At 47.7% G+C, this 57531-nt stretch carries 52 protein-coding genes, 1 other RNA gene and 2 pseudogenes; 41 read left to right on the forward strand and 14 right to left on the reverse strand.

What is annotated here, in order from left to right; all coding sequences use genetic code 11:
* Positions 1–373 precede the first annotated feature (373 nt).
* The 23 genes and pseudogenes from FJQ58_RS13385 to FJQ58_RS13495 all read left to right on the forward strand — a co-directional run bounded on the left by FJQ58_RS13385 (position 374) and on the right by FJQ58_RS13495 (position 30649).
* Positions 374–1267, forward strand: coding sequence for a polysaccharide deacetylase family protein (locus tag FJQ58_RS13385; protein WP_139994170.1), 894 nt, complete (start codon positions 374–376; stop codon positions 1265–1267).
* Positions 1268–1305: 38 nt separating this feature from the next.
* Positions 1306–1634 (forward strand): annotated as a pseudogene (locus FJQ58_RS13390) (FAD-dependent oxidoreductase); the annotation flags it as partial.
* 244 nt (positions 1635–1878) lie between these two features.
* Positions 1879–2748, forward strand: a complete 870-nt coding sequence (locus FJQ58_RS13395) for a sugar phosphate isomerase/epimerase family protein (RefSeq protein WP_162341494.1) — start codon at positions 1879–1881, stop codon at positions 2746–2748.
* 22 nt (positions 2749–2770) lie between these two features.
* Positions 2771–3874: a Gfo/Idh/MocA family protein gene (locus FJQ58_RS13400; RefSeq protein ID WP_139994173.1), complete on the forward strand. Its 1104-nt coding sequence runs from the start codon at positions 2771–2773 to the stop codon at positions 3872–3874.
* Positions 3875–4003: 129 nt separating this feature from the next.
* Positions 4004–6274 (forward strand): glycoside hydrolase family 3 protein, encoded by a 2271-nt coding sequence (locus tag FJQ58_RS13405; RefSeq protein WP_139994175.1) that lies wholly within the window; start codon positions 4004–4006, stop codon positions 6272–6274.
* Between the two features lie 92 nt (positions 6275–6366).
* Positions 6367–8112, forward strand: coding sequence for a sensor histidine kinase (locus FJQ58_RS13410; protein ID WP_238404032.1), 1746 nt, complete (start codon positions 6367–6369; stop codon positions 8110–8112).
* 2 nt (positions 8113–8114) lie between these two features.
* Positions 8115–9686 carry a response regulator gene (locus FJQ58_RS13415; RefSeq protein ID WP_139994177.1) on the forward strand — a complete coding sequence of 524 codons (1572 nt, stop codon included), beginning with the start codon at positions 8115–8117 and terminating at the stop codon, positions 9684–9686.
* Positions 9687–9937: 251 nt separating this feature from the next.
* Positions 9938–10843 (forward strand): ABC transporter permease, encoded by a 906-nt coding sequence (locus FJQ58_RS13420; protein WP_238404061.1) that lies wholly within the window; start codon positions 9938–9940, stop codon positions 10841–10843.
* Between the two features lie 15 nt (positions 10844–10858).
* The gene (locus FJQ58_RS13425) at positions 10859–11749 is read left to right on the forward strand and encodes a carbohydrate ABC transporter permease (RefSeq protein WP_139994179.1); all 891 of its coding nucleotides are present in this window, start codon (positions 10859–10861) and stop codon (positions 11747–11749) included.
* Positions 11750–11832: 83 nt separating this feature from the next.
* On the forward strand, positions 11833–13380 hold the full coding sequence (locus FJQ58_RS13430) for an ABC transporter substrate-binding protein (protein WP_139994181.1): 1548 nt from the start codon (positions 11833–11835) through the stop codon (positions 13378–13380).
* 562 nt (positions 13381–13942) lie between these two features.
* Positions 13943–14761 (forward strand): sugar phosphate isomerase/epimerase family protein, encoded by an 819-nt coding sequence (locus tag FJQ58_RS13435; RefSeq protein WP_139994183.1) that lies wholly within the window; start codon positions 13943–13945, stop codon positions 14759–14761.
* Positions 14762–14780: 19 nt separating this feature from the next.
* Positions 14781–16355, forward strand: a complete 1575-nt coding sequence (locus FJQ58_RS13440; protein WP_139994185.1) for an FAD-dependent oxidoreductase — start codon at positions 14781–14783, stop codon at positions 16353–16355.
* Between the two features lie 30 nt (positions 16356–16385).
* Positions 16386–17450: a Gfo/Idh/MocA family protein gene (locus tag FJQ58_RS13445; protein WP_139994187.1), complete on the forward strand. Its 1065-nt coding sequence runs from the start codon at positions 16386–16388 to the stop codon at positions 17448–17450.
* An 18-nt stretch (positions 17451–17468) separates the two neighbouring features.
* The gene (locus FJQ58_RS13450) at positions 17469–18350 is read left to right on the forward strand and encodes a sugar phosphate isomerase/epimerase family protein (protein WP_139994189.1); all 882 of its coding nucleotides are present in this window, start codon (positions 17469–17471) and stop codon (positions 18348–18350) included.
* 459 nt (positions 18351–18809) lie between these two features.
* The gene (locus FJQ58_RS13455) at positions 18810–20339 is read left to right on the forward strand and encodes an extracellular solute-binding protein (protein ID WP_139994191.1); all 1530 of its coding nucleotides are present in this window, start codon (positions 18810–18812) and stop codon (positions 20337–20339) included.
* A gap of 2 nt (positions 20340–20341) precedes the next feature.
* Positions 20342–22213 carry a sensor histidine kinase gene (locus FJQ58_RS13460; RefSeq protein ID WP_139994193.1) on the forward strand — a complete coding sequence of 624 codons (1872 nt, stop codon included), beginning with the start codon at positions 20342–20344 and terminating at the stop codon, positions 22211–22213.
* Positions 22210–23814: a response regulator transcription factor gene (locus FJQ58_RS13465; RefSeq protein WP_139994195.1), complete on the forward strand. Its 1605-nt coding sequence runs from the start codon at positions 22210–22212 to the stop codon at positions 23812–23814. Before FJQ58_RS13460 ends, FJQ58_RS13465 begins: the two co-directional genes overlap by 4 nt.
* Positions 23815–24037: 223 nt before the next feature.
* The gene (locus FJQ58_RS13470; RefSeq protein ID WP_238404034.1) at positions 24038–24994 is read left to right on the forward strand and encodes an ABC transporter permease; all 957 of its coding nucleotides are present in this window, start codon (positions 24038–24040) and stop codon (positions 24992–24994) included.
* 24 nt (positions 24995–25018) lie between these two features.
* Entirely contained in the window at positions 25019–25888 is an 870-nt protein-coding gene (locus tag FJQ58_RS13475; protein WP_420799835.1) for a carbohydrate ABC transporter permease, read from the forward strand.
* A 104-nt stretch (positions 25889–25992) separates the two neighbouring features.
* Entirely contained in the window at positions 25993–27474 is a 1482-nt protein-coding gene (locus FJQ58_RS13480) for an extracellular solute-binding protein (protein WP_139994201.1), read from the forward strand.
* A 110-nt stretch (positions 27475–27584) separates the two neighbouring features.
* Entirely contained in the window at positions 27585–29513 is a 1929-nt protein-coding gene (locus FJQ58_RS13485) for a hypothetical protein (protein WP_139994203.1), read from the forward strand.
* 41 nt (positions 29514–29554) lie between these two features.
* Positions 29555–29710, forward strand: a pseudogene (locus FJQ58_RS13490) (stalk domain-containing protein); the annotation flags it as partial.
* Between the two features lie 57 nt (positions 29711–29767).
* Positions 29768–30649: a TolB family protein gene (locus FJQ58_RS13495; RefSeq protein ID WP_139994207.1), complete on the forward strand. Its 882-nt coding sequence runs from the start codon at positions 29768–29770 to the stop codon at positions 30647–30649.
* Positions 30650–30830: 181 nt separating this feature from the next.
* On the opposite strand, the gene FJQ58_RS13500 is transcribed toward FJQ58_RS13495, so the two are convergent.
* Positions 30831–31724 carry an SDR family oxidoreductase gene (locus FJQ58_RS13500; protein WP_139994209.1) on the reverse strand — a complete coding sequence of 298 codons (894 nt, stop codon included), beginning with the start codon at positions 31722–31724 and terminating at the stop codon, positions 30831–30833.
* A gap of 154 nt (positions 31725–31878) precedes the next feature.
* Between FJQ58_RS13500 and FJQ58_RS13505 the strand changes: the two genes are divergently transcribed.
* The gene (locus tag FJQ58_RS13505; protein WP_139994211.1) at positions 31879–32238 is read left to right on the forward strand and encodes a winged helix-turn-helix transcriptional regulator; all 360 of its coding nucleotides are present in this window, start codon (positions 31879–31881) and stop codon (positions 32236–32238) included.
* Positions 32239–32327: 89 nt separating this feature from the next.
* Here the strand turns inward: FJQ58_RS13505 and FJQ58_RS13510 are convergent, their stop codons facing one another.
* Positions 32328–33056: an SDR family oxidoreductase gene (locus FJQ58_RS13510; protein ID WP_139994213.1), complete on the reverse strand. Its 729-nt coding sequence runs from the start codon at positions 33054–33056 to the stop codon at positions 32328–32330.
* Positions 33057–33290: 234 nt separating this feature from the next.
* Here FJQ58_RS13510 and FJQ58_RS13515 point away from each other — a divergent pair, with 234 nt between their 5' ends.
* Positions 33291–33653, forward strand: a complete 363-nt coding sequence (locus FJQ58_RS13515; RefSeq protein WP_139994215.1) for a winged helix-turn-helix transcriptional regulator — start codon at positions 33291–33293, stop codon at positions 33651–33653.
* Positions 33654–33664: 11 nt separating this feature from the next.
* Here FJQ58_RS13515 and FJQ58_RS13520 read toward each other — a convergent pair whose 3' ends face one another.
* The 4 genes from FJQ58_RS13520 to FJQ58_RS13535 form a co-directional block, all read right to left on the reverse strand.
* A complete protein-coding gene (locus tag FJQ58_RS13520) occupies positions 33665–34378 on the reverse strand; it encodes a GH25 family lysozyme (protein WP_139994217.1) in 714 nt (237 codons plus the stop codon).
* 185 nt (positions 34379–34563) lie between these two features.
* Positions 34564–36354: an oligoendopeptidase F gene (gene pepF, locus FJQ58_RS13525; RefSeq protein WP_238404040.1), complete on the reverse strand. Its 1791-nt coding sequence runs from the start codon at positions 36352–36354 to the stop codon at positions 34564–34566.
* Between the two features lie 195 nt (positions 36355–36549).
* On the reverse strand, positions 36550–36732 hold the full coding sequence (locus tag FJQ58_RS13530) for a hypothetical protein (RefSeq protein WP_139994219.1): 183 nt from the start codon (positions 36730–36732) through the stop codon (positions 36550–36552).
* Positions 36733–36862: 130 nt separating this feature from the next.
* Positions 36863–37096: a hypothetical protein gene (locus FJQ58_RS13535; RefSeq protein WP_139994221.1), complete on the reverse strand. Its 234-nt coding sequence runs from the start codon at positions 37094–37096 to the stop codon at positions 36863–36865.
* 145 nt (positions 37097–37241) lie between these two features.
* Here FJQ58_RS13535 and FJQ58_RS13540 point away from each other — a divergent pair, with 145 nt between their 5' ends.
* The 3 genes from FJQ58_RS13540 to FJQ58_RS13550 all read left to right on the forward strand — a co-directional run bounded on the left by FJQ58_RS13540 (position 37242) and on the right by FJQ58_RS13550 (position 39129).
* A complete protein-coding gene (locus tag FJQ58_RS13540) occupies positions 37242–37943 on the forward strand; it encodes a class I SAM-dependent methyltransferase (protein ID WP_139994223.1) in 702 nt (233 codons plus the stop codon).
* Between the two features lie 78 nt (positions 37944–38021).
* Positions 38022–38219 carry a cold shock domain-containing protein gene (locus tag FJQ58_RS13545; protein ID WP_114381455.1) on the forward strand — a complete coding sequence of 66 codons (198 nt, stop codon included), beginning with the start codon at positions 38022–38024 and terminating at the stop codon, positions 38217–38219.
* Between the two features lie 190 nt (positions 38220–38409).
* Positions 38410–39129, forward strand: a complete 720-nt coding sequence (locus tag FJQ58_RS13550) for a YebC/PmpR family DNA-binding transcriptional regulator (RefSeq protein WP_238404041.1) — start codon at positions 38410–38412, stop codon at positions 39127–39129.
* Positions 39130–39211: 82 nt separating this feature from the next.
* On the opposite strand, the gene FJQ58_RS13555 is transcribed toward FJQ58_RS13550, so the two are convergent.
* Positions 39212–40399, reverse strand: coding sequence for an MFS transporter (locus tag FJQ58_RS13555; protein ID WP_139994225.1), 1188 nt, complete (start codon positions 40397–40399; stop codon positions 39212–39214).
* 133 nt (positions 40400–40532) lie between these two features.
* On the opposite strand from FJQ58_RS13555, the gene FJQ58_RS13560 reads away from it, so the two are divergent.
* From FJQ58_RS13560 to pfkA, 3 genes are read left to right on the forward strand one after another with little or no spacing between them, the layout of a single operon-like run.
* On the forward strand, positions 40533–40850 hold the full coding sequence (locus FJQ58_RS13560) for a hypothetical protein (RefSeq protein ID WP_139994227.1): 318 nt from the start codon (positions 40533–40535) through the stop codon (positions 40848–40850).
* Positions 40851–40873: 23 nt separating this feature from the next.
* Positions 40874–41959, forward strand: a complete 1086-nt coding sequence (locus FJQ58_RS13565) for a tetraprenyl-beta-curcumene synthase family protein (protein WP_139994229.1) — start codon at positions 40874–40876, stop codon at positions 41957–41959.
* 30 nt (positions 41960–41989) lie between these two features.
* The gene (pfkA, locus tag FJQ58_RS13570; protein WP_139994231.1) at positions 41990–42958 is read left to right on the forward strand and encodes a 6-phosphofructokinase; all 969 of its coding nucleotides are present in this window, start codon (positions 41990–41992) and stop codon (positions 42956–42958) included.
* A 101-nt stretch (positions 42959–43059) separates the two neighbouring features.
* Here pfkA and FJQ58_RS13575 read toward each other — a convergent pair whose 3' ends face one another.
* The 3 genes from FJQ58_RS13575 to FJQ58_RS13585 form a co-directional block, all read right to left on the reverse strand.
* Positions 43060–44256: a putative glycoside hydrolase gene (locus FJQ58_RS13575; protein WP_139994233.1), complete on the reverse strand. Its 1197-nt coding sequence runs from the start codon at positions 44254–44256 to the stop codon at positions 43060–43062.
* A 239-nt stretch (positions 44257–44495) separates the two neighbouring features.
* Positions 44496–44684, reverse strand: a complete 189-nt coding sequence (locus tag FJQ58_RS13580) for a hypothetical protein (RefSeq protein ID WP_082198241.1) — start codon at positions 44682–44684, stop codon at positions 44496–44498.
* A 145-nt stretch (positions 44685–44829) separates the two neighbouring features.
* On the reverse strand, positions 44830–45669 hold the full coding sequence (locus tag FJQ58_RS13585; protein WP_139994235.1) for a YitT family protein: 840 nt from the start codon (positions 45667–45669) through the stop codon (positions 44830–44832).
* A 155-nt stretch (positions 45670–45824) separates the two neighbouring features.
* Between FJQ58_RS13585 and cshA the strand changes: the two genes are divergently transcribed.
* The 4 genes from cshA to FJQ58_RS13605 all read left to right on the forward strand — a co-directional run bounded on the left by cshA (position 45825) and on the right by FJQ58_RS13605 (position 49070).
* Positions 45825–47429, forward strand: coding sequence for a degradosome RNA helicase CshA (gene cshA, locus FJQ58_RS13590; protein WP_139994237.1), 1605 nt, complete (start codon positions 45825–45827; stop codon positions 47427–47429).
* Between the two features lie 132 nt (positions 47430–47561).
* On the forward strand, positions 47562–48338 hold the full coding sequence (locus tag FJQ58_RS13595; RefSeq protein ID WP_139994239.1) for a YesL family protein: 777 nt from the start codon (positions 47562–47564) through the stop codon (positions 48336–48338).
* Between the two features lie 47 nt (positions 48339–48385).
* A non-coding RNA gene (gene ssrS, locus FJQ58_RS13600) (6S RNA) lies at positions 48386–48568 on the forward strand.
* Positions 48569–48680: 112 nt separating this feature from the next.
* Positions 48681–49070 carry a DUF1499 domain-containing protein gene (locus FJQ58_RS13605; RefSeq protein WP_139994241.1) on the forward strand — a complete coding sequence of 130 codons (390 nt, stop codon included), beginning with the start codon at positions 48681–48683 and terminating at the stop codon, positions 49068–49070.
* 80 nt (positions 49071–49150) lie between these two features.
* Here FJQ58_RS13605 and tpx read toward each other — a convergent pair whose 3' ends face one another.
* On the reverse strand, positions 49151–49669 hold the full coding sequence (gene tpx, locus FJQ58_RS13610) for a thiol peroxidase (protein ID WP_139994243.1): 519 nt from the start codon (positions 49667–49669) through the stop codon (positions 49151–49153).
* Positions 49670–49770: 101 nt separating this feature from the next.
* On the opposite strand from tpx, the gene FJQ58_RS13615 reads away from it, so the two are divergent.
* Both FJQ58_RS13615 and gltC read left to right on the forward strand, forming a co-directional pair.
* Entirely contained in the window at positions 49771–50406 is a 636-nt protein-coding gene (locus FJQ58_RS13615) for a rhomboid family intramembrane serine protease (RefSeq protein ID WP_139994245.1), read from the forward strand.
* Positions 50407–50452: 46 nt separating this feature from the next.
* The gene (gene gltC, locus FJQ58_RS13620) at positions 50453–51349 is read left to right on the forward strand and encodes a glutamate biosynthesis transcriptional regulator GltC (RefSeq protein WP_139994247.1); all 897 of its coding nucleotides are present in this window, start codon (positions 50453–50455) and stop codon (positions 51347–51349) included.
* An 81-nt stretch (positions 51350–51430) separates the two neighbouring features.
* On the opposite strand, the gene FJQ58_RS13625 is transcribed toward gltC, so the two are convergent.
* Entirely contained in the window at positions 51431–52111 is a 681-nt protein-coding gene (locus FJQ58_RS13625) for a zinc metallopeptidase (RefSeq protein WP_420799836.1), read from the reverse strand.
* A 34-nt stretch (positions 52112–52145) separates the two neighbouring features.
* A complete protein-coding gene (locus FJQ58_RS13630) occupies positions 52146–52571 on the reverse strand; it encodes a MerR family transcriptional regulator (protein ID WP_238404042.1) in 426 nt (141 codons plus the stop codon).
* A 510-nt stretch (positions 52572–53081) separates the two neighbouring features.
* Here FJQ58_RS13630 and FJQ58_RS13635 point away from each other — a divergent pair.
* From FJQ58_RS13635 to FJQ58_RS13645, 3 genes are read left to right on the forward strand one after another with little or no spacing between them, the layout of a single operon-like run.
* On the forward strand, positions 53082–54446 hold the full coding sequence (locus tag FJQ58_RS13635; RefSeq protein ID WP_139994251.1) for an ammonium transporter: 1365 nt from the start codon (positions 53082–53084) through the stop codon (positions 54444–54446).
* 38 nt (positions 54447–54484) lie between these two features.
* Positions 54485–55552, forward strand: coding sequence for a DUF294 nucleotidyltransferase-like domain-containing protein (locus tag FJQ58_RS13640; RefSeq protein WP_139994253.1), 1068 nt, complete (start codon positions 54485–54487; stop codon positions 55550–55552).
* Between the two features lie 12 nt (positions 55553–55564).
* Entirely contained in the window at positions 55565–56299 is a 735-nt protein-coding gene (locus tag FJQ58_RS13645; RefSeq protein ID WP_139994255.1) for a 3'-5' exonuclease, read from the forward strand.
* On the opposite strand, the gene FJQ58_RS13650 is transcribed toward FJQ58_RS13645, so the two are convergent.
* Positions 56285–56746, reverse strand: a complete 462-nt coding sequence (locus tag FJQ58_RS13650) for a M67 family metallopeptidase (protein WP_162341498.1) — start codon at positions 56744–56746, stop codon at positions 56285–56287. The two genes, FJQ58_RS13645 and FJQ58_RS13650, sit on opposite strands and share 15 nt — an antisense overlap.
* Positions 56747–56985: 239 nt before the next feature.
* Between FJQ58_RS13650 and FJQ58_RS13655 the strand changes: the two genes are divergently transcribed.
* Positions 56986–57525 (forward strand): TlpA family protein disulfide reductase, encoded by a 540-nt coding sequence (locus FJQ58_RS13655; RefSeq protein ID WP_139994259.1) that lies wholly within the window; start codon positions 56986–56988, stop codon positions 57523–57525.
* The last annotated feature ends 6 nt before the right edge of the window (positions 57526–57531 follow it).

Here is a 57531-nt window from a genome sequence, read left to right on the forward strand (position 1 = left end):
ACCTCTTACCACCCATACCGAATCATCTCCCTTATCCTTATTTTAATTGATTTGGATAGGAAGACTCCAGTTTAATTAGGGGGCCTAGGAGCAAATGCACTAAATTGGAGTGTTATTAGCTTCATATGGAACTAATCAGACATCTATCCTGTACGTTATACAACATAGGTGGATAGGTTCGCGCAAAATTAACGTGTAGCCTGTAAAAGTACAAGATAGCACAAGTCGACTATGAACAAACCAGACTGCGCAAGGAGCGTTGAATTATCAGTAGTCCGACGATCAACAAAGAGGGACGCAAACACATCATGTGTTTGCGTCCCTCTTTGTTGTCCCACGGGTTTGGAATCCATTTAAAAGAGGAGGAAGCTATATGGATGAAAAACTAGATTATGCAGCACGCGAGCGGCTGCTTATTATTCATGCTGATGATTTTGGATTAACGCGAGGGGCTAATGAGGCGATCCTTCATTCCTTCCAGCGGGGGACGATAACATCGGCCTCCATCATGATGCCATGTGCTGCCGCAAGCGAAGCGGTCAGACTGAGCATCCAAAATCGGATAGACGATATTGGCATTCACCTGACTTTAACAAGCGATGAGAATCGTGCCTATCGTCCCGTATGCCAAAAATATGCCCTGCCAAGTCTAACGACATCCGAGGGCTGCTTCCATCAACGTTTATCCGACTTGGAACTCTGCGCCGACCCGGAGGAGGTTCGAATAGAATTGGAAGCGCAAATTCAACAGGCCGTTTCTTGGGGGCTGATACCTACGCATTTGGATAGTCATGCCGGAAGCCTGATGGGCTTAGCCTCAGGTCGTGATTTTCTGGAGATAACGATAGACCTATGTGAGCAATTTGAGCTGCCCCTCAACCTGCCGAAACGAATAGTTGAACAGGACTGTTTTGACCAAGCTCAGAAGCTGAGGTTTCAACAAAGGCTGGACTCGGCTAGCAGTCGCGGAGTTCTCTTGATAGACGATCTGGTTTCTCTGCCGTATTGCTTCCATCCGTTGGCAGATTACGAGCGTATGAAAGAACAGCTTGCGAGGATGATCAAAAGGCTGAAACCGGGGGTCACCCAACTAACAGTACATCCCTCCCTTTTAACGAAGGAACTAATGAACATAACAACTTGCTATCGAGAGAGAGAGCTGGAATTCCGCCTGTTAAATGATCCGGCTATTATAGATGGTTTCAAACGCGAGAGCATTCAATTAATAACCTGGAAAGACATGAGAGACAGACAAAGAAGGGTGTAGTGATGAATTGGAGAAAATAGTGAACAAGCTGGCGGAGAATGGTTACTGCGGGGCGTTTGTTCTTGAATATGGAGGCGCTGGCAGCGGTGAAGTCGAGCAAAACCGTCGTTATGACGGAGGAAACGGAATGGATCGGCGGTCAATTAACCAGCCAGGCGGTCCCGCCTGACGAGCATCCCTGGATCGAGTCTTTCGGCTACACCTAGGAGGCGGTACGGTCAGCCGCTTGTGTCATGAGCCACGCGCTGCGCTTGCCGTTTTGGAGCGCCGGCTTGCTCCTTATGTACATAGCGGGCAGCTGACGATTTTGCGCCGCCATGTTCCTAAGAGCGCCCGTTGCGATGGAGACGCCATCGTCTCGGTGACTACGTTACAGGTGCGGAAGCACATGAAGAAACCGGGGAGCCTCATGCAGCATTGAACAAAAGAACTACTTTTGAGACAGCCCCTTTTTTTATCCAAAAAGTTGGCGGCAAATCTTTCATACCGACAGCCACAGTGCGGAAATTCAATAATAGAATGACGGATACGTGAAAGAAAGAAAGTCTCCGGTATTCTATCATAATAAATAAGAACACAATTAACCAATCGAGATGGGGGTATTTCGCCGAATGACTATTGAAGCAGGCATTAATATTTTTTCCGTATACAGGGAGCTTGGTGAGGATTACTTTGGAACGCTGGAGAAGGTTGCTGCTGCAGGGTATGTGAATATTGAGCTTATTGGATTCAATATGAAGTCCTTTACACGATATATCGATGAAATTCCGATGGAAGCGGTTCGAGATAAGTTTCGTGAGCTTGGTCTAAATGCAGTAGCGGTTCATGAAGGCACGATGCCAGGGCAAGAATTGATTTCGCATGACTGGGATTCGCTTATGAAGTATTACGCGGGTATCGGTTGCCAACGAATCGTGCTCCCATCCGTGTGGATCAAAGATCGTGAGGATACGCTGAAAGCTGCGGAGCAAATGAACAGTATCGGCAAAAAAATGAAGGACGGCGGGTTCCAGTTCTATCTGCATAATCACGCGCATGAGTTTAAAACGGTCGGTGATCAAACGCTGTTCGACTTGATTTTGGAAAATACAGATCCTTCCTATGTGAAATTTGAAATCGATATGGCATGGGTCGTACGCGCTGGCATAGATCCGATTCATGTGTTAGAGAAGCTTGGCGATCGTTGTGATATTGTCCACCAGAAGGATATAAGCAATAATCTATCCGGCCAGCTCAATATTATGGAAGCTATGCAGCAAGGCAGCGAAGAAGGGCTTGAACCATTTCAAATCTATCAGAAGCATATTGGCCCTGGAGACTTTGTTGACCTTGGTACAGGCAGGTTTGATTTTGCAGCTGTGTATGAGCAAATCCGCGCAATGGGGCATGTCCGTTATGCGCTTGTGGAGAACGAGGGCGAGTCGGAAGACAAGTTTGGCAGCATTCGCAAGGATCTAACCGTGCTTCAACAATATGTATAGCCCATAAGGAGGAGAATATTCAATGAGCAAAGGAAAACTTAAAATCGGTATCATCGGCTGCGGCGGTATCGCGAACCAGAAGCATATGCCATCGTTAGCCAAGCTTTCACATATGGGGGAAATGGTTGCCTTCTGTGATGTTATTGAAGAGAAAGCGCAAAAGGCGGCACAGGATTTTGGAAGCGAGGGCGCTAAAGTTTATGTCGATTACAAAAAGCTGCTCGAAGACGAATCTATTGATGTTGTTCATGTATTAACACCGAACCTGCAGCATTCTTATATAACAGTTGATGCACTAGAAGCGGGCAAACATGTTATGTGTGAGAAGCCAATGGCGATCAACTCAATTGAAGCCAAAAAAATGGTAGATGCGGCTAAGCGGACTGGCAAGAAACTGACGATTGGCTATCAGAATAGATTTAGAAATGACTCTCAAATTTTGCATAAGGCATGCCGCGAAGGTGATTTAGGAGACATTTATATGACCAAAGCTCATGCCGTGCGCAGACGCGGAGTGCCGACATGGGGTGTCTTTCTGGATAAAGAGCAGCAGGGCGGCGGACCGTTAATCGATTTAGGCACGCATGCGCTGGACTTGGCATTATGGTTCATGGATAACTATAAGCCGAAATCGGTGAGCGGTTCTGTCTATCATAAAATGGCGGATAAGTTCGAAGGCAATATGATGGGGGCATGGGACCCGGAAAGATATGATGTAGAAGATTCGGCTTTCGGATTTATTAAAATGGAAAACGGCGCTACGATCTTCTTGGAGGCATCATGGATATTAAATACAACCGATGCTAAAGAGGCGATGACTACGCTTTGCGGGACAGAAGGCGGAGCAGAAATGAAAGCTAGCTCAACGTTTGGGAAAAGCGATGTCATCTTTAATAGCGCCAAACACGGACAGCTTGTAGAGACGAAACCTTCTTTTAGCGGGGGCATTGCTTACTTCGGCCCTGGGGCTGAGGATGATGGCGTGAAAGAGGCAAGACAATGGCTGGATAGTATTATTAATGATACCGAGCCTCTCGTAAAACCAGAGCAAGCTTATGTGGTCACGCAAATTTTAGAGGCGATCTATAAGTCGGCTGAAACGGGCAAAGTTGTAGAATTTGAATAAAGCTTCAATTAATTTAACGGAGTAACAATATAAAAAGGAGCCTTTCCATCAGTGGGAAGGTTTTTCCGCTAGTGAGAGGGAATACGTTAATGTCTGAATATGATAATCGTCCTAGGAGGCAGTAATGACATGAGTGATAATTGGACTGAAACAAAATTGGAAACGATTACATATGTAAAAAATGAAGGTGGCCCAACACTCGGATATTCAGCTAATTCAGGCGTAAATATTATAGTGGAAGATGGTTTTGCATTTAAAGACCTCAATAAGGATGGGAAGGTGGATAAATACGAGGACTGGCGCTTGCCGGCAGAAGAGCGAGCAAAGGATTTAGCCTCAAAAATGTCCATCGAGCAAATGGCTGGTTTGATGTTGTACAGCGCGCATCAGGCTGTTCCAGCTTCGCATGGCTTCTTCACCGCCTCTTATAATGGCAAGCCCTATTCGGAGAGCGGTGCGAAGCCGCATGATTTATCCGATGAACAAATAAAGTTTTTAACTAAAGACCATTTGCGGCATGTGCTCCTTACTTTTGTTGAAAGTCCGGAGATTGCTGCTCATTGGAACAATAAAGTACAAGCCTTGGCCGAAAGTACAGGTTTGGGCATTCCGGCGAATAACAGCAGCGATCCGCGCCATGGGTCCGATGCGAGCAAGGAATATAATGCAGGGGCGGGAGGCGCAATTTCCATGTGGCCCGAAACGCTAGGACTTGCAGCAGCTTTTGATCCTGAGCTTGTTCATCAATTTGGGGAGATCGCTGCTAAGGAATACAGGGCGCTTGGCATTGCAACCGCTCTTTCTCCCCAAATTGATATTGCGACCGATCCAAGGTGGTCGCGCTTCGACGGCACGTTCGGAGAGGATTCAAGACTGTCAGCCGATTTGGCAAAAGCCTACGTCGACGGGTTTCAGACCTCGTTTGAAGAAGAGTCTCCATCAGACGGCTGGGAATCAGGAAGCGTAAATGCGATGGTCAAGCATTGGCCGGGCGGCGGTTCTGGCGAAGGCGGCAGAGATGCTCATTTTGGATACGGCAAATTTGCAGTATATCCAGGCAACAACTTCGAGGAGCATCTGATCCCCTTCTTGGACGGCGCTTTCAAGCTCTCGGGGGGGACGGAGAAAGCATCGGCTATCATGCCTTATTATACGATTTCCTATAATCAAGATCAGGAGAATGGCGAGAATGTGGGCAACGCCTACAACGCTCACATCATCGGCAGCCTGCTTCGTGATAAATATGGCTACGATGGTGTTGTTTGCACGGACTGGGGAATTACGGACGATGAAGGCACTGATATTACACGGTTGTTTCCAGGAGGACGTGCATGGGGGGTTGAGGAAGGTTATACCGTTTCGGAGCGTCATTACAAAGCACTTATGGCCGGAGTAGATCAATTCGGAGGAAATAATGATGCGGGTCCTGTCATTGAAGCTTACCATATCGGTGTGGCAGAGCATGGTGAAGCCTATATGCGAGCAAGGTTTGAGCAGTCAGCGGTAAGGCTCTTGAAGAACATGTTCCGCGTCGGCTTATTCGAGAACCCGTATTGCGATCCAGAGCAAACTACTCGTATTGTCGGCAATGCTGAATTTATGACAGCAGGCTACGAAGCGCAGCTCAAATCACTCGTTTTGCTTAAAAACAAAGGAAACGTTCTCCCGATACAGAAATTAAAGACGGTCTATATTCCTAAACGCTACAGACCAGCAGGTACCAATTGGATTGGATTCCCGACTGCTGCATTTGATGGATATCCCGTCAATATGGATGTTATACAGAAATATTTCAAGGTAACGGGTGACCCGGAGACAGCTGATTTTGCAATGGTGTTCATTACGGGGGCAGATTCCGGCAGCGGATACAGCAAGGCAGATGCTGAAGCGGGTGGAAACGGCTATGTTCCGATAAGCTTGCAATACGCCCCTTATACCGCAGAGCATGCCAGGGAAATTAGTATAGCCGGCGATGAAAGAGATGTGTTAAACCGCTCCTATAAGGGGAAAACGGTAACGACCACAAATGTTTACGACTTGGAGGCTGTACTGAGAACGAAAGAGGTTATGAAAGGCAAGCCTGTCATTGTATCGCTTCAATTATCGAAGCCTTCTATCGTTGCAGAATTTGAAGCGGAGGCCGATGCAATCATTGCTGCATTTGGGGTACAGGATCAAGCGATTCTAGATATGATTACCGGTGAAGCAGAGCCTTCAGGGCTGCTGCCGATGCAGATGCCTGCGAATATGAAGACCGTTGAAGAGCAGCTGGAGGATGTTGCACACGATATGGAAGTACATGTTGATTCCGAGGGGAACGCCTATGATTTTGCATACGGCTTAAACTGGAGCGGGATTATCGTGGATGATAGGACGGAACGCTACGGCAAGAAAAAATAGTTTGATAAAGCGCGGCCGGGGATTAATCCCCGGCTAATAGTTGTATATAGCTCTATTTTTTATTTAAGAGGCAAATGGGGGCTTAGCAGAACTTGAAATTACTTAATCGTTCTCTCTTTAATTCGCTTCGATTCAAGCTGATAACAGGGCTTATGCTCATTATGATTCCGATGGTTTCCTTTCTTATTTATAACAATCTGTATTCCATTGATGTTGTTCGTAATCAAGTGGCGCAGTCCAACAGCAATATGCTTAATCTATACATGGGTTTGATTGATACGACGCTTGAGGATATAGATAGCTATATGCTCAAATTTATTGCGGAAGAATCCGGTTTGAATATTCTCGATAGTCTCCCTGAAGCAGATGTAGATTTATACAATTTGCAGCGAATTTGGCTATTTACAGAGTTAAGAGACAATGCGACTTATTATAAAGCATTGGACTATTTTTTTATTTATTCGCCCTTGAATCAGGATTTGTTGTTCGCGCCTAAGCTGACGGGCTCTGCTTATACCAACAATGATTTCATCAAGGAAGGAATTGTTGCGCGTCTGAACGATGAACAAGCGATGAAAAACTATCAGTACGATAAATGGTCTGTGCTGAATTTGAAAGAAAAAAATTATTTGCTGCATATGATTAAGGCTGGCAACCTGTACATTGGGGCAGGGGTAAATGTAGACGGAGTTATGGACCCGCTGGACTTTCTAGACCTTGGATCGGAAGGGAGGTCTCTGCTTGTTGATGAGAGCAATAGGCCGCTTCAGGACGAGGACTTTTTCGAAAAAAATAAAATCGATTTATCCTATATCTCTAAGACGTATCAGCTTTCCGGCGCAGACAACAATTACCTCGTCATGGGCGAAAAGTCAGGCAAAGGTGAATTTGGATTAGTAGCTGTCGTACCCGAACGAAATATTTTGGAGAAGCTTCCTTATCTGCAAAGAATCATTGTGCTTATTGCGACAGGCTCGATTCTCATTCTAGTGATTGCTCTGTATTTTCTGCGTAAAGTGGTCCTGCTGCCGATCAATCGAATTATCGTCGCCATGCGCAAAATCAAAGAAGGCTATATGGAGGCAAGAATACCGAATAAACCGACCTCCAATGAATTTGAGATGATGAACGAAACGTTCAACAGCATGGTTTGCGATATTCAACAATTAAAAATTGACGTATATGAGGAGCAATTGATTAATCAGAAAGCAGAGCTGAAACAGCTGCAGCTGCAAATTAACCCTCACTTTTTTTTGAATAGCTTAAACATCATCTATTACTTGGCGCAAGAGAAGAAGTACGAATTAATACAGGAGCTGTCCCTCTCCTTGATCCGCTATTTCAGGTTTATGTTCCGCAGCCAGACGGATTACGTGCTTCTGCAGGATGAGCTTAATCATAGTGAAAACTATTTGAAAATCCAGACCTTCCGCTTTCCCGGAAGCTTTACGTACGACATCGCTGTTGATGGCGAGCTGAAGGAATGTTATATTCCTCCGTTAATTATCCAGAGCTTTGCTGAGAATACGATAAAACACGCAATTAACACGGATGAACCGACTCATATTGCGATAACAATTGGAAGATGCGAATTGATGCCAGATGAGAGGCTGCGAATTCAAATTCATGATACAGGCCGGGGCTTCTCCGAGGAGGTCTTGCAGAAGCTGCAGCAGGAAATTAATTTAATGAATGAAGATGGGGAGCATATTGGCATTTGGAATGTAAGACGCAGATTACGGCTGTTATACGGGGACAAGGCGAGCATGGCTTTTTATAACGAAGATGGTGCAGCAGTTGAAATAACGATGCCTTTAACGAAAGAAATGAGGTCGTGAATATGTACCGTTTATTAATCGTTGATGATGAGATCTTTATCGCAAATGGCATTAAATCGAGTGTGAACTGGAGAGAGCTCGGCATTATAAGTGTCACTCTCGCACATAATCTTAGGCAAGCGAAGGAGGAATTTAGTCTTCAGCCGATTGATATGATGATTTGTGATATAGAAATGCCGCAGGGCAGCGGGCTGGAGCTCTTTGAATGGGTGCGTGAACAGTATCCCCAAACCGAATGTGTATTTCTAACCTGTCACGCTGATTTTCAATATGCGAAAAAAGCGCTTCAGCTTGGCAGCTTCGAGTATTTGTTAAAGCCCGTTCCGCATGATGAATTGAAGCTTGTGATGACGAAGCTAATCGAGAAAATCAGGAAGGAGCGGGAATCGGCTACGATGGTGGCCGAGCGTTTTTGGCAGGATGTACTAAAGCAAGCCATTCCGTCTAATCAGGATAAAATGCTGGAGGTTATCGGCAAGCAGAAGCTTCCGTACACGAGGCGTATGACATTTCTACCGGTTCTTATCAGTATCGAGCATTGGGAGAAATCATTAACCGCCCGTGATCTGCAAATTATGGAGTATGCGCTCCACAACGCCCTTGAGGAGGTCGTTATTCAGCGTGCTGCTAGTGCACAAATCGTCCGGATGAGCGCTGATTACATGCTCATTGTGTTTGCACAGGATGTTATGCAAACAGAAGATGGCAAGCTTTTTAGCAAAGAAATCAAAAGGCGCTGTCAGTCTTTTATAGAGATGAGCAATCATTATTTATATTGTCACGTGTCCTGCTATATAGGCAAATCGGCACAAGTCCATGAAGTGCGCGATATGGTTGAAGGGTTAATTGCTTTTAAAAAGAATCAAGTTAATATGGCAGACTGTGTGATGTTCATCGATGATCCAATAAAGAAGGAATCGCAGATTCCAATGCCGCCCATGAATGTATGGTCGGAGCTCATTAAGCAAGGGAATAAGAAAAAGGTACTCGATGAATCGCAGCAGTTTTTGGATTCATGGAAACGAATTGAGTGCTTAGGCGCCAAAAGGCTGCAGCAATTTTATCAAAGCTTTCTGCAAATGGTTCTGCATACGCTGCATGAGCAGGGGCTGCGCGCGGATGAAATCTTTTCGGATCATTTGACGCCAGAGCGTATTTTGTCAGCGACACGAAGCGTGACGAACCTTCAGAATTGGGTGCGGGATGTGCTTGAGAAGGCGCTTGTCCATATGGAAAAGCTGGATTCGACAGAGACGGTGGTCGAGAAGATCAAGCGCTACATTGCGCTTCACATCGATGAGGAGCTGTCCAGACAATATATCGCCGATTATATTGGTTTAAGCCCTGATTACATCGTTAAACTGTTTAAGAAAGAGACTGGGCTCTCCATATCCGATTATATTTTGAAAGAAAGAATCAATCTTGCCAAGGAGCTGCTCGCAAGAACCGATACTACGATTAGCAACGTCGCACTCGCGGTTGGCTTCTCGAATTTTTCGTATTTTTCTACGTTGTTTAAGAAAGAAGTATCGATGACACCCCAGTATTATCGCAAAGGCTGTCCGTCCAAATAAACGATGCCGTTAGAGGGTTAGAGACCCTCTAGCGGCATTTTTCTTTTCCCATTTATGATGTCGGAAACTCGAAAGCCGGATGTCGGATTATTAGTAGTGACTCTATTTTGTTTGCGCTACTATTAGTTAAGCAACATATTAAACGAAGCCAAAGGTGGTTGAGACCCGTGCAAGCAAATCCTGAGACGTTACCCTCCAATATGAAGCAGGTCTCATTGAAGACGAAGAAGAAAGCAGTATTCGCATCGGAGATGAGAAAAATTAAGAAATACCGTGCCCTCGTGCTGATGGCGCTGCCCGGCCTTTTGTACCTGCTGATTAACAACTATTTGCCGATGTTCGGAATCGTAATCGCATTTAAGGACATCAATTTTGCCAAAGGAATTATGGGCAGTGACTGGATTGGCTTTAAAAACTTTGAGTATTTGTTCAAAACAACGGACGCTTACATCATTACAAGAAATACGCTGCTTTATAATATTACCTTTATCCTGTTAAATACGGTGATTGCATTAGCGCTTGCGATAATGCTCAATGAAATTCGCAAACGTTTCTTATCAAGGCTGTATCAAACGCTAATCCTGCTTCCCTTTCTAATCTCGATGGTAATTGTCGGCTATTTGGTGCTCGGCTTCCTCGATGTTGAGAACGGATTCATGAACAAAACCTTGCTTCCGACGATGGGGCTTGATCCTATCTCTTGGTACAGTGAGACCAAGTATTGGCCATGGATTTTAACGCTCGTAAGCGTGTGGAAAGGCGTAGGCAATTTGTGCATCATTTATTTAGCAGCGATCATCGGCATTGATAACGAGTATTACGAGGCAGCAACGATCGACGGAGCTAACCGGTGGCAGCAAATTACGAAGATTACGCTTCCGCTCGTCTCGCCGGTTATTACGATTATGACTTTGCTCGCCATTGGACGCATATTCTACTCCGATTTCGGCTTATTCTTCCAAGTTCCGCTTAACACAGGCGCGCTGATGCCAGTTACGAATACGATTGATACCTATGTTTATCGAGCATTGATTAACCTCGGCGACATCGGGATGTCCTCGGCCGCAGGTTTGTACCAAGCATTGGTCGGTTTCATTTTGGTCATTTTATCGAATGCGGTCGTACGAAAATACAACAAAGACAACGCGTTGTTTTAGAAAGGGAGATATATTATGCAAGCATCGGGGAAGCTCTATCAATGGATCATAAACATCGTTATGCTAGTGTTCACTTTTTTCTGCATCATGCCGTTCTGGCTGCTGTTTTCCGCCTCTCTTACCGATGATATGGAGCTTGTTCGCAGCGGTTATGCGTTTTTCCCTGATAAAATAAGCTTCTCCGCATACCACTATTTGTGGAACAGCTCTTCTGACATTATAAGGGCATACAGCATTACGGTTTTAACGACTATAATTGGTACGACGCTTGGACTTACGCTTACTGCGATGGTCGCTTATCCGCTTTCGCGTATAGAAATGCCGTTTCGCAATACGCTCGCATTTTATGTATTTTTTACGATGTTGTTTAACGGAGGTCTTGTACCGACGTACTTGCTTTACACCAACTATTTTGATTTAAAAAATACGATGCTGGCCTTAATTATACCGGGCCTTTTGATGAACGGATTTTTTATCATATTGATGCGAACTTTTTTTGCAAGCTCGATTCCGACAGCGATTATTGAATCCGCCTATATCGACGGGGCAAGGGAATGGAAAATATTTTACCGGATCGTATTGCCGCTCTCGACGCCGGTGCTTGCTACAGTAGGATTGTTTTACACCATTTTATATTGGAATGACTGGTTTAATGGCTTAATCTATCTTACAGATAGTCATTATTATAGCCTTCAAAACCTTCTCAATCGGATATTGCTGGATGTACAGTTTTTACAATCTTCTACGCAGGCAGGCAGCCGTAATGCAGATATTGGAGCGAATATTCCGCTAGCGCCAATGCGGATGGCAATGGCCGCAATTGGGGTCATTCCACTGTTGATCGCCTATCCGTTTTTCCAAAAGTATTTTGTTAAAGGCCTGACGATTGGTGCTGTTAAAGGATAAATCTTTCATAGACGCTATAACGGCATGGATCATGCATTTATAGATAGAATCGGTTCATAAATAAAAATAGGGAGGTCACGGCAATGAGAAAAAACAAGTTTGTGGCAAAAACGCTTCTCTTAATCGTACTAGCTTTCGCAATGGTGATCAGTGCATGCGGCAATGGAGACAACAAGAGCACTAATGCAGGCAACGACGGAAAAACAGCAGAAGGAAAAAGCGGCAACAGCAGCGGGGAGCTTAAGCCTGTTGAGCTAGTTATGGTATTTCCGGTCGGGGGCGAGCCAAAGGATTTAAAGTTGGTGCAGGATGAAATCAACAAAATGACGAAAGCAAAAATCAATGCGACGGTAAAGCTGGTACCTATCGGCTTTGGCGCATGGGCTCAGCAGAAGACGCTAATGATGTCGGGAAATGAGCAGGTGGATTTGATCGTAAGCGGACTTGGAACCTACAGCCAAGATGTAGCTAAAGGGCAGCTGCTTGAGCTTGATGGATACTTGGCTGAGAATGGACAAGGGGTTACGGAAGCGCTAGACTCCCTTGATACTGCGTTCTTGAATGCGACGAGAATCGATGGAAAAATATACGCAGTACCAAGCATCAGGGATTTGGCAGCAGATTATGGCATCACGATGCGCAAGGATTTGGTTGAAAAATATAATATTGATACGGCCGCGATTAAATCTTTGGATGATTTGGACGTTGTATTCAAAACAATTAAAGATAATGAGCCGGATATGATTCCGACAGTTAAGTATGGAACATCTATTCTCGATATTTATGTTCTCAGCTACTTTGATAACTTAGGGGAAGGCTTTGGCGTGCTTCCAGGCTATGACAACGACCTGAAAGTCGTGAATATGTATGAGACGCCGGAATATGCAGAAATGCTGAACACAGTAAGAAGATGGAATCAAACAGGCTATATTGCCAAGGATGCAGCTACAAGCACTGAGACGCAATACAACCTAGTTAAATCCGGCAAGGCATTCTCTTTCATATCCCATATGAAGCCGGGTATTGAGACACAGGAATCAAGATCTACAGGCAAAGAGATGGTATCGGTACATTTCCGCCCTGCAGCAACAGCGACGTATAATATTACTTCCGTTATGTGGAGTATCGCAAGAAACTCGAAGGACCCAGAAAGAGCGATGATGCTGCTGAATATGATGTATACCGATAAAGACTTCATCAACCTGCTGGATTACGGGATTGAGAACAAGCATTACGTGAAGGTTTCCGACAATGTCATTGATTACCCGCAAGGCGTGGATGCAACAAGCTCAGGCTACAACCTGCAAATGGGCTGGATGTTTGGGAACCAATCGCTTTCGCACATTTGGAATGGCGATGATCCAGAGCTTTGGAATCAGCTGGCTGAGTTTAATAGAAACGCCGTCAAATCAAAAGCGCTTGGCTTTACTTTTAATGCAGATGCCGTCAAAACAGAAATTGCGGCAGTAACGAATGTGCAAAACCAGTACAAAATTGCACTGGAGACCGGAACGGTCGATCCTATTGCGAAGCTGCCTGAATTCAATAAACAGCTGAAAGCTGCGGGAATAGATAAAATTATCGCAGAGAAACAAAAACAGCTGGACGCTTGGGCGGCAGCTAAAAAATAGGAAGAAGCTGAATGGGGCTGCTCCGAAGTAGATCACTACTTTCGGAGCAGCCCTATTTTATTTATACAAGATTTAAATTATTCAACCTTCGCAGCTTTAAATTAAACTTAATTCCTTGTGGTTGTAAGGGTTAGAGCATTTTTATCGAGAGTAAGCATTGGTTTTGGCTGCTCAGAGCAGCCGCAGTGCTTCGTTGCTAGGGCAAGAGGTGATTTATCTTTTCTTGAATCATCCGGGCTTGCATGGCGTGCTTTTCGTCATTCGCTCAATTTGTCGGTGCTTCGGTAGCTTGCCGCGTTTACGTGAGCCAATCGTGATTTGCTATCCACGGGTTATGAAACCATTCAATTTATAACCTGGAAAGACATTCGTGCCCTACAAAGAAGGTTATAGCCGTCCTGTATTTAGTGAATGGAGAGATTATCGCATCAAGTTACCAAAAATGGTCATCGGTGTACCCTATTTATGCCGGGTGGCAGCTTTTACAATGGGGGTAAGCAGCAAGCAACAGCGTTGCCGGGAATAATGCGAGGCCATAACAGAGCATGGAGGGAGTTGCGGAATGAAGCTGTCACTTAGCATGTGGAGCATGCACAGAACCGTAAGAGAAAACGGATGGAAGGTGCTGGATTTTCTAGCCTTTTGTAAGGATGAAGGGATCGAGGATGTCGAGCTGCTGAATGTGTTCTGGAAGGACGTTCTGGAGGAACTGCCAAGCGTGCTGGCATTTGTGAGAGAGAATGGCATTAAGGTGTCCAGCTACGCGGTAGCCAATGATTTCGTCAAGGCGACCGAGGAGGAGCGGGCAGGTGCATTGAAGGAGATCACGGATGCCTACCCTATTGCGAAAGTGCTGGGAACGAACGTCATTCGCGTGTTCTCAGGCAATCTCAGTGATATAGCAACTTATGAAGAAGCGCTGGATTGGATCGTGGATGGGCTGAAAGAGGCTGCTGCGGGCGCTGAGAAGGAAGGTTTGGTTCTTTGTTTGGAGAATCATGGCAAGCTAGCGGGAAGCGGCGAGCAGGTCAAGACGATCATTGATCGTGTTGGTTCCCCAGCTGTGCAATCCACATTTGATACTGGCAATTTTCTGCTCGTGGATGAGCATCCGACAGCTGCGCTCCACACGCTGCTTCCTTATGTTGCTCATGTCCATTTCAAGGATTTTGAAATGCGTGAAGACGGGCGCTACAAGTCCCTTGGAGGGAAGTCTTTTGAAGGGATTCATTTGGGAGACGGTGCTGTTGAATTGGAGAAAATCGTGAACAAGCTAACGGAGAACGGCTACCGTGGAGCGTTTGTTCTTGAATATGAAGGCGTAGGCAGCGAGGCGGAAGGCATTCGGCGCAGCTATGAGTACTTTTTAACCATTATATAAGCCTAAAGGAGATAAGCGCATGGAACGAGAAGCAACGGCCGACATCGTAGTTGTCGGAGGAAGCACAGGAGGTGTAGCGGCGGCGCTGGCAGCGGCGAAGTCGGGCAAAACTGTCATTATGACGGAGGAGACGGCATGGATCGGCGGTCAATTAACCAGCCAAGCGGTTCCGCCTGATGAGCATCCTTGGATCGAGTCCTTCGGCTGTACCCAGAGCTATCGCCGCTTTCGCGAGGATATCCGTGCTTATTACCGGGATTTCTTTCCGCTGACGACAGCGGCGAGGGAGAATGAGCGGCTAAACCCAGGAGGCGGCACGGTCAGCCGTTTATGTCACGAGCCGCGTGCCGCGCTTGCCGTTCTGGAGCGACAGTTAGCACCTTATGTACATAGCGGACAGCTGACGATTTTGCGCCGCCATGTCCCGGTGAACGCCGAGTGCGATGGCGACGCCATCGTCTCGGTGACGGTTAAAAGCTTGGACAGCGGACATAACGTGCTGTTGAAGGCTCCTTATTTTCTTGACGCTACGGAATGCGGTGACTTGCTTCCGCTGGCCGGCGTGGAATACGTCACGGGTGCGGAAGCGCGCCAGAAAACCGGGGAGCCTCATGCCGTAGAAGGTGAGGCGCTGCCCCAAGATATGCAGGGCTTTACCTATTGCTTTGCCATCGATTATCGGGAAGGCGAGAATCATACGATTCCGAAGCCGGAGCTCTATGATTTCTGGAAGGAGTACAAGGCGGATTTCTGGCCGGATCGCCTGCTAAGCTGGACCGGCGTTAAGCCGGCAACGATGCAGCCGGTTCGTTACGGGCTGTTCCCTGGCGAAGGGGCGTTTTCACTGTTTAAATATCGTCAAATCGCTGAGATGGAGCACTACGTTGAAGGAACCTACAACAGTTCTATTTCGCTGGTCAATTGGCCGCAAAACGATTATTGGCTGGGCTCGATTATTGATGTGAAGCCGGAGGACAGGGAGCGTCACTTAAATGAGGCGAAGCAGCTTAGCTTGTCGCTGCTCTATTGGATGCAGACAGAGGCGCCTCGTCCGGATGGGGGAAAGGGTTACCCCGGGCTAAGGCTTCGTCCCGATGTGGTGGGGACAGAGGATGGGCTTGCCATGTATCCATACGTTCGGGAGTCGCGCCGGATCAAGGCGGAGTTTACGATTCTGGAGCAGCATGTTGCAACGGAATGCCGTCCTGACGGCAGAGCGGAGAATTTCGCGGATTCAGTGGGCATCGGCTGCTACCGCATTGATTTGCATCCCAGCACAGAGAACCAACCCTATATTGATATCTCGTCGCTGCCTTTCCAGATCCCTTTGGGCAGTCTCATTCCGGTGAGAGTGAACAATCTGCTTGCTGCTTGCAAAAATATCGGGACAACCCATATTACAAACGGCTGCTATCGGCTTCATCCGGTGGAATGGAATATTGGCGAGGCAGCAGGCTATTGTGCCAGCTTCTGCCTGGATCGCGGCTTGTCGCCTAGCGATGTCCGCTCTTCAGAGACAGAGCTTGCCGATTACCAGAAGCTTCTTGCCGCAGAGGGCATCGAGTTGCAGTGGCCTTCGCTGCGCGCAGTTTAAATTAAATGAACTAATGAGGTGAAAATCGCAATGAACAATCCTATTCGAATTGGCGTAATCGGAGCGGGCTCCATATCAGAAATGCATTTTGGCTCTTACAGCAAAAACGTGGATGCCGTGCTGGTCGCTGTCTGCGACTTGAAGGAAGAACGGGCGAAGGCCAAGGCAGAGAAATATGGCATTCCCCACGTTTACACCGACTACAACGAGCTGCTGGCGAGCCCAGATATTGATGCCGTCAGCATTTGTACTTGGAATAACACCCATGCAGAGATCAGCATCGCCGCTTTGAAGGCAGGCAAGCATGTGCTTTGCGAAAAGCCGCTCAGCAAAACGGTGGAAGAGGCGCTGGCGGTTGAAGCGGCTGTCAAGGAATCCGGCAAGACTCTGCAAGTAGGTTTTGTCCGCCGGTACGCCTCCAATACGCGGATTGTGAAATCTTTTATGGACAACGGTGAAATCGGACCGATTTATTATGCCAAAGCTTCCTGTATTCGCAAGCTAGGCAATCCTGGCGGCTGGTTCTCCGATGTAGAGCGCTCCGGAGGGGGGCCGCTGATTGATATCGGCGTTCACGTTATTGATCTTTGCTGGTATCTTATGGGCAAGCCCAAGGTGAAATCCATTAGCGGCAACACCTACAATCGATTGGGCAACCGCTCCAATGTGAAAAACTTGAAGTTCTATAAGGCAGCTGATTATAATGCGGCACTGAACACGGTTGAGGATATGGCCAATGCGCTGGTTCGCTTTGAGAACGGGGCGTCGCTGCTGGTCGATGTCAGCTTTACGCTGCATGCGAAGCAGGATGAGTTGACCGTAAAACTCTATGGCGAAAAAGGCGGGGTTGAGTTGGAGCCGGAGCTGACACTGATTACAGAGAAGCATGATACGATTTTGAATTCCACACCGCAAATTGACAATCTTTCGTTTGAGTTCTTGCAGGGCTTCCAGGACGAAATTAATTACTTTGTTGAAGTTTGCCAAGGGAAGAAAAAGACGATCAGCCCGGTGCAGGACGGCGTTGAAATGATGAAAATACTTTGCGGCGTGTACGAATCGGCCGCACTAGGCAAGGAAATCCATTTTGATTAAGGAAAGCGTGGAATCGGCATGTCTGTAAAAATCGGAAATCGCATAGGCGTCATAGTTGACAGCTTTGGCGTCGGCGTTAGGGAAGGGCTGAAGAAGGCGAAGGAGGTTGGTGCGGAGGGGGTGCAAATCTACGCGGTTTCAGGCGAGATGGACCCGGTTAATCTAAGCCCAGCCGACCGGAGGGAGCTAAAGGCTTATATCGCTTCGCTAGGGCTTGAGATCAGCGCGTTATGCGGTGACCTGGGCGGCCACGGCTTCCAAGATAAATCGGTTAACGAGGAAAAAGTGGAGAAATCTAAGCGAATTCTCGATTTGGCGCTGGACCTTGGTACGACAATCGTGACTACCCACATCGGAATTGTGCCGGAGAATCGAGATGGCGAAGTATTCGCTGTCATGCAGGAGGCTTGCCGCGAACTGAATGAATATGCCAGCAGCATGAAGGCTCATTTCGCTATTGAGACGGGGCCGGAGACGGCGGCACATTTGAAAGGTTTTCTGGATACATTGGGGGGCATAGGGGTAGCTGTTAACTTTGATCCTGCCAATATGGTCATGGTAACGGGCGATGATCCGGTGGAAGGCGTCCGGCTGCTCAGGGATTACGTCGTCCATACCCACGTCAAGGACGGCATTCGAAGCAAGGCAGTGGATCCGCGAATGGTATATGGTGCGCTTGGCTATGAACCGATGGATCATGCCAAAATTGCGGAGATGGTGAGCTCGGGACAATTTTTCCGCGAGCTGCCGCTCGGCGAAGGCGCTGTCGATTTCGACAGATACTTTACGGTGCTAAAGGAAATTGGATATAATGGCTATCTGACGATCGAACGCGAGGTCGGGGGCCAGCCGGAGAACGATATTCGCAAAGCGGTCCACTTTATTAAGGGCTACCGCTAGTTGAGGTTATTGATTTTAAGAATAGATTCGGAGCAAGGCGGTTGCTGAAGCGGCTATTAGAATAGGATAGGCTCCAAAGCCTGTAAAGTTCGAATAGCCGTAAGGGCAGCCGCTTCTATTTATTTTTGAATATAAAAAAGTAAATCCAATCGCCAAATTTTCTGTGTATTTCTCGGAATGAACCGGGTACGTCGCCATGGACGGCGTTATCCGTTTCACCTTCTTATTTATGGAACCGCTTTAATTTATGTAGGTATTTATAACATTAATTTAGTGGTTTTAATGAATTTCAATATATATCTCTCGTTGATATAACTCGTTATGTTATATTTAATGAAAGGGGAGCGGGTGGGAAAGAAATGGCTTTGTTGGAGGGGAGCCATAGTTTAGCGCTTGCCTGAACGAGAATTTAATAGGGAGAAATGCCTGAAGCATTCCGGAAAAGATGGAGGGGGAGCTATGGAGATCACAAGGTTCAACTGCCGTTGGATTGTTCGGATGATAGCGTTGTTGATGGTAGCTGCGACGGCCGCAGGCTGCAGCGATTGGGAGAGAGCAGGACAGCCGGTGACTGCTCCGCAGAGCCGCGTCGCGATTTCCATGGTCATAAACGATCTGGGCATGGAGTTTCCGGATGGTTCGGACGAAAATGATAATCCTTATATTAATTATATAAAGGAACGCACTGGATTGGATTTGCAGGTCAACATTCCCCCTCAAGAAGTTTACGAAGAGAAGCTGAATGTCATTATGGCTTCCGGAAATCTTCCAGATCTGATTCACACCTTTAACCCGGTTTGGTTTGACGAATATGTCAAAAAAGGGGCTTTTATGCCGCTTGACGATTATATCAACGAATTTGGACAAGACCTTAAGGAGCTCATTCCTGACGAGGCGTGGGACCGAATGCGCTATGACGGGAAAATTTACGGAATTCCCAGTTTGACAGATGTGCAAGGTATCGAGTTGATGTATGTGCGGAAGGATTGGCTTGATAATCTGGGACTGCAGCCGCCTAAGACGCTGGATGAATATGATAAAGTCATGCGTGCCTTTGCCAAGGAGGATCCCGACCGCAACGGTCTTAATGATACGATGGGCCTTATTCTGCTCGAGGACATGGGGCGGGCTGCGCCTTTTTTTGGCGCTTTTGGCGTTCAATTGAATTCTTGGGTGGCGCGTGGCGTAAAGCTGGTTAACGGGAGCACGCTGCCAGAGACCAAACAAGCGCTCTCTTTTCTGGCCAAGCTTTACCAAGAAGGTGTAGTTGATCCGGAATTCCCGCTTAATCGCAACAATGCCTTTATCGAAAAAATCGAGAACGGAAAGGTCGGCATGTTTTCCGCGACTTGGTATGATACGCGCGGACCCATCGCGGCAAGCAAAAAGAAAGATCCCAAGGCGGAATGGATTCCGCTGGAGTATCCCGTCGGACCGGAGGGGCAAAGCGGCGTATACAACAAGGATTTAATCCGTGGTTACAACGTGGTGCCTGTTGGCAAGAAACATCCCGAAGAAGTGGTAAAGCTGCTTAATTTCATCGTGGGAGAGGGCCGGGAGACGTTAAAGCTTGGTTTTGAAGGCGAGATTTGGTCGATGGAAAATGGGAAAATGGTCACCAATTTTGACGAGCATGACAAGCATTTGTACAGGGGCATCTACCAATCGCTGGTCGATGTGATTGATCCCGCCATGGCTAAGGCTCGCTTGGATTCGCTCGGCGATTTTCATTTATACGATAATTTGCAAATGATTGAACACAATTTAATAAAAAACGAATTTTACGGAATTCCGACACCGGCGATGAGCAAGTATGCCGGTCATTTAGCGGAGCTAGAGCGTATTTTTACGCAGATCGTGATGGGCATCGTTCCACTGGATTCGTTCGATACCTTTGTGGATGAGTGGTACCGCGAGGGCGGCGAAGAGGTTACCGCTGAGGTTAATCAATGGTACGAAGCCCGCTTGAGCGCCGGAGGGAGGAGATAAGCATGAGGAATCCCGTCAAGTGGTTTCGGGACCGCTTTTCCCGCAAAATTCAGTTTCGGCTCACCTGCTATTTTTTGTTGATTTTGCTGCCGCTCGTGTTGGTAAGCCTATTTGCCGTTGACCGCTCCCGCAGCATTTTGCATGACCAAGCCGTGGAGCGTTCTGGGACGGTGCTGAATTCAGCCATGGACTATATTGATTTGACTTTGCAAAATGTGGAGGAGATTTCGACGCTGATTGCAACAGACCCTGTGTTTATCAAGCTGCTTGCAGATAACGGATCGGAATTGTCGCCGCTCTCCATCGTCGATTTTTCGATGCTGCTGAAGCAGCTGTCGAATGTCAACTCTATTAATCATATCGTATCGCAAATATCGTTGTACCATCAGCCCTCCCATATGATGATTTCGACGAATTATGGGGGGAGAAGGCTGAGCAGCCCCGAGCAGCAGCAATGGCTTGAGAATACGGCGATTACTAGCGGGACGGAAATCACTTATTTGCTGGCGGAGGAGCCGATTGCCGGCAACGCAACCTTTGGCAGCTTAATTGATACGGACAGCGTGTCGCTGCTGCGAACGATGGATTTGTACAATAACAATCGCAGAGCAGATGTAGTCATTATTACCGTGGACAAAAGCAAGCTGATCAATCTGATGAAGTCGCTGCTCCCATCGCCTGCGGCTACCATTTATTTGCACAGCGACACGGGCAAGCTGATTGCAGGGACAGGCAAGCTCGAAGGCGCGGAGCATACGCTTGCAGAAGGCGGGGGCATGCCCGGTCTTCCCCGCACGAACGATGCGGAGATGACGGTTTCGATCGATTCGGAGTATTCCAAATGGCGGCTAACGCTGATACAGCCCAAAAAAGAGCTGTACGCCAAAACAGATCAGCTTCGATTGTATACGATCGCCATTATTTTTGTCAGCGTCCTTCTAGCGCTCGGCATTTCCTGGCTCGTTTATATCGGCATTGCTTCTCCGGTGGACAAGCTGTTCAAGGGAATGAAGCGTCTGGGGACGGGGAATATGAACGTTCACCTGGACAATTCGCGGCATGATGAGCTGGGTTATTTGACGGAAGCGTTTAACCGGATGGTCGTAGACCAGAAGCGGCTGATCGAAGAGCATTACGAGCAGCAGCTGAGGCTGGCCAAGACCGAGCTTCAATTTCTGCAAACCCAAATTAACCCGCATTTTCTGTATAACACGCTGGATTCGATCAACTGGACAGCCAAAAATTACGAGGCGGATGAAATTAGCGAGATGGTGCTGAACTTGTCCCGCTTTTTCCGTCTGAGCCTCAACAAGGGCAAGGATGTATTTACGATTGACGAAAGCTTGTCGCATCTCCATTATTACATTCGGATTCAGCAAATCCGGTTTTTGGACAGCTTCGAGGTGGAATATGACATTCAGGAGGAATGCCGCCCCATTCCGATTCTGAAGCTGCTGCTGCAGCCGCTTGTGGAAAACGCTATCCTGCATGGGATGGAAGGGATAACGGAAGGCGGGAAGCTTGTTATTTCCGGCCGAGTGTACGACGGTGAGACTGTTCAGGTCACGGTCCGTGACAATGGCCCCGGGATAAACCCGAAGCGGCTCACTTACATTCAAGAAGAAATGTTGCGACTTGGAAGGCGTGAGGGAAATCTGTTTTCGCTGGAGGATGAGGAAACGGGAGATCTGTTCGGCTTGCGCAATGTGATGACCCGCATCAAGCTGTATTATGGCAATTCTGCTGAGTTGACTATCGATAGCGCGCAAGGATTAGGAACCACGGCCACCATATCGCTGCCGCTGGATCAATGCAAGGAGAGCTTTCGCGCTTTGACTCACCATACTGTGGAAAAAGGGGATCGATCCGCATGAATTTGATGATTGTTGAGGACGAGCTTAGGCTAAGATTGGGATTGGCCAATAATATCCCTTGGGAGGAGAATGGCATAGAGGTCGTCGGACTGGCCGCTAGCGGTGTGGAGGCATTGTCGTTGATCGAGCGCAAGCGACCCGACATTATGCTAATTGATGTGCAGATGCCGGAGATGGATGGGCTGACGCTGGTGAGGAAGCTAAGGGAATGTCCAGGCAACGGCGTGCAACTGAAACTGATCATTCTGAGCGGGCATGACAACTTTGGCTTCGCTCAGGATGCCATAGCTTTAGGGGTGTCCCAGTATTTGCTGAAGCCCGCGGCTGAAGAGGAAATATTAGGTGCTGTTCTGGAAGCAGCTAGGCAGCTGCGAGACGAAATGGAGCAATGGCGCGAGCAAGCGGAGCTGAAGGTCAAGTGGCGTGAGCATCTTCCCCATCTGCAAAGCGGATTTATCCGGCAGTGGGCAGCAGGCGCTTATGACGATAGCGAGGTGCTTCGAAGAGGCATGGATTATCAGATTGAGCTTCAGGAATCGGACCGAATCACAGTTGCCGTGGTGGATATCGACCCGCTTCCGGAGGGAGAGGACAGCTTTAAGGCGGAGGATGCTCCGATGTGGCGCTTCTCTCTGCAATGCCTGGCGAGAGAAATGCTGCCTGCTACCTGCTTTGTCTGTCCTGATCATCAGGGGTATACGCTGCTTGTTTTTGTGCTGCGAAGCGGGGAGGAGCCGGGAGACAGCGCCTTGCGAATACAGGCATCGGTCGTTCAACTGCTTTCGCGGACCCGGGAGACGCTTGGGCTGACAGCCAGTGCGGGCATATGCGCTGCGGCCGGAGGGCTTGGCAGCATGAGTACGCTGTATGCGGAAGCTTGCCGTGCCTTGCAGGAGCGTATTGTGTACGGCTGCGATATTGCCATTCCTTACCGGGAGATTGGCCGTAAGGAACAGGGGGTCCAGGTACAGCAATCGCTGGAGAAAGCGCTGGAAATCGCATTGGAGACCGCTGACGAAGCCAAGGCGTTGGAGGCGCTGCAAGGATTGTGGGACAAAAGCCTGGAGTCCGCGGAGACAGCGGAAGAAGTCCATGAGGCCGTGCTTTATTTGAGCAGCCTGTATATCCGTATGATTCAGAAGCAAGGCTGGCGGATTGGCTGCGTAGCAGGAGAGGATATGGTTTATTTCGAGAACATCCGGCTGCTGGCGACGAAGGAGCAGATCCGGGCATGGCTAATCCGCTTGACTGGCCGCATCTGCGACTACCTGCAGCAGCAGCGGAAAACGACCAGCAACGGAGTGGTACGCTCCATTCTGTCTATTGTGAATCAGGAGATTGATCAGGATATCACGCTGCATACGGTGGCGGACCGCCTTTTTGTCAATTCATCTTACTTGAGCCGGTTGTTTAAGCAGGAGACAGGCGTGCCTTTTTCGACCTATGTGCTGGAGCGCAAGATGGAACGGGCCAAGACCGTTCTGCAAAATGGGGGTAAGGTGTACGATGCCGCCCGTCTGGTGGGTTATCGGGACGTGAGCTATTTCACCAAGGTGTTCCGCAAGTATTGGGGCGTCAACCCAGGTGGCGTTAAAGCGTGACAGCAGTGCCTAATTATGTTGGCGTGCAATAACCAAAAAAATGAAAAAGACAAAACCGCTTTCAGTTATAGAAAGCGGCTTTGTCTTTTTTAATGCCGATTACGTTCCTTTGTGAGGAAATCAAACATCAAAGTACCAGAAATAGTAATGGCATTACTCTACCAACCCTGGGCGATGGATACTACAATTTTAGGTAGAAAGCATGAAATCAAGGGGGAATACAATGAAAAGCGCAACGGCACCACTGGATAAGCCCCAGGCTAAACGCAATTATGTCAAACGGCTTGCCGCCGATGTCAAACGGGATTGGGATTTATACGCACTTCTTGTTCCCGGAATTTTGTTTCTTCTACTGTTTAAATACGCCCCAATGTATGGCATTACCATCGCCTTTAAGGATTTCAATATCTTTGACGGTTATGACGCAAGCCCTTGGGTAGGATGGAAGCATTTTGCCAAACTGTTCAGCTCTCCCGATTTTCTGCATGTTTTTCAAAACACCGTTATTCTCAGTTTCCTGAAGATCGGTATCTTGTTCCCGCTGCCGATCCTCATCGCCTTGCTGTTGAATGAGCTGCGGCGGATGCTATTCAAGCGCGCGATCCAAACTGTGATCTATTTGCCGCATTTCTTGTCCTGGGTCATCGTAAGCGGCCTGTTTATTGACCTGCTGTCTAGCAACGGCGGCTTGGTTAACAAGGCAATGGCAATGATCGGCTTGGAGCCAATCTCGTTTTTCCTGGACAATAGCGTGTTCCGGGGCGTTCTGATTACCTCGGCGGGCTGGAAGGAAACGGGGTGGAGCACCATCGTTTATCTTGCTGCCTTCGCCACGATCGATCCCGGCTTGTACGAAGCGGCCAAGATTGACGGGGCGGGGAGGATGAAGCAGCTGTGGCACATTACGCTGCCTGGCATCGCCCCGATTATCCTGCTGATGTTTATTCTAAGGCTGGGCAGCATTTTGGAGGCTGGCACGGAGCAAATTCTCGTCATGTACAATCCCACAGTATACAAGGTGTCGGATGTCATCGGCACCTACGTGTACCGAATGGGCCTCGGCAATCAGGACTACAGCTTCACCACCGCTGTTGGCGTTTTTGAATCCGTTATTGCCTTCACGCTCGTCTTGGCGGGCAACGCGCTTAGCCGCAAATACCTGCAACGCGGGATTTGGTAACTGAAAGGGGAGATTGCTGTGACCGTGAAAACATCGTTTTCAGAGAAGCTGTTCAATTTCTGCAACTATTTATTTTTTATACTGGTAGGTCTGACGACGCTGCTGCCGTTCGTTAACCTGATCGCCAAATCGTTCAGCAGCGAAGCGGCGGTCATCTCCGGCAAGGTCAATTTGCTGCCTATCGGCTTTCAAACCGGAACGTACATGTATGTGCTCAAGGATTCCATGTTCCTTAATTCTTTAAAAAATTCGATTCTGTTGGCTATTGTGGGTACGGCGTTAGGATTGTTCCTCACGACCATTACGGCGTACCCTTTATCTCGCGTTCAGCTTCGAGGCAGAAAATGGTTTCTGCTGATGTTTATTTTCACGATGCTGTTCAGCGGCGGCCTGATTCCTACCTACCTGCTCATGCAGAATATCGGCCTGGTTAATCAGTTTCCTGTTCTATTTCTGCCGGCGGCCATCAACGTGTTCAACATGCTGATTATCAAAAATTATTTTGAAGGGCTGCCGGACGGGCTGGAGGAATCCGCCAAGCTGGACGGAGCAAGCAACATTCGAGTTTTATTCTCCATTGTTTTGCCGCTGTCGCTTCCCGTACTGGCGACCATTGCGCTGTTTTTCGCGGTGGCGTTCTGGAACGACTATTTTACATCGATGATCTACATTACCAATCAGGATTTTAAGCCGCTGCAGCTGTACTTGAAGGAGCTATTGGTTTCCTCCAGCAGCGAATTCTTGAAGGATAACGTGGACGCGGCGCTGAACACAACGCCCCAATCCATTCAGGCAGCTTCAATATTGCTAGCTACGCTGCCGATCCTCATGGTCTATCCGTTCTTGCAAAAATATTTTGTTAAAGGCGTGCTGGTAGGTTCGGTGAAGGGTTAAACCCATCTGCCATGAAAGGCGGTGATGCTGTCAGCTTGTTAAGATAGCGGGCAACGGAAGGGAAATGCAGTTTGGCTTATAACACATATTCGGGAGGGTACTCTATGAAAAAAGGTTCTTGGTTGGCCATTGTCCTTGTATTAGCTATTGCTCTTGCCGCTTGCGGCAACAATTCCGCTCCAGCTCCGGGCAGCGGCTCAGGGGGAGATGGCGAAGGCAATCCCAATCTCACGATGCTGATGCAGTACAGCCTGTTCGATCCGAACGCAGACCCGGTGGCTAAAAACATAGAAGAAGCGACCGGCTACAAAGTAACCTACGAAATGCTGCCGGCCGAAAGCTCTGACGAGAAGCTGAATTTGATGGTTGCGAACAAACAAAACTTCGATATTATGAAGCTGGGCTCTGCCCAGTTCTACAAGCTGGCAACGGCGGGCGCGCTGGAGCCGCTGAATGATCTGATCGATAGCCAAGGCCCTAACATCAAAGCGGCAATTAAAGAGGATTCATGGGAAAGCGTAACGATCGACGGCAAAATCTATGCTATACCGGAGACGGGCTCTGGCATTAGCGTAGGCGAGGAGCTCGTTGTCCGTCAGGATTGGATGGATGAACTGGGCTTGAAGCACCCGACAACGCCGGATGAGCTGTACGAGGTGTTGAAAGCGATCAAGAAGGCCAAAAACATTGTTCCATTAACGGGCACAAAGGATTCCATTTATGGCGACATTGCAGCCGCATTCGGCGTGCTTAACGACTGGAACGATGTGGATGGCAAGCTGCTGCATAAAGCAGAGCTGCCGCAGATGAAAGAATTTTTGACTTATATGAACAAGCTCTACAGCGAAGGTCTGCTGGATTCGGAAATGCCGATCAATACGAGTGCGAAAGCGATAGAGAAGTTCTCCAGCGGCAATGCCGCGATGATCAAGCTGGCATGGTGGAGTGCTTCCAGCGGAGAGGCCGCCCTTGTCAAAAACTTTCCTGAAGCCAAAATTGGCATTATTCCTTACTTAGTAGGCAAGGATGGCAAATCATCGATTGGCGTTAACTTGGCTACTACATGGTTTATTGCAATACCGAAGATATCCAAGCATAAGGAGCATGCGATCAAACTGCTCGATACCAAGCTGAAGAAGGATATCTTTATTAAGCTCGCCATTGGCGAGGAAGGCGTTCACCACGAAGTGAAGGATGGCAAATACTATCCGATTCTACCTAAATTCAACGATGATTTGACCAATGCAAGCTCTTACATGACTGGGGTCAACGAATATGATTATCCGGCTTACTGGCAGGCGCGCGTACGGAAGGACCCTGTGCTGCAAAGCTACTATGAGGCGTTTCAGGAAAACGCGGCGAAAGGCAATATCGTCGTTGATCCGATGTCGATTGCACCGCCGATCGATGCGGTCTCCAAAAACAAGCAAAAGCTGACGAAGCTGCTGGACGACACGGTGCTGATGTATATCGCAGGTGCGCAATCTATCGACAGCTACGATACCTTCCTGACGCAATGGATGGCCGAAGGCGGCGCAGAATCCGTCAAGGAAGCGAACGAGTGGTATCAAACCATTTCAAAATAATGGCTTGCTTATAGACGTAGGCTTGATGGCAAAGGGGCAGCTGCGAATTGCAGGTGCCTCTTTGTCGCCTAGGCGAAATGCCCGGCATAACGGACTGAGGGGGAACAGATTTGAACGAATCAATTAAGCCGCATAAAGGCAGTGAGGTGGATATGCTTGCTATCCATGCCGAAGTGGAAGCTGCGCCAGAGGATATTACGATTACATTAGAAGGGCCTCGGCACGCCATAACGGCTATCAACGCCATTCCTGAGGCCGAAGAGTGGCTTATCTTGTTTACAAGCGCATGGAGGGAATCGGTCACTGTTCCTGAGAATGGCGTTGCGGTGCAGGTGGGGGCAGGAAGCTTGGTTTTGCGCGTCGTTGATGAAGCGCCTGTCGGCTTCGCCCCGGCCTGGTCCGGCCCCACGATGCTAGACATCCCTGAGGGCGGTTATGTGCTTGTTGCCCTTGATCCTTTGTATGCTCCGGAAAGCAGCCGCTTCTTCTTGTCTACCTGCTTTAGAAAAGGAGACCGTATCAAGCTGCGCAAGGATGACGCCGTGACTAATCATCACGGGCTGGCAGGCGCTGCTGATCATGAAATCAGCATTTCTTTGAATCAGCCATCCGTTTATACGGAAACGCAGACTGTAACCACCATTACCGGTCATGTGAGCGGCGCCAACGTGGGTGAATTTCCGGCGCTAACGGTTAATGGCGAAGCTGCTGTTGTTGACGAGCAGGGTACTTTTGCCCATAAGCTGGAACTGGCGCTTGGCGTCAACTTTGTTGATGTGGAGGTCAAAACGGAGAACGAAACCTCAGTTGCACGAAGCTTGGCGGTCTTTTCTAAAAGCCGGACTGAGAAGAAGCAGAGAATTATCCTTTGGGTCGATCAGAGAGCCAACAGCGGGAAGCTGCAGACAGCGGGCGCAGTAAGAGAACTGCTGGAGCGGGCAAAACAAGCGGGCGTTACGGATATTGCGCTTGACGTTAAAGGGGTGGAGGGATACGTTTCTTACTTAAAAAATCCGCTGACGAGCCGTCCCCACATGAGTGAATTGGTAAACGATGGGCAGGGAATTCCTTATCCCAAGCTGGATTTGCTGCAGATTTTTATAGAAGAGGGGCATCGTCTTGGACTAGCTATTCATGCATCCATGAATGTATTTGCAGAAGGCTCCATTGTACGCGGACAATATGCGATTCTAAATGAGCATTCGGAATGGGAGGAAATGGTTTACAAGCATCAGGATGAAGGCGCGATCAATCGGCAGCGAGACAGCTCGGCTCCGGGTTTGGTTGCGTTTGCCAACCCATTGAATGAGAAGGTGCGCGAGCATCAATTGGCTGCTTTCCGGGAAGTGATTTCCGGCTATCAAGTGGATGGCATTATTTTGGACCGGGGCAGATACGATAACGCAACGGCGGACTTCAGTCCTTTGACACGAAGCCGCTTTGAGGCTTATTTGGCGGAAAGAGGCAAGCGGCTTCATCGTTGGCCTGAGGATATACTCGAATACGAAGGCAATACGAGAATAGATGGTCCGTTGATTTTGGACTGGTGGGCTTTCCGTGCTGGCGTCATAACTGCTTTTGTTGCGGAGGCCAAGGAGATGGTGGACGACCATAATCGACAGAGGGGAAGCGAAGTTTTATTGTCTGCCTACGTGGGGTCTTGGTTTGATGCCTATTACGTCAACGGTGCAAACTGGGCCAGCCCTGATTTTCAATATGATAGCCGCCTTCAGTTTCAGGAGGGCTCCGTTTATACCAAGGACTACCGAGGCACGGGCTATGTCCGGCACTTGGATCTCCTCATGATTGGTACGTATCAGGATACGCTGGCCGAGGTGGAGAAATATATGGCGGTTGGCAACATTGCAACAGGAGGGGAAGTTCCGTTATATGCGGGTATTTCCCTTAATCAAATGAATAGCGCCGAGCTGCAGCGCGAGGTATTCCGTTCGGCCCTCCGGTACACAGACGGGCTCATGCTGTTTGATGCCTCGCATGTCGATTGGGATACTCTTAACCGGTCATTAAAGAGAGAATAAGCGATGTTGCAATAAAACAGTAACTTTTCCTAGGCAAGCTAGACGCAACCATAAACGGAAATCCCGTAAAGGTGCCGGCTCCCGTGCAAGCAATAAAAGGGAAAACGCTCATTCCTCTTCGTTTTGTTGCACAAGCGATGGGCACAAGTGTACTATGGGATGGGAAGAATCAACAGGTTCTGATTACGACGAAATGATTTTTGAGAAACCTAATCTCCATATGGTTGAATAGTAACCCCAAAGGATGGTAGCCGATGCAGACGATTCAAAACGCCACTCAGACGAATGAGCGAAAGGTGACAAGCCTTCTCGAATGCCTTGACGTAAAGAATGGCGAGCGCAAGGTGCTTGCTGTATTTGACCAATTAATTGAAGCGCCGAATTGGACTCAAGACGGCCAATCGCTAATTTACAACAGCGGCGGGCTTTTATATTCCTTTGAGCTTGCAACCGGCACAAGTAATGCTATCGATTCCGGCTATGCGAATCAATGTAATAATGACCATGTCTTATCGCCGGATCGCAATCAAATTGCGGTTAGTCACCATTCGAAGGAGGATGGCCAATCGCGCATTTATATATTTCCTTTTGAAGGGGGCCATCCGACGCTGATTACGGCGCTTGCACCGAGTTATCTCCATGGCTGGTCGCCTGACGGGCAGACGCTGGCCTATTGCGCGGAACGGAAGGGACAGTACGACATTTATACGATCCCAGCGGCAGGGGGAGTAGAAACCCAACTAACGGATACTGCTGGACTCGATGATGGTCCTGAATATTCGCCAGATGGGCGCCATATTTGGTTCAATTCGACAAGGTCGGGTCTAATGCAGCTGTGGCGGATGAATGCCGATGGCAGCGAGCAGACGCAAATGACCTTCGATGAGAGCAATAGCTGGTTCCCGCATGTGTCGCCAGATGGGGAATCGGTTGCTTATCTAACCTATCGCAAGGATGACGTTGCGCCAAATGACCACCCGGCGAACAAAAACGTAGAGATTCGAATCATGCCGATCCATGGCGGAGAGTACCGCACGCTTGCCGAGCTGTTTGGCGGACAAGGCACCATTAATGTGAATTCTTGGTCGCCTGATTCTACTAAACTTGCGTTCGTCAGTTACCGCCTGGGTGAATAGTGCGTCAGGAATCCCTTGTATGCCTCTAGAATCGGGTTACGAAGCTTGCCTTGTACAACAAAAGCGTCAGTCTCCGACATGGAATTTCGTGCGGAACTGACGCTTTATTTGATTGCGAATGAACTAGTGTACAGAACGGACGGATATTTGATGGCGAGTGGAGGTGGTGCAACCTTTTTGCTTATTTAAAAATGCCATGATTAACCGCTTGCTGAATCCATGCTTCTGTTGATGTAACACTAAGGTCCGGAAAGCGGAATGAAGCTGGAACGTCAGGAAGAGGCATGCTCTCGCAGTTGGTTTGAATCCAGCTATATAGTCCTGCAAGACCCGCGCTTGTTTCTGCTCCGAGCAGGGGCGTAAGCGCTGCTTTAAAGTCATCGATGGCAAGGGCGTGGAAGCTCACGGGCCGGTTGAGCGCCTTGCTGAAGAGCTCTGCCAGCTGATTTCCGCTTAATGCTTCGGAACCATGGATTTGAATGGTTTGTCCAGCCAGCTCGGGATGCTTTATAGCATGCCGAGCGTACGCTGCGGCATCTTCAATACTCACCCAAGAGAGGGGCTGCTGCGCCGGTATCGGATAAGCAAGCACATTTCCTTGCAAGATCCCCGGCAGGCAAAGGTTTTCCAAATACAGCGTAGGCTGCAAGAAGATGAACGGCAAGCCGCTACGGCGAACAGCGTCCTTAAGCTCCCGTTTGATTTCTATCGCTGCGGCATCCGTTACGTGTTCTGGAACAAAGACATTCGTATTTACGACGAGAAGCTGAACCCTGGCTATCACGGCTGCCTCGACCGCATGCTTGATATAGCTACGAACCTGATGCAAATGAAAATTAACCGGAAGCTGCAAATAAACCATATCGATATTGGCATGAGCCTGAACGAGGCTGTCCAATTGGCTAAGCTCTCCGATCATGGGATGAATACCCGCAGAGCGAAGCTGGCTTGCTTTGTCATTTGAACGTGCGATGGCATAAACTTCATACCCATCCTCAATTAACTTTTTCGCTACGGCGCCTCCTTGAACGCCTGCTGCTCCGTATACCAAAACCTTCTTTTTTGCTTCTGACATGATGAACTTCCTCTCTGTATTTTATTTTTGGGAAAGCTATTAAAGGGTGTTTCGTTATGCTATAACCATATTAGTGGATAGATTTTGTTAGCGTAAGTACGCACATTTTTTATATGTAGTATCATTTTTTATACCGAAATGGAGAATAGCTCAAATGGAAAAACCACCAACGACATGCCCTGTTGAGGTTGCGGTGAAGCTGATTGGCGGCAAGTGGAAAATCGTCATTTTATATCAGCTTGCCTATCATGGGCCGAAGCGGTTCAATGAGCTTCGAAGAATATTTCCCGAGGTGACCCAGCGGATGCTGACCCTGCAGCTCCGTGAGCTGGAGGAGGATGGCATTATTGTCCGCAAGGTGTACCATGAGGTGCCTCCCAAAGTAGAATATTATTTATCGGAGCTTGGGACGAGCATCTTGCCTGTGTTGCTTCAGCTGCAGGATTGGGGACTGTACTATATGGAGCAGAAGAAAACAGAGCCTTCTCCATCGCAGGATATGCCGTCTACATAAATGGAAACCGAATGCAAGGAAAGTTGAGAAGTTCTCTGAATTGGAAAAAAGAACGGCTGCTTGCAAGCAGCCGTTCTTTTGGCCTTGATTTATCGCAAAATATAACCGCCATCAGGGAACAGCGTGCTGCCGGTCGTATAGCCATTTGTCATCAGGTAGATCGTCGTGTGGGCAGCTTCATCGGCGTGGCCGATTTTGCCGAGCAGATTGATCTTGGCATACTCATCATAGGACTGTTCCCTTACTTCCTGCGCAGCGCCTTCCCAATTAAAAGCGGTTCGGATGGTGCCAGGGGAAATAACATTGACCCGAACCGGCGCTAGCTCCACGGCGAGCGCCTTGCCAAGGCTTTCGATAGCCCCGTTGCATGCGGCATAAGAGGCGCCTCCCGAGAGGGGGCGTTGGCCGAAGGCCCCTGACATCAGCACGATGGAGCCGCCAGGGCGGATAAACGGAGCTGCATATTTCGTTGCATTGTATTGCGGCCAAAACTTGGCGTTAAAGCAGCTATGAGCGGTCTCGGCATCAGACGATAGGGGGCCTCTAACATAGGAGGCACCCGGTGTGAACAAATGGTCAAAGGAACCTAGCTTTTCGAAAAATGATTTCAGCTGCTGTTCATCCCGGTTATCGAGCACATAGGCTGTCAATTCGTCTGATGCTAAATATTGCTTTGCTTGGTTCAAACGCTCTTCAGACCGTCCGGCTATAACTACATAGGCCCCTTGCTCTAAGGCTTGTTTTGCGGTAGCAAGGCCTATGCCAGAGCTCCCTCCAATAATGATAATCCGTTGGTTACGCAATGATAAATTTGCCATGATGTGTATTCTCCTCCATTTCTACAGAACGGTCTTCTCGCCTCGGCTTTATTTCATATGAATGGATCTAATGGATATCGTAGTCCATTATTCGCTAAAAAAAGAAAGCTGCCAAGTACGCATTTCATTCGTACTAGGTCACAAATTTCGTACTATTTGTTGTGAAGCGCTCTGCCGTGGATAACGTGCAAAAGTCCAGGTTGTTCGGTATGATAAATAAGAGGAGGTGTTTAGATGGAGAGAGGTTTGAAGGAGCCTAGATTGAAGGGCGTGCTGACTACTTTGGAAATGATCGGCGGAAAATGGAAGCCGCTCATTCTATTTATATTGCTCATAGATGGAACCAAACGCTTTGGTGAGCTTAGGCGTCTCATACCGGATGTCTCCCAGGGAACGCTGGCGAAGCAGCTGCGCGAACTGGAGGAGGATCAGCTCATTACCCGAGAGGTTTTTCAGGAAATACCGCCACGAGTGGAATATAGCATTTCGGAGCATGGAAAAACGCTGACCGCCGTATTGGACAGCATGTGCGGCTGGGGAAGAAAGCACCAAGCCTTTGTGGAGGATACGACGGTCGTTCTTGGAGCGGACGGTTAACGGTTCGCTGGCTATGCTTTGAATTTTGCGTTGAAGGCAGCTTGATTTCCGTTAAATACGTTAATGTCGACATAGGCATCAATGCCGTCGATTCGTCCCCGATTGCAATATTGCCAAAATAGCCAATCCCGTTTATTTTTCAAAGCCGGATGCTTGACGATGTCGCGAATCCAAATCTCGTATTCTTCAAAATCGCTGCCGATGTACATGTTAAACGTATCATAGGTGACATATAAAATCGGCTTTTTCCTATAAATCTCTTCTAGCTTTGTGCCCATCGCCCGTATTTCCTTCTGGATCGTTGCAACAGGATGAGTAAGAGCGATTTCGATATCAAGCACAGGCGGGAGGCTGGCTTCCTCAATAGGCACGACCTTTATAAAATGGTCTGCTTGCTCGGCTCCCGAGCTTCTGGCAGAGAAAAAATGATAGGCGCCGACTAGCAGGCCGTTTGCTTTAGCAAGCTCCCAGTTTTTCTGGAACGTGTTATCGGTATAATCATGTCCTTCTGTTGCTTTCATGTAGGCAAATTGGTATTTTTCCATCGCCCCAATTGTTTTCCAGTTGATATTGCCTTGATAATGGGATACGTCGAGCCCCCTCACTTTATAGCTCATTGCAAATACGCTATTGTGCCAGATGATGCCTTTGTACTCCAATACTCCAAAAATCAATAAAAATCCTAGAAAAACTAAGATGGCTCTTTTTATTCTTTTTGCTCTCATGGTTCCACCCCCCCCCGAAATATTACCAGCTTATCCCATGACGCTCTTTGCAAGGATAAAGTTGCTCAAATAAGAAGAAACGCCTTGAACTTCCTTTAGACGCTTACAAACTTATACATACTTATAGTTACAAAAAAAAACCGCCAAGCAAGCTTGGCGGCCATTCATTTGGTGCTAGTGTTTTCTTATTTCGTCAACTGTTCCATTTGGCCAATGAGTTCCTCGAATACGCTCATCGCTTGCTCGATCGGCTCTGGAGATGACATGTCAACGCCAGCCTTCTTCAAAATATTAATGGAGAAGTCACTGCCGCCACTCTTCAAGAAACCAAGGTATCGGTCAACGGCAGGCTGGCCTTCCTCCAAAATTTGCTTGGAGAAGCTGGTAGCGGCAGAGAAGCCTGTCGCGTATTTGTATACGTAGAAGCTGTTGTAGAAATGCGGGATGCGCGCCCATTCCATTTCAATGTCCTTGTCGATGACCATGCCTGGCCCGTAATATTGAACGTTGAGGTCATAGTAGATTTTGCTTAAATCCTGCGGCGTGAGCGATTCGCCTTGTTCCGAGCGCTCATGAATGATTTTCTCGAATTCAGCAAACATCGTTTGGCGGAAGACGGTAGTCCGGAACTGGTCGGCATAATACGTCAGCAGGTACATTTTTTCTTTCGCATCAGTTGATTTGCCCAATAGATAGTCCATGAGCAGTGCTTCGTTTAACGTAGAAGCTACTTCTGCAAGGAAAATGGTATATTGCGCGTCGCGGTAGTTTTGATTCGTATCCGAATAATGCGAATGCAGCGCATGGCCCATTTCATGGGTTAGCGTGAACATGCTGTTTAAGTTGTCGTTGTGGTTGAGCAGCACGTAAGGATGCGTTCCGAAAGCGCCCCAGCTGTATGCGCCGCTGCGTTTGCCTTCATTCTCATACACGTCGATCCAGCCGTTGTCGAAGCCATCCTGCAAGACTTTCAAATAGTCATCGCCAAGCGGCTTCAGGCTTTCGCTTACGGTTTTTTTCGCTTCTTCATATGTGATATTTAGTTTGAACTCGTCTACGAGCGGCGCAAACAAATCGTACATATGAAGCTCATCAAGGCCCAGCAGCTTTTTGCGAAGATCCATGTAACGGTGCATCAGCGGCAAATGCTTGTGAATGGTATCAATGAGGTTCGTGTAAACTTCCTTCGGAATGTTATCGCCATATAGAGACATATCAAGAACGGAATCGTATTTACGTGCTTTGGAATAGAAGATATTTTTTGTTACGTTTGAGGTCAGCGTAGTTGCAAGCGTATTTTTTAGTTTGCCGTAAGTTTCGTACACCGCTTTAAACGCTTCGCGGCGCACATTCTGGTCGCTGCTTTCAAGAAACTGTATGTAGCTGCCATGGGTCAGTTCAACTTCTTCGCCATTTTCATTTTTTACTTTAGGGAATTTAAGATCCGCATTATTCAGCATGCTGAATACGGTGCCGGGAGCGGAGCTGATATTGCCGACTTGGGCAAGCAGCGCTTCTTCGTCTTTCGATAAAATATGGGCCTTCTGGCGGCGCATCTCTTCGAGTGTATGGCGATATTTTGCTACTGACGCATCCGAGATAAACGCATCGAGCTTCTCGTCAGAGAGGCTAAGTACCTCAGGAGTTATGAAGGAAAGCGCTTCGCCGGACTCGACGCTAATTTTTTTGGATTTATCCGATAGAGATTGGTAAGCGGCCTCTGCGGTGTCCTCGTGATGCTTCATATTGGCATAAACATATAGTCGCTCCACATGCAAGGAGAGCTCATCCTCAAGCTCGAAGCAGGCCTTGAGCTGTTCAACGTTATCTAGCTTGCCTTGATATTCGGGAACCTTCTTGATTAGCGCCTTCGCCTCTGCAAATTCCTTATCCCAAGCGGCTTGGCTTTCAAATAAATCCTCAAGCTTCCAGCGGGTCTCAGGTGCGGATTCTGAACGTTTCAATACGTGACTCATCGAATTCCTCCTTGGTATGGATAAGGTTGGTATGGAATGTCCGGATTGCGCTGCATTATCTTTGGAGACTGCAGCACCCGGTACAAGGCTTAAAGCGAGCATCAGGGAGAGCCATTTCATCCAGTCATCACCTCGGGACACAGTTTGTGAGTACTATGTCCGAAGGGTGCGAAGAATATGCAATCGACTGCTCGTTTATGCCGTGCCCATTGTGAAAAAGGCGTAAACGATAAGAAAAAACGCAAAAGCAATAAATGCGATCGATACCAAAGCAAGGCCGCGGCGCATGCCGGGCGGCAAGGAGTCACGTTTCATAATGACAATGGCTCCGAGCGAGAAGGCAGCAATAATAAATATAACTGAAGCAGTAGCATCCATCTGGTGGTAAAGCCTCCTGACCATAAACAAACCGAACCGGCAGCGCTATATTGGTACCTATGCGGTGCCTGGTTACGATATGTTCGCCATAATGGGCAAAATTTCCTCCTGCTAGGAAGAAGCTGCCGGATTAAACTTCTTTCAAAGCACGCATAATTGCTTCCAGTTCCTCTTCACGGCCGACGAAGTCGGAAGCGCGATAACGATTCTGTGCCCAGTGGAGCATTTCGGGACGGCTAATAAACGTGTGCGTATCTTCTCCCCATTGATCGGATATTTCCCGAACAATCAGCGTTTTGCCTTGCACTTCAACCGTCAGCATATTGTATTTGTCGGTCTTGTAAATTTCGTGTTTTTTAAACATGCAGTTTTTCACCCTTTGAGTAGTTAATTATGGTATTCTTATCATCATAGCCATTATGGAGGCTGTAATCAATACGCCAGCGCAAGAAGCGGGCAAAGACGAGACGAGTTTTGCTGAGATGAGACGAGATGAGGAGAGTGTAAGTATGGGTAAGCAGAGCTATGAGCAAATTGGCGTTGCCATGACATGCAGAAGCTTCGAGGAGTATGTTCGCATGTTTGATTTGCAGCCAGCGGATTTAGAGAAAGGTTTGCTGCTCGATGTCGCGGCCGGAGGCTCGTCCTTTACTGCCGAGGCCAATGCGAAAGGATATTCTGCTTTTGCGGTCGATCCCCGCTACGGTGCCGGGATTCAGGAATGGATTGGAGAAGCATCAGAGGAAATCGAGACCTCGACTGCCAAGCTTATAAAGCTGCAGGACCAATTCGATTGGAGCTACTACGGATCGATTGAAAATCACAAGTCGGGCAGAGAAGCGTCGCTTGAGCTTTTTGCTTCACATGTGAAGGATAATAAATATCATGATCGCTATATAGATGGCAAGCTTCCAGAGCTGCCCTTTCCTGATGATACCTTTTCATTAGTGCTTTGCAGCCATTTTATGTTCTTATATGCCAATCAATTTGGGCCGGATTTCCATGAAAAAGCGATATTGGAGCTCATGCGCATTTGCAAGCCGGGAGGACAAATTCGGATTTATCCGCTTATTTCATTAAGCTGGGAGCCGTATGCGGAGCTGGAGGCGTTACTGGAGACGATTGGAACCAATGGGGGCAGAGTAGAATTACTTGCTTCGGACCTTCCATTCATTCCTTCTTCTAGGCAATTTATGCGAATTTTACTTTAATTGCTTTTTCTGTTTTGGATCGCTATAATAATTTTACTCGCCGTGCAAAGCGGCGGTCATATTTAGGAGGTTGTTCAATTGAAAGGAACAGTTAAATGGTTTAACGCGGAGAAAGGCTATGGCTTTATCCAAACAGAGGGCGGAGAAGATGTATTTGTACATTTCTCAGCTATTCAAAGCGAAGGTTTCAAATCTTTGGATGAGGGGCAAGCGGTCGAATTCGACATTACTGAGGGTAACCGCGGTGCGCAAGCGGCCAACGTCACTAAACTATAGAAACATTTTGCGATGCAATGGAGAAGGCCCCCTGGTGACAGGGGGCCTTTTCTTATAGAGACGGCGTAGCCGTTTCTTCTTGCCTTGTTTTAACCGCTGCCCATATGTCAATTAAGCTTACTTTCATTGACCAAGTCCCGCTTGCAATGATAAACTGTTGCTTGGAAACTTTGTCAGGGGAGCGAGCATAATGAAATTTAAATTGTTCAAAGACCGTAAAGGGAAGGCCGATCAGGCTAAAAATAACAAGTTCGTCAAACTCGGACGAGAGATTTACGTTCAAGCACGCAGAGGCGGGCCAAATCCGGATGCAAACTTTGGTCTGAAGACGGCGATTGCCAATGCAAGAGCTGAGCAAATGCCGAATGATAATATTGAACGTGCGATCAAGAAGGCAGCAGGCGCTGGCGACGGCGTTGAATACGATGACATTATGTACGAAGGCTATGGCCCCGGAGGCGTAGCGATCATGGTTAAATGTTTGACGGACAACCGTAACCGTACGGCTGCCGACGTCCGTTCCGCGTTCAATAAACGCGGCGGAAACATGGGCGAGAGTGGCTGCGTTGGCTACATGTTCGATCACAAAGGCCTGCTGGTCGTTGACCGTGAAGTGCATGAAGCGGACGAGGACACGATGATGATGGTCGCACTTGAGGCTGGAGCCGAGGATGTCGTCGTCAATGATGATAGCTTTGAGATATTGACTCACCCTCATGAATTTGAGCAAGTGAAAAATGCGCTGGAGAAGGAAGGTTATTCCTTCGTAAATGCAGGCGTTCGCTGGCTGCCGCAAAATATCGTTAAGGTTGATGGCGAGAATGCGGACAAGCTGCTCAAAATGATGGATGCGTTTGAAGATAATGATGATGTGCAGGACGTATATTCTAATTTTGAAATTGTCGAATAAGCGGATGGATTCATTTATCGACTAATAAGGCTGCTGCGCGCGTGTATGGAACACGCTGCGCAGCAGCCTTATTTTGGTAGGATTAGCGTTCTGTCCGGCTGAAATAGTAACGTGCGAGGAAGGCTGCGGCTGCGACGATCGCAAATCCTGCACCCATTTTGAAAAAAGCCTCGCGCCCGAAATGCTCATAAACGTAGCCGCCGAACATTCCGCTGATCACGCCTGCAAGTCCGGTCCAGATAACGGCATACACCGCTTGCCCGGAAGCTCGGTATTCATCCGGTATGAGCCTGGACAGGTAGCGCAGGGCGGTAGAGAAGTAGATGCCAAACGAAATGCTATGCATCGCCTGAGTGGCAACTACCCAGCGCGGATCTTGAATATCGCTGAGAAGCCACAGTCTGACTGCGTACATGATGGATGCGATCATCAGCAGCGGAAGCTCCTTGAACTTGTGTCCATACTTGCCTAGCAGGAACAAAATCGGGATCTCGCTTAATGCTGATACAAGCCAAGCGAGACCAACGAGGGAATCACTGGCGCCCATGTGGCGCATGGTTACGGCTAGGAAGCCCTCGTACATCCGGTGAGGGATGGAGATTGTCAGAATGATCAGGAAAAACAGCAGCACATCCCTTTGCCGCAGCAGCTTGAAGAAGCCAGAAAAGTCTATTTTGCGGGCACTCCCTTGATAATCCCTGATCCTCGTCGTCAACATCAGCGTAATAGCGATGGTGCACAGTGCCAGCGGAAGCGTCCAAGTAGAGCCGATCTCCTTCAGAATCAGTCCGAAAGTATAAGCGGTTACCGCAAAGCCAAGGGAGCCGAATATTCGAACCAGTGCATAAGGGGTTCCCGTGTATTGGCTTGATAATAGCAGCAAGCTGTCACTCAGCGGGTTAATCGGTGTTTGGAAAAAATAAAAGCCCATCATCACAAGGCAAACAAGGGCAAAGTTTTCGATTGGAAATAAAAGGGAAATCATGACGAGCTGTCCGAACAATAGTAGCATAAGCAGCTTCTTAATTGTTCTATACTTGTCGCTGGCCATTCCCATGATGATATTTGCAAAAATGGAGATGAAAGGCCCAGTCGAATAGATGATGCCGATTTGCTGCTCTGAAAATCCTCTATCTAAGAAGTACAGCGGTATGAAGGAAACAACCATCGCGGCGGTAGAATAAGCCGAGAAGCTATATATTCGAAGCGCTGTTGTTTCCTTCCGCGCGTTTGCCGATCTCTCTGCCTCGGCGAGGCCAGGTGTATCCATTGCTGCAAGCTCACTCCGTCTCTGTTGTAAACAATATGCATATCAGTATAGCATGGATCGGCATTCGGACCAATCCGATTTGAAGCTGGATTATTGTCTGTCGAAATGGTACATTTAGATGTGGAGGTTTACAATGGGAGCTTATCGTTTTGACTGGAATGAACGGCTTCGGATCCGTATTCCCGTGCTGGAAATGGAATGGGAGCAGTATAAGGCAGTTGACCAGCTTGCCATTATTGAGCAATGGGAGCTGATCCGTGGAACAATTCCTGACCGCGTCATGGAGTTTGAGCGGGATATTCATGTAAAGCAAGCTCAGTTGTTTGAAGAAGACAGCTTTGAGCAATCCTGTATACTAAACTATGAAATTGCCGATTATGCCAGTAGGATCAACGATCTCCATATTTGGTATCGGATTGATCAGCAGTTGGAATCGCGTCGGCATTCATGAATTGGTTTAGTTAGGAGGGGTGCATGTTGAGATTGACGACATTGACAGGCCACCGCGTGCCCAAAGGGCCACTAAAGCTAATGCACCGTGTGTACAAATATGTGCTGCCTGCTGTGGACTTAGAGCTCAAGGAACTGCGTTTGATGGCGCAGCGGATACCCGATGCCGAGCTGAGAATGCAGGCACTGGATAGCATGGATACCAAAAGGTTTCATTGCCAAGGAGGAAGCGTCTACGCTGCAGCCCATTTGGAGCAGAGGCATATTCTGATTCCGCTAATCGTGGCCCTGCAGACGATTAGCGACTATTTGGACAACCTGTGCGATCGGAGCACTTCGCAAGATCCGGACGATTTTCGATTATTGCATCAATCGATGCTCGATGCGGTCAATCCCGAAGCGCAGCTTCAGGATTATTATGCATTGCGAGCAGAAAGGGACGATGGCGGCTATTTGCATCATCTCATTCGGATCTGCCAACGTCAGGTTGCGTTGTTGCCTTCCTACCTAAGCGTACAGGAGCATGTTAGCGGGCTAGTTAGCCTCTACAGCGATTTGCAGGTGTACAAGCATATTCGCAAGGATCTGCGCGAACAATATTTGCTCGATTGGTGGGCGTTGCATTGCGAGGATTATCCGAATTTGCAATGGAATGAATTTGCAGCAGCAGCCGGCTCAACCCTGGGGATGTTTATGCTGTTTCTGGCAGCTAGTGAGGACGGACTGTCTGAAGCTGACGCGGCCGCAATCAAAAATATTTATTTTCCGCATGTGTGCGGGCTTCATATTTTGCTTGATTATCTCATTGATCAGGCGGAAGACCAAGCTGGCGGAGATCTTAACTTTTGCAATTATTATGATAATGAAAGTCTGCTTGTTGAGCGCCTCGCCACTATCGTGAACCGGGCGCGTGAGGATGTGTTGCAGCTTCCTGCATCCCGTTTTCATCGTTTGATTATTGAAGGGCTTCTAGCCTTATATTTATCAGACCCGAAGGTCCGCCACCAGGCGGATGTTAGAGATGTCTCAAGGAGGCTAATGAAGAACAGCCCGCTTACGCGCCTGTTTTTCCTTATTAACAGCATCTGGATTCGGAAACAGCAAGCTTAACTATAAATAAAAAATGTGGAGGAATGAAACATGTCTGCAGTCAAATCAATCGCAGTATTGACAAGCGGAGGAGATTCGCAAGGAATGAACGCAGCTGTAAGGGCTGTTGTAAGAAGCGCGCTATATTACGGATTGGATGTATACGGTGTGCAGCGCGGATATCAAGGTCTAATTAACGATGATTTGCGTCAAATGGATTTGCGCAGCGTAGGCGATATTATTCAGCGTGGCGGAACGATTTTGCAAACAGCTAGATGCAAGGAGTTCGTTACGGCAGAAGGCCAGCAGCGAGGTGCTGAGGTGCTTCGCTCAAGAGGCATTGACGGCTTGGTCGTTATTGGCGGCGATGGCTCTTACCAAGGCGCGAACAAGCTGAGCAAGCTTGGCATTAAAACAATGGGGCTTCCAGGCACGATTGACAACGATATTCCATTCACCGATATCACGATCGGTTTTGACACGGCAGTTAGCATCGTAGTAGATGCAATTAACAAAATTCGCGATACGATGTCTTCGCATGAGCGTTCATCAATCGTGGAAGTTATGGGACGCCATTGCGGCGATATCGCTCTTCATGCAGGCCTTGCCAGTGGCGCAGAGACGATCCTTGTGCCGGAAGTGCCATTTGAGCTGTCTGAAGTTGCGGAGCGCATGAAGACGAATTTTGCCAAAGGCAAGCGTCATAGTATCATCGTCGTAGCAGAGGGTGCGGGCAAAGGCGAAGAGGTAGCTCAGCAAATCACAGCAAACAGCGGTATCGAGCCGCGCGTAACGGTGCTTGGCCACATTCAGCGCGGCGGAACGCCGACAGCAATCGATCGGATTTTGGCAAGCCGTCTAGGCGACTTTGCGGTTAGACAGCTGATGGCTGGCGATTCAGGCAAAGCCTGCGGCGTCGTGCGGGGAGAACTTGTTACAACGGATATCGATAAGGTCGTTAACACGAAGAAGCCTTTTGATATGGGCATGTATGAGCTCGCTCTTCGTCTATCCCAATAATAGGGATTAAAACCTTTATAAGTTAACACGCTTATAAATGCTTGTATTTCAAAAAAATCCACCCTTGCTTTCTCAGCGAGGGTGGATTTTTGCCGTTATGCTTATTTGTAGTCCACATCGGGTGAATATTTATTGCCCGCATTCCAGAGTAAGTACTCTTTGATTCCAGTATCCTGCAGCGCCTTGATTTGAGCCTCAACCTCGGCTTTTCCATATTTCATATAATGGCCGGCGCCTAACCAGCTTGCGGTGAAATCCTGAATCCATGGCCGAATAATCGGTTTTAGCTCGACAATCGGGTCCAATTTCTTATGGGTATCCAGCATTGCGCCTTTAATCGTCTCATAGGGACTTAAATCGGGATCCTTTTGTTTGAACCAGCCGGTACTGTAATGGCTAGGGTAGACCATAGGCGAGATCACATGCACATCGTTTGAGATTTTGACAAAATCTTGGCCAATTCCTTCAGCCGTCGGTACGGATGCCGCATAGCCGAAAATATCTACCGATACGCGTACGCCAAGCGGCTCAAGCTGCTCACGGGCATATTTGACAAAGCCTGCAACCGTATCAACTCGGCTTTGATCGGTTTTGCTATAGGTTAGCGTGGCGGCTTTGTTGTCGAAGCCCTCCGGAAAACGTACATAGTCGAACTGGATTTCTTTGAAGCCAAGCTTAGCTGCTTCCTTCGCAACGGCGATGTTATAATCCCATACTTCCTTGCGGTAAGGATTGACGAAGCTTTCTCCACGGCCGTTCTTCCAGATCGTACCGTCCTGATGGAGGAACGAGAGCTCCGGCTGCTTGCGGGCGAGTGCGGTATCCTTGAACACGACGATTCTTGCAATTGGATAAATGTTATGTTTCTTTAACGTAACCATGAGTGAATTAATATCCCGAATATATTTTTTGGAGGCGCCAACCTCCTGAAGCTCGGGGGTTGTCGTAGGATATGTAATAAACCCGTTGTCGTCTTTAATATCGATGACCATGCTGTTGAGCTCGGTATCATCCACCAGTTTTAGCAACGATTCCATGCGCGCTCCGCCCGCGCTGTGTGCCGTAACATAGATGCCTTTGATAGGCGGGGTATCCGGCTGCGGATCTTTTTTTACAATTGATGAGTTAGGATTGCCAGGTTTGATGCCTCCCGCTATGGATGAATCTGGCTGTATAAGCGTATGACCGGCTGCAGAATTCACATAAGCAACAGCAAGCTGTCTGGCTGAGGCATTATCTTCACCACTACCAGTGAGCAAGCTGTACAGCAGCAATAAGGTTGAAATGACGATGTCCATTTTGCTCTCTCCCCGTTAGCTATTCAGTTCAAATTATAAAGCAGTTGGGATGCTGGGTCATTAACTTTTTTGAAATATTAAGAAAGTATATGTCTTATTTGCTGTTCTAAGCTTTATTTTCTCAGGCCTGCTCCACACAAAAATAGAGTCGGGTAACAGTATGAATGTCTGTGAAATAAACAAAAAGCCAGCCGAGTTGGTCTCGACTGGCGCGTAAATAATCCGTGTGTCCCGCATTGTCATTGTAACAAAGCTTCTCTCTGCTGATTGCAAATGCTGTGCTGGACAATTTCCATGGCGTCCGCGGGCTCGAGCAAGGCGAGGCCGTCACGCAGCACGATGCTGATGTCCAATTCACGTGCGGTAAGAAAAGGACTAAGCTCTGGGGCAAGCTTCTCTACAATTTGAGACAATTTGACCGTTTCCATATCCACCTGAGCCTCACCCTTTCATATCTAATGTTTAGGGGAAATCATATGGCAAGAAACCAAAGCTACGGGATATAAACATTATATCAGGATCATTTTCAAAAACATAGGGATACTGCGTAAAATCCATATTCGCGTATATGGATTAATCCTTTGGCTTGGTAAAGTCGCCGATGACGCCTACCGTTTCCACGATATTAATGAAAGCACGCGGGTCGATGGTCGTAACGATCTTGCTAAGCTCCGCCAATTCGTATTTTGTCCTTACCGTCATCAGCATATCGCGATCTGCCGAGGAATAGGCGCCGCGGGTCTTGATGATCGTAATGCCGCGGGGGTGGGAGAGAAGCTTAGCAAGCAATTCATCTGTTTTGGTCGTAACGATGAAAGCCGTTAATTTAATATGCCTCACATGAATGAGATCTACTACTTTGCCGGCAGAAAAAATCGACACCAGCGAATAAAGGGCGGAATCCCAATTTTTTGTGAAAGCAACTAAAAGGGCGATGACCGCACCGTTCAAAATAAAAATAATCATGCCGATCGGCAAGTCGCGTTTGCGCGTGATAATGGATGCAATGATATCGAAGCCCCCCGAAGAGCCGCCGTAGCGAAGCGTCAATCCGCTGCCAAAGCCAACCATAATCCCGCCAAATACAGCGCCAAGCACAATGTCATCGGCAATTTTTACGATGGGAATGAATTCAAGGAGCAAGGTCGAGACGATGACCGCGTAAATGCTCCACATTATAAAACGGCGTCCGATTGCAAACCAGCCCCACAGCAGCAGCGGCAAATTGAGAATGAAATAAAGCCAAGCGATATTGCCGCCGGTTATATATCCGATCATCATTGAAATGCCAGATACCCCGCCGCTAAGCAGTTGATGGGGGATGAGGAATAAATTGAAGCCCACAGCGATAAGGATGGCTCCCAAGGTTATCATAGGCACTGTATAAAGGTAACGAAACGAATGCGGATTCATTGCAATTCCTCCTATACAGCCGAAGCGTTTTTTTTACTTTATTTCACATCCTTAGTATGGCTTTCTTTGGTTCGCTGGTATTCACGATTGAATGTGTGCTATAATGATTTGGATATTCTTAAGTAGGCTGCAGATAAAAGGAGTTTGAGAAAAGTTTGAAAACATTTGCTGAATTTGGCTTGGAACCAAAAGTGTTGCAAGCAATTACCGAACTTGGATTCGAGGAATCTACCCCGATTCAAGACAAAGCGATCCCTATTGCCATGGAAGGTAAAGATCTTATCGGCCAGGCACAAACGGGTACAGGAAAGACAGCGGCATTCGGAATTCCGCTCATTAACAAAATTCCGACAAGCGAGGAACGCATTGTCGCATTAATAATGACGCCAACCCGTGAACTCGCTATTCAAGTGGCAGACGAGATCGGGAAGTTAACTCGATATAAGGGTCTTCGCTCATTGCCGATTTATGGTGGACAAGAAATTGGCCGTCAAATCCGTGCATTGAAGAAGAAACCTCAAATTATTATCGGTACGCCTGGACGTTTGCTTGACCACATCAACCGCAAGACGATTCGTCTTGAAGATGTGCAAACTGTCATTTTGGATGAAGCGGATGAAATGCTCGATATGGGCTTCATGGAAGACATCCAATCGATCTTGAAGCAAGTGCCTGAAGAGCGTCATACGATGCTGTTCTCGGCTACAATGCCGGCTAACATTCAGAGACTTGCACAGCAATTCCTGAAAAATCCGGAGCATGTTTCGGTTATTCCGAAGCAAATCACTGCACCGCTTATCGAGCAATCTTACATCGAAGTGCATGAGCGCCAGAAGTTCGAAGCGCTTAGCCGTTTGCTTGATATGGAATCCCCTGAGCTTGCGATCATCTTCGGCCGTACAAAACGCCGGGTTGATGAGCTGAGCGAAGCTCTCCAAAAACGCGGCTACACAGCTGACGGTTTGCACGGAGACTTGTCGCAAAACCAACGGGACAGCGTTATGCGCAAATTCCGTGACGGCAGCATTGATGTCCTTGTAGCAACTGACGTTGCTGCGCGCGGTCTAGATGTTTCCGGTGTAACTCATGTTATTAACTTTGACCTTCCGCAAGATCCTGAGAGCTATGTTCACCGGATCGGTCGTACAGGCCGCGCAGGCAAAGAAGGAACAGCATGGTCATTCGTTACGCCACGCGAAACGGATCACCTTCACTTCATTGAGAAGGTTACTCGCCAAAAGATGAACCGCAAGCCGCTTCCAAGCATTGCAGAAGCGATTGAAGGCAAACAACGCGTAACCGCTGAGCGTCTTCTAGAAGTCGTTCAGAACGATGAATTCTCGGAATACAAAGCCATTTCCATTCAGTTGCTTGAGCAATACGATTCCGTTCACCTCCTTTCCGCAGCAATTAAATTGCTGACTGGCGAGAAGAAAAACGTTGAAATCGAATTGACGCCAGAAGATCCGCTTCGCGCCAAAAAACGCAAGCCGGATATCCGCTCGAACGGTCGTCCGTTCAACCGCAGCGGATCGTCCTCTTCTTACGGCGGCAACCGCAGTGGCAGCACAGGCGGCGGCGGATATCGCGGACGCGATGACAGACGCAGCAGCGGCAGCAGCACAGGCGGCAGCTCGCGCGGCGGCTATGAGTCACGCGGCAGCAGCAGCACTGGTGGCTACCAAGGCAAACGCAGCAGCGAAGGACGTCCTGAAAACCGTCGTCCAAAAAGCTCAACTGACGGTTACGCGAACAACTAATTCATTGCTTGCTGAGTCATTTTGAAAAAAACCGAGGAAGTCCGTGATCCCTAACGGGCATCCCGGCGACCTCGGTTTTTTTATTGTTGTTTGTCTGGCGGGAGTAATCTTACTTTTCTGGAGGCAGATCCGATGGAACCAAGAGGGCTAATGGGTGGGTTTTACCGAATATCCGAATGGATTATGAGGTTATCGGTTATCAATGTTTTGTGGCTTGCCTGTTCAATCCCTTTCGTTTTCTTCGCGTGGGGTTTAGTTTTGTCGCAGGATGTCAACCAAGTGTATTCGGCGCTGATTTTTATGGCAATTGTCGCTCCATTTACATTATTTCCGGCTACCGCGGCGATGTTTGCGGTTGCACGCAAATGGGTCATGGGCGAGAGTGACGTAGCGTTGTTTAAAACCTTTTTCCGGGGTTATAAGGAAAATTACAAGCAAGCGATGCTCGGCGGTATCATTTATACGATTCTGCTGGCGATTATGATCGTTGATTTTATCGTCTATCGTGAGCAACTGAATCTACTTTCTTATATCTTTATTGCATTCCTAGTGCTTCTTGTTGTTTCGTTATTTAATTTTTTCTCCATGCTTGTCCATTACCATATGAAAACGTTTCAATTGCTGAAAAACGCTGTGCTTATTACGATCGGCAAGCCTTTCCGTTCCTTGTCCACCGCGATAATGAGCGGCGCTGTCATGTATTTCAGCACGAGATTCACATTTCTTATACCGTTCTTTATGGGCAGCATCATCGCTTATTTGGCGTTCTGGAACTTCCATCTAATTTATGTGAAGCTTCAGGATCAAGCGGAGAAAGCACGTTTGGCGGAAGAAGAAGAGGCAGAGAAAGCTGCGGAAATGGATCGAATTGATTTGGTGAAAGACGATTCGAACAGCACCAGTAAATAACATTCATGCGGCGTTTACTTTTTCTCTGGTTAGGTCTATAATAACAATACCTCCTGCGATGCTCGTTACGGCTTTACGCTGTTTTGAACCAATGGCTGTTTCACGGGAGACCAATATCGAGACGTAGCTGACATGCCCCCGAAAGGGGATCTCAAAAGCGGTTCTGCGGTCACCCACCTGCGTAAGCGGGTTCAGAAACATGTGAGTCGGACGGCATAGGCGGGTTTTCATTTTAAATGAAGAGCATTTGCTGGTTAAATCCAGTGATAGCTCTTTTTTCATGGGACAAATCATGTTATCATATAGAGTAATGTACATAGATGCTGGAGGGGGAGATCGTTGTTGTTGAAGCGGACCTTGATCGGGCTGCTGCGCAGTCATGAACAGACTGGTGACAGGGCTAAGGATCCAATGCTCAAATCTCATTTCTACAAGCTCTCGAAAGACAAAGCTTGGGAAGAAGTGGTATCGACTCTTAAGAAAATGCAAGGCTATAAGCTGTTGCACGAGGTCCAATCGGTTGGTGAGATTGTGCTTGAGAAACGTACTTCATTTGGTAGAACGATGGACATTACCGTTTCTGTCATTAGTGTAAATCCGCTGCAATCAGCTGTCGATATTTATTCAGCGTCCCGTGGCTCGCTAGGAGATCTGGGTTCTAATTACAGAGTTATTCTGGATTTGTACCGCACGCTTGATAAGAAGCTTGCTGCATTTAAAGTGAACAGCTAATACATAAACAAAGCGAGGAAGGATTCCCTTCACTCGCTTTGTTTGCAATATTTAATAATGAAATGAACGATAGAAGCTGATTATACAAGCGCCTTAACAGCATTGATTGCTTGCTCGTAGTTCGGGTGCTCTGTCATTTCAGGCAGGTATTCCACGTATTGAATCTTATCGTCGGCATCGATGACGAAGATCGAGCGTTGGTCAAGGCCAAGTTCCTTGATGTAGACGCCATAAGCTTCACCGAAGCTGTGAGCTTTGTAATCGGAGAGCAATACCACTTTATCGATACCTGCTGCGCCGCACCAGCGTGCTTGTGCGAACGGAAGGTCAACGCTTACGGTAAGGACAACAACGTTGTCGCCAAGCGAGCCTGCTTCTTCATTGAAACGACGAGTTTGCGCATCGCAAACGCCTGTGTCGATGGAAGGCACCACGCTGATTAATTTGATTTTACCGGAGTAGTCCTTAAGCGAAACGTTCTCTACGAGATTTTTGTTCAAGCTGAAATCAGGAGCTTGATCTCCTACTTTCAATTCTGGACCAACTAATGTAATCGGATTGCCTTTGAAAGTGGCAGCTCCATTGCGTTCTTGTGTCATGAGTAAACTTCCTCCTCTAAAATGATTGGTCAATACCAAACTAATTATAATCGTTATGAAACGGCCTTGTCCAATTGTTGGAGGGAAAAGGAGAGGATTCAATGATTTTTCTAAGGTATGAGAGCTTTCGTTCCTATCTAAAGCTATATCCGGTTACGGTTGCTTTAATTGCGCTTAACCTTATTTATTTTATCATCGTTGCGATAAGCGGCGATCCGAATAGTGCTTACCATGCCTATCAGTACGGTGCTTTCGCATCCCATCCGGACTTTGATCCCTATGGTCTTCAAGAGCCTTGGCGTTATATATCGTCCATGTTTATGCATTCGGGACTTGAGCATTTGCTTTATAATATGTTCTCTTTGCTAGTGTTTGCACCGCCCATGGAACGTTTGCTGAAACGCTTCAGATATGCAATGTTCTATTTGCTTTGCGGCATAGCGGGCAATGCGATGAGCGCATTTGTGAATGTTCTGCAGCATGATCCTGAAACGCATATAGGCGTTGGGGCTTCAGGAGCGATCTACGGTGTGTTCGGGGCATTTCTGTACATTTCCTTGCTCCGTAAGTCACAGCTTGATGAGAGCTCGCGTAAAACGGTATATGTCATTTTGATCTTTGGTGTTGTTTATTCTTTCCTCGTGCCGCAAATTGATCTCTGGGCCCATGCAGGAGGCGCCTTGGCTGGCTTCTTGCTGTATCATATCTTTGACCGCATAAAGACAAGAAAAAAATAATGATATTCATGAAAACTATGTTGTTACGGGAGAGAATCTAACCGGTATGGAACTTCGTCAGCTTTATTACTTCGTAAAAGTAGCAAAAAAAGAGCATGTCACGCAAGCTGCGGAAGAGCTGCATGTGGCACAATCAGCGGTAAGTCGGCAAATTCACCAGCTGGAGGAAGAGCTAGGCGTTAAGCTATTCGTTCAGAAAGGAAGAAATCTGCAGCTTACGCCTGTAGGTCAGCTTTTTCTTAAACGCGCTGAAGTTATTTTAGCTGATTTGGAGCGAGCAGTTATTGAAATGCATGAATTTCTTGATCCGGAGAAGGGGGAAATCAGGCTTGGCTTCCCGCATAGCTTAGGCATTTCCTTGATTCCCCAGGTTGTAGCAGCGTTTCGAAAGCTGCACCCCAACGTGAAGTTTCGTTTCAAGCAGGGAATGTACCCATCGCTCATACGCGATATGATTAAAGGCGAGATTGATTTGGCGTTTATATCGCCGTTTCCTGATGAGCATGAATTTGTATGCGGAGAAGTGTTGCTGACGGAAGAATTGTATGCCATATTACCGCCAGGGCACCGCCTCTCTGATAAAGAATCCATAGAGCTCAAGGAACTTGAGCATGAGACCTTTGTCTTGTTCAGCGAAGGTTACTCTTTGCGGCCAATCGTGTGGGAAGCCTGCCAAACGGCTGGATTCACCCCTCAAATCGGTTTTGAAGGAGAAGAGACAGACACGATAAGGGGATTGGTTGCAGCGGGAATGGGGGTTAGCCTGCTGCCGGAGATGGCGCTTCACTATACGGGGCCTTTGCATCCGACGAAGGTTCGAGTCACCGAGCCACAAGTCACTCGGACGATTGGGTTGATCCGCCGTTCGAATGAGAAGCTTCCTTTGGTGGCAAAAGTATTCCACGGCTTCCTGCTTCGTTATTTTAAGGACGGACTCAAATAAATAGGCATCAGAAAAAAAAGGAGCTGTTCCCAGCGGTCTGTGAAGACCGCTGGGAACAGCTCTTGTTTATTATTAGTAGTTTTATTCCTGTCTGCTGCCGCCTACGAAGATAAGAATGTATCTGATAAGCTCCAGCAGGGAAAGTAGAGCCGCAGCTACATAAGTTAATGCTGCTGCATTTAGAACCTTGGCTACCCCGCGTTCCTCATTGTTTGTAATAAATCCTTCTGCAACCATGATATCTCTAGCCCTATTGCTGGCATTAAATTCGACTGGAAGCGTAATGACTTGAAAGGCAACAGCGACAGAGAAGAAGATAATGCCCAGCCCGATTAAATTCAAAGCCGAGAAAAGGATGCCGGCAATGAAAAGAAAAGGCGCAACGCCGGATGCGAAGTTAACAACCGGGAAGATGCGGTGGCGCAGAACAAGCATCGGATAATGCTCCGCATGCTGAATCGCATGGCCGACCTCGTGACAGGCGACGGAAATGGCTGAGATTGAATTTTCATAATATACGGGCTCCGACAAACGCACAACGCGGTGGATCGGATCATAGTGATCGGTTAGTGTGCCTCTTACAGGCTCAATGGGCACATCCTGCAGGCCGTGGGTATCGAGCATTCTTCTAGCTGCCTCGTAACCGGTTAAGCCGCTATTGGCTTGTACGCTGGTCCATTTCTTAAACGTTCCTTTGACTCGGAATTGTGCCCAAATCGTTAGGATAAATGCGAGTGCGATTAAAATGTAGATAAACATCATTGAGTCATTCCTCCATTATAGTGATGAAATATCGTTACATGAGGGAGCTCTTGTTAATGAGAAGCATGAGTGCCTCGATACAAGCAGCTGTCTGTGGCATCAGACGCGTGTAGAGGTGGTTGGCTTGCTTTGGCTTGAGTTTCTTGATGACAGGCTCCAATTCCTTCACTTCGCGCTCCAGCTGGCTTAAATGATGCTGTAGATCGGTGAGCTTGCGGGATACCTGCTCCTCAGGTGTGATTTTGCTCCAGCTTTCAATCGTTGCTTTGATCTCATCTAACGTATATTTATCTTTTTTCATCTGTTCAATACGTTCTAACCTCTGCAAGGTTTCATCGGCATAGAGGCGATAGTTTTTGGCTGAGCGCTCGGCAGGCTCAATTAGGCCGATAGAAGTGTAGTAATCGATCGTACGCGGACTGACTTGAGCGAGCTTGGACAATTCTCCGATTCGATACATGTTGAAAACCTCCATTCGTTTAGAATTTAAAAATGATTTTCTTCTATTAAAGGAAACATCGCTTCGTTATCCTATGATAACTCTTTAACATCCTATACCTCTAATGATAAAGGTAAAGTAACCATACAGTCAAACGTGTTACATGAGGTGTCAAAAGCAGCATGATAAGTGAAGAGAAAGAAACGATTCAAAACGCTTCTTTTCTATATATAGCGAATTTTTATGATAATGAATCAGTAGGGAAGACCTAGGCTATATTTCAACCTATTATTTCTAAGGTAGGAAACTATGCCTATAAAAAGCGAAAATGCGAAGGATATGCATAAGGTTTAGGAGAATTTGCTGCTGTTTTGTTCAAAATCTTAACGTTCGTGTTAGATTTTATGCCGAACGTTTGATTTTTTTTAAAAAAATAGATAAAACGTATTGTCAAATTGAGCACTACTGACTATAATGACATTAAGTCTTTCCTCACATGTAAGAGAACATAACATTTAGGGAGTGGTCGTAATGGTAAAGAAAACGATGTTAGCTTTAGGGATCTTCACTTTATTGTTTCCGGTAATGGCGTTTGCAGAGGATCCTTCAGGCGCAACGTTAGACATGGGTTTGAACTCGCTATGGGTTATGCTCGCATTTATTCTAGTTCTACTAATGCAAGGCGGATTTATTCTTCTTGAAACAGGTTCTACGCGGATGAAAAATGCAGGTCATGTTGCCGGCAAAACAATTTTCACAACAGGCCTTGCTGCACTTATTTATTGGGCATTTGGTTATGGTATGGCATTTGGCGGTGACAGCAGCGTTAACGCAGTGTTCGGTTGGGGTGACTTCTTCTTCAACCCAGCAATCGCAGCTGGCGATGGCGAGAGCCTTCCAAGCACCGTATTCTTCTTGTTCCAACTAGCGTTCGCTGCAGTATCCCTCTCAATCGCATGGGGAGGCTTTGCAGAAAGAGCTAAGCTTTCCTCTTATATTGTCTTTACATTATTTTTCGTAGCTCTTATTTACCCGACAGTGGCTCACTGGATCTGGGGCGGCGGCTGGCTTGCAGAAGACGGCGCACAAGACTTTGCAGGTTCGACAGTCGTTCACTTAACAGGAGCGCTTGCAGCATTTGCGGCGACCGTGTTGCTCAAGCCTCGTATCGGTAAATTTAACAAAGACGGTTCTGCTAATGAAATCTTGGGTCACAACCAAGTGTTTACAGCACTTTCTGTATTGCTTCTATGGGTAGGTTGGTTCGGTTTCAATGCTGGTAGTACGGTAGCAATTGGCGATGGCTTCTTCGGATATGTAGCTTTTAACACGATGCTTGGCGCAGGAGCGGGCGGCGTGGCAGCACTTCTTATCTCATGGGCAATTTCAGGCAAAGCAGATATTACTGCGATGCTAAATGGTACGCTTGCCGGATTGGTCGCTATTACAGCTTCTTGCGCATTCGTTGATCCTTGGGCAGCGGTTGTCATCGGTCTGGTAGCTGGCGTACTAGTCGTATTCAGCGTTAAATTTTTCGAAAAAATCAAAGTCGACGATCCGATCTATGCTTTGTCTGTTCATGGCGCGGCTGGTATCTGGGGTACGCTTGCTAACGGTATCTTCGCTACACAAGTACTGGCTGACAAAGTTGGCGTAGGTACAGGCGGCCTGATCGACACAGGCAGCTGGAAGCAACTTTGGGTTCAATTCGAATCCGTAGTCGTAGTTGGCGCATTCGTTCTTGCGGCTTCCTTCCTTGTTCTTGGCGTAATGAAGCTGATCATGGGCTTCCGTGTAACAGAAGAGCAAGAAATTATCGGTCTTGACCTGAGTGAGCACGGAGCTTATGGTTATCCTGAGCAAATGAAAAAAGCAGGCCAAAACATTCAAGGCTAATCGAATGAGAAGGACTGACCGAAGGGAGAGGGCGTCGCATGAGTGATCCGGTGCGATTGCAGCTGCTGAAGCAGATTGGCTCTGCCGATCATGTAGAAGTGCTGCGAAGCTTGCGGGATCAGGTTCACGAGCAGATGGAAGCTCTTCTCCCCACGCGTCCGGTCGAACAATTTAATGAACAATTGAATGAGGTGCACGACGCGGTAATCCAGCGCTCGATCATCCTCGCAGAAGCGGAAATGGCACGGTTGGGGAAGGGTTCTCCCCCCGTGCCTTACGCATATTTATTGTTCGGCAGCGGCGGTCGGAAAGAGCAGACGTTGTCAAGCGATCAAGACAGCGGAGTTGTCTATCAGGATCCTGTGGCTGATCCAGAAGAAGTACGTCTTTATTTCAAACAATTATGCGAGCTTATCGTCGCTTTTCTTCAAGTGACGGGATACCCGCCGTGTGAAGGCAACGTGCTAAGCAGCAACCCAGAGTGGTGTTTGCCTTTATCGGAATGGGGCAGCAAGCTGGATCACTGGTTTGAAGAGCCGGCCTGGGAAGCGGTCCGTTATTTGCTGATTATCGCAGATGGCAGATGCGTTTACGGAGAGCAAAGGCTGTTAGACGAGCTTAAGGACTTATTTTTTATCGATATGCTGAATCATCAAATTATTTTGCAGCGGATGCTTGATAATACGATGCGCCATAAAGTGCTTCTTGGCATTTTTGGCCAACTTCTCAAGGAACAATACGGAGAGGATGCGGGCAGCCTAGATATCAAATACGGCGCCTACATTCCTATGGTAAATTCAATCAGGCTATTGTCAATTCAAATGGGAATAAGGGAAACGTCCACGCTTGAGCGGATTAAAATGCTGGTTAAGGCTGGGAAGATGTCTGCTGCAGATGCCGCGGTTTACGATCAGGCATTTCGTATTTTTCTAAGGCTTCGGTTAATGACGACAGAGCAAAACGCCGATGGCTTGTATGCGAACAATGGCAAGCTGTCCAACCGGAAACTGACGAAGGAAATGACGGATGAGTTGAAAAGCGGTCTGCGTCTAGGCAAGAAGCTGCAGCGAGCAGTATTCAAGCAAACAATGGGCAGGCTTACGTAAGGCGGTGGAGGAATGAAAGAGCAAAAAGGCGTCGGTCGCATGTGGAACCTATACAAAATGGGAGGATTTACGCCTGCCATCGCTTCTATGCTAGGCTCCCAGAATGCGCAGCAAATGGCGTTTATTCGCAACGTTAATAAAGAGCAGCGCAAGCAATCGATGTTCGATATGCCATTAAAAGAATTAGAGGTTGTTGTATTCGACTTGGAGACAACGGGCTTCTATCCAACCAACGGCGATGAAATTATTTCATTCGGGGCGGTAATGTTTAGGGGGGGCGAGGTGGTAGAAAATGAATGCTTCTACAGCCTGGTCAATCCCAAGCGTAAAATTCCGAAGGCGATCGTCGAGTTGACGGGCATTACGAATGAAATGGTGCAGGATGCACCTGATTTGATGCAGGTGCTGCACGATTTTATGGAATTTGTAGGCAGACGACTGCTTGTCGCCCATGCTTCGGGCCATGACAAGCAGTTTCTGAACGCTGCGCTATGGCGAACTTCGAAAGTGAATTTAAACCACAGAGTGCTGGATACGATGATGGTGGCTAAGTGGCTGGAGCCAAATCTGGAAGGCTACAGCCTAGATGATTTGCTCGAGAGCTGCTGCATTCCAATCACGGAAAGGCATCACGCGCTGCAGGACTCCATTATGACTGCGAAGCTGTGGCAGAACTATCTTGCCAGGATTTTGGAGAGGAATATTACAACACTGGGCGATTTGTATGCTTATTTAAGCAAGCACTAGCTCCATCGGAATAAACTGGCCGTGTGAACGGTTGAAGGGCTGGACATGGGGGTTTTCGCTGTTTTGCAGGGAAACAATCCAATAAGATAGCTCGGAAGCCGGCAGGAAGCCTTCAGCGTCGCTAGAGGACGGCACTGCCTCGGTACGCGGATGCGAATGGAACAAGCCGACAAGCTTTTGTCGGTTTTTTTGCATGTCGTAATACACAGAGGTCCATTCTGCCGGATCAAAGGAGAACGAATGAGTAGGATCGATATGCGTATTGGTGATAGGGATAATGGTGTCAATAACGTAACGCTTACCGTTGTCGGCGCTTCCTTGCTCCAAGTCTGAACCTGAGCTTGCAACGATTCCACAAGCTTCGATAGGTTTGGCATCCTTGCAAATTTGGATGAGCTGATTATAAGCGGATTGCGTAATAAACCCCTTCATTGGTTGTTGCTCCATCATTATGCCTCCTAACAAAATAAACGTAATTTAAGTATAACGGAAACCGGCAGTGGGAGCTAACCCCTATCTACCGCGTATGAACGGGTCTGTATTTACCAACAATAAGGGCAAAGGCTATTTTGGTAAAACGTGACGTTTTTATGGCTAAAATGCTCAGCGCCTTGAGCTTCCATACTGCACATGATACCATGAAGCCATGCGGTTAAAAAGTTCTTGAACGAGAAGGAAGGTACGCCATGAAACGCGCCATTACGCTATTTACCATTGCATTTGTATTTGCTGGCTTGGCCCTGTTCCAATATAACAATGACGGTTCGGATTCCGTTACGCTGGCAGCTCCGTCGGCAGATTTCAAGCCTAAGGCTGGATTTACGGCGACAGCATTTAAGCTTCCAGCGCTTGATGAGCAATCCTACGAGGTCGGGGGCAAGCGAGGTAAATTATCCTTCGTTAACTTCTGGGCTTCTTGGTGCGGCCCCTGCGAGCTGGAGGCGCCTGATTTGCAGCGGCTGCATGAGCAATACGGAGAAACAATCCAGCTGTATGGGGTCAATGCCACCAAATACGACAAAGAACGGGCGGCCCGTGATTTTGTCAATGAGCATGAATTTACCTTTCCGATTCTGATGGACCGCGAAGGTGACGTAACCAAGCAATATAAGGTGGATACATTCCCAACAACTTTTCTCATTGACAGCGAGGGCGTCATTCGAGAAAGAATAAATGGCGTCATTACCTACGAGGAATGGGAACGTTTGATTGAAAAGTGGATGTGAGGAAAC

This window comes from Paenibacillus paridis, assembly GCF_006345825.1.
Classification (GTDB): domain Bacteria; phylum Bacillota; class Bacilli; order Paenibacillales; family Paenibacillaceae; genus Pristimantibacillus; species Pristimantibacillus paridis.

What these genes read in the sequence shown, in the direction of transcription:
- FJQ58_RS13465 (WP_139994195.1), top strand. Translation starts at nt 22,210, where the DNA reads ATGAATTTGATGATTGTTGAGGACGAGCTTAGGCTAAGATTGGGATTG.
- FJQ58_RS13500 (WP_139994209.1), bottom strand. Translation starts at nt 31,724, where the DNA reads ATGTCAGAAGCAAAAAAGAAGGTTTTGGTATACGGAGCAGCAGGCGTT.
- FJQ58_RS13440 (WP_139994185.1), top strand. Translation starts at nt 14,781, where the DNA reads ATGGAACGAGAAGCAACGGCCGACATCGTAGTTGTCGGAGGAAGCACA.
- FJQ58_RS13505 (WP_139994211.1), top strand. Translation starts at nt 31,879, where the DNA reads ATGGAAAAACCACCAACGACATGCCCTGTTGAGGTTGCGGTGAAGCTG.
- FJQ58_RS13450 (WP_139994189.1), top strand. Translation starts at nt 17,469, where the DNA reads ATGTCTGTAAAAATCGGAAATCGCATAGGCGTCATAGTTGACAGCTTT.
- FJQ58_RS13555 (WP_139994225.1), bottom strand. Translation starts at nt 40,399, where the DNA reads ATGGATACACCTGGCCTCGCCGAGGCAGAGAGATCGGCAAACGCGCGG.
- FJQ58_RS13645 (WP_139994255.1), top strand. Translation starts at nt 55,565, where the DNA reads ATGAAAGAGCAAAAAGGCGTCGGTCGCATGTGGAACCTATACAAAATG.
- FJQ58_RS13480 (WP_139994201.1), top strand. Translation starts at nt 25,993, where the DNA reads ATGAAAAAAGGTTCTTGGTTGGCCATTGTCCTTGTATTAGCTATTGCT.
- FJQ58_RS13520 (WP_139994217.1), bottom strand. Translation starts at nt 34,378, where the DNA reads ATGAGAGCAAAAAGAATAAAAAGAGCCATCTTAGTTTTTCTAGGATTT.
- FJQ58_RS13585 (WP_139994235.1), bottom strand. Translation starts at nt 45,669, where the DNA reads ATGAATCCGCATTCGTTTCGTTACCTTTATACAGTGCCTATGATAACC.
- FJQ58_RS13530 (WP_139994219.1), bottom strand. Translation starts at nt 36,732, where the DNA reads ATGGATGCTACTGCTTCAGTTATATTTATTATTGCTGCCTTCTCGCTC.
- FJQ58_RS13445 (WP_139994187.1), top strand. Translation starts at nt 16,386, where the DNA reads ATGAACAATCCTATTCGAATTGGCGTAATCGGAGCGGGCTCCATATCA.
- FJQ58_RS13395 (WP_162341494.1), top strand. Translation starts at nt 1,879, where the DNA reads ATGACTATTGAAGCAGGCATTAATATTTTTTCCGTATACAGGGAGCTT.
- FJQ58_RS13540 (WP_139994223.1), top strand. Translation starts at nt 37,242, where the DNA reads ATGGGTAAGCAGAGCTATGAGCAAATTGGCGTTGCCATGACATGCAGA.
- FJQ58_RS13425 (WP_139994179.1), top strand. Translation starts at nt 10,859, where the DNA reads ATGCAAGCATCGGGGAAGCTCTATCAATGGATCATAAACATCGTTATG.
- FJQ58_RS13400 (WP_139994173.1), top strand. Translation starts at nt 2,771, where the DNA reads ATGAGCAAAGGAAAACTTAAAATCGGTATCATCGGCTGCGGCGGTATC.
- FJQ58_RS13405 (WP_139994175.1), top strand. Translation starts at nt 4,004, where the DNA reads ATGAGTGATAATTGGACTGAAACAAAATTGGAAACGATTACATATGTA.
- FJQ58_RS13630 (WP_238404042.1), bottom strand. Translation starts at nt 52,571, where the DNA reads ATGTATCGAATCGGAGAATTGTCCAAGCTCGCTCAAGTCAGTCCGCGT.
- FJQ58_RS13430 (WP_139994181.1), top strand. Translation starts at nt 11,833, where the DNA reads ATGAGAAAAAACAAGTTTGTGGCAAAAACGCTTCTCTTAATCGTACTA.
- FJQ58_RS13385 (WP_139994170.1), top strand. Translation starts at nt 374, where the DNA reads ATGGATGAAAAACTAGATTATGCAGCACGCGAGCGGCTGCTTATTATT.
- FJQ58_RS13595 (WP_139994239.1), top strand. Translation starts at nt 47,562, where the DNA reads ATGGAACCAAGAGGGCTAATGGGTGGGTTTTACCGAATATCCGAATGG.
- FJQ58_RS13415 (WP_139994177.1), top strand. Translation starts at nt 8,115, where the DNA reads ATGTACCGTTTATTAATCGTTGATGATGAGATCTTTATCGCAAATGGC.
- FJQ58_RS13640 (WP_139994253.1), top strand. Translation starts at nt 54,485, where the DNA reads ATGAGTGATCCGGTGCGATTGCAGCTGCTGAAGCAGATTGGCTCTGCC.
- FJQ58_RS13495 (WP_139994207.1), top strand. Translation starts at nt 29,768, where the DNA reads ATGCAGACGATTCAAAACGCCACTCAGACGAATGAGCGAAAGGTGACA.
- FJQ58_RS13435 (WP_139994183.1), top strand. Translation starts at nt 13,943, where the DNA reads ATGAAGCTGTCACTTAGCATGTGGAGCATGCACAGAACCGTAAGAGAA.
- gltC (WP_139994247.1), top strand. Translation starts at nt 50,453, where the DNA reads ATGGAACTTCGTCAGCTTTATTACTTCGTAAAAGTAGCAAAAAAAGAG.
- FJQ58_RS13575 (WP_139994233.1), bottom strand. Translation starts at nt 44,256, where the DNA reads ATGGACATCGTCATTTCAACCTTATTGCTGCTGTACAGCTTGCTCACT.
- FJQ58_RS13510 (WP_139994213.1), bottom strand. Translation starts at nt 33,056, where the DNA reads ATGGCAAATTTATCATTGCGTAACCAACGGATTATCATTATTGGAGGG.
- FJQ58_RS13515 (WP_139994215.1), top strand. Translation starts at nt 33,291, where the DNA reads ATGGAGAGAGGTTTGAAGGAGCCTAGATTGAAGGGCGTGCTGACTACT.
- FJQ58_RS13655 (WP_139994259.1), top strand. Translation starts at nt 56,986, where the DNA reads ATGAAACGCGCCATTACGCTATTTACCATTGCATTTGTATTTGCTGGC.
- FJQ58_RS13580 (WP_082198241.1), bottom strand. Translation starts at nt 44,684, where the DNA reads ATGGAAACGGTCAAATTGTCTCAAATTGTAGAGAAGCTTGCCCCAGAG.
- tpx (WP_139994243.1), bottom strand. Translation starts at nt 49,669, where the DNA reads ATGACACAAGAACGCAATGGAGCTGCCACTTTCAAAGGCAATCCGATT.
- FJQ58_RS13470 (WP_238404034.1), top strand. Translation starts at nt 24,038, where the DNA reads ATGAAAAGCGCAACGGCACCACTGGATAAGCCCCAGGCTAAACGCAAT.
- FJQ58_RS13650 (WP_162341498.1), bottom strand. Translation starts at nt 56,746, where the DNA reads ATGGAGCAACAACCAATGAAGGGGTTTATTACGCAATCCGCTTATAAT.
- FJQ58_RS13420 (WP_238404061.1), top strand. Translation starts at nt 9,938, where the DNA reads ATGAGAAAAATTAAGAAATACCGTGCCCTCGTGCTGATGGCGCTGCCC.
- pepF (WP_238404040.1), bottom strand. Translation starts at nt 36,354, where the DNA reads ATGAGTCACGTATTGAAACGTTCAGAATCCGCACCTGAGACCCGCTGG.
- FJQ58_RS13615 (WP_139994245.1), top strand. Translation starts at nt 49,771, where the DNA reads ATGATTTTTCTAAGGTATGAGAGCTTTCGTTCCTATCTAAAGCTATAT.
- FJQ58_RS13535 (WP_139994221.1), bottom strand. Translation starts at nt 37,096, where the DNA reads ATGTTTAAAAAACACGAAATTTACAAGACCGACAAATACAATATGCTG.
- FJQ58_RS13560 (WP_139994227.1), top strand. Translation starts at nt 40,533, where the DNA reads ATGGGAGCTTATCGTTTTGACTGGAATGAACGGCTTCGGATCCGTATT.
- pfkA (WP_139994231.1), top strand. Translation starts at nt 41,990, where the DNA reads ATGTCTGCAGTCAAATCAATCGCAGTATTGACAAGCGGAGGAGATTCG.
- FJQ58_RS13635 (WP_139994251.1), top strand. Translation starts at nt 53,082, where the DNA reads ATGGTAAAGAAAACGATGTTAGCTTTAGGGATCTTCACTTTATTGTTT.
- FJQ58_RS13625 (WP_420799836.1), bottom strand. Translation starts at nt 52,111, where the DNA reads ATGATGTTTATCTACATTTTAATCGCACTCGCATTTATCCTAACGATT.
- FJQ58_RS13460 (WP_139994193.1), top strand. Translation starts at nt 20,342, where the DNA reads ATGAGGAATCCCGTCAAGTGGTTTCGGGACCGCTTTTCCCGCAAAATT.
- FJQ58_RS13455 (WP_139994191.1), top strand. Translation starts at nt 18,810, where the DNA reads ATGGAGATCACAAGGTTCAACTGCCGTTGGATTGTTCGGATGATAGCG.
- FJQ58_RS13565 (WP_139994229.1), top strand. Translation starts at nt 40,874, where the DNA reads ATGTTGAGATTGACGACATTGACAGGCCACCGCGTGCCCAAAGGGCCA.
- FJQ58_RS13550 (WP_238404041.1), top strand. Translation starts at nt 38,410, where the DNA reads ATGAAATTTAAATTGTTCAAAGACCGTAAAGGGAAGGCCGATCAGGCT.